We start from the raw sequence: 54245 nt of genomic DNA, 5'->3' as shown, positions 1-54245 counted from the left end.
CGTTGGCATCGCCGCTGCCGTCCTCGGCGCTGCTTACACCGCAGTTCAGAACGGCCTCATCCCGGGCGTTTCCCTTCCGTTCTAATCTGAACGCATCAAGCTTTTAGCTTTGAAGTTCTAGCTCCAGTCCTTTGAGGGCTGGAGCTTTTCCATATCGCATACTTTTTAGCCTTCACTTCTTTATCATTTTCTTTACTTTCACTACCTCTACTTTTCTTCCAAGGAGTACCTCCATGAAGCGTTTCCCCGCCGCTGCCGTTGCTGCCGCCACTGCACTGTCCCTGTCCATCGCCCCGGCTACTGCTGCTGAGAAGGGTTCTTCTGAGGTCTCCGAGGCTGAGGTCTTTGGCTACATCCTGAAGCAAGGATTCAAGGAAGCCGTCGGCGGTGACGGCTTCGCCTCCTCCGTGGATTACGGCATTGAGAAGGGCGCTGAAGCTATCAGCAGCAAAGGCAGCAGCGAGGGCAGCAGCACTCCTGAGGAAATCAAAGAAGGACTTGAGACTGCCGGCTCCGCCAAGGACGTGGCCATGTCTTCCCTGAAGAATGACACTGCCAAGGAATACCCGGTGGGCACCACCGCTGAGATCATCGTTGGCACCTCCATCGCCGCGATTGTGCTGGGCCTCATTGCTGGTGTTGTCAATGCTGTGAACTCCGGTCTCATCAAGATTCCGGGCTTCAACGCCTAAACCTCGGCCACCTCCATGTCACGCACCTGAGCGCCACATGCGGGTGGCACAATAGAACCCATGACTGCCACCCTGTCCCAGGCCGGAACAACGGCCGCTGTGATCGTCACCCACCAGCGCGTGGAACTGCTGCGCGCCTCCCTTGAGCAGGTGGTGAACCAGACGCACCCGGTGCAGTGGGTGATCGTGGTGGATAACGGTGCGGAAGCAGCAGTGAAGGAGCTCCTCCACGAACTGGCCGGCGAGCGCGGCGTCTACGTGCCTTCCGAAACCAATCTGGGCGGTGCCGGCGGCTTCGCGTTGGGATTCCTGACGGCGCTGGCACTCGGCGCGGATGCGGTGTGGTGTGCGGATGATGACGGACGCCCCGCCGACCACCAGGTGCTAGAGGAGCTCTACCGCGTGGCGGAAAACAACGCACTCCACGAAGTCTCCCCCGCCGTGTGCAACATCAACGAGCCCGCCAAACTGGCCTTCCCTCTGCGCCAGGGCCTGGTGTGGCGGCGCTACATGAACGAGCTGGAGGGTGACTTCCTCCCCGGCATTGCCTCCCTCTTCAACGGCGCGCTCATCTCCGCCGAAGCCATGGAAATCATCGGCGTGCCTGACTACCGCCTGTTCATCCGTGGCGATGAAGTGGAGTACCACCGCCGCCTGGTCAACTCGGGCCTAGACTTCGGCACCGCGCTGACCACGAGTTACCTGCACCCGGATGGCTCCGATGAGTTCAAGCCCATCCTCGGCGGCAAAATGCACACGCAATACCCGGAGGGCGAGTTCAAGCGCTTCTTTACCTACCGCAACCGCGGCTACCTTCTGTGGCAGCGCGGCATGCGCAAGCTGCTACCGCAAGAATTCGCGCGATTTGGCTGGTTCTTCATCGTGCAGCAGCATGACGTGAAGGGATTCATGGAATGGCTGCGCCTGCACAACCGCGGACGCAAGGAAGACTTCCGCCGGCCCTAAACCTCAAAGGACTTGCGCGTACTGCGGAAAATCACCCACCGCTGCACAAAGAAGTTGATAAGCGTTGCTGCGCCCTGGGCAATCACGAAAGCGATCGCCAGCGCCCAGGACGAAGGCCAGTCCAGCGTGTGATCAAAGAAGGGGAAAGCCCAGCGATACAGCAGAATGTTGATCGCATAGGTCATGGCGTAGGTGGCAAACACGGCAGCAAAGCGGCGCTTCGAGGCCCGCGCGTTGAAGGTCCACCGCCGGTTCAATAAATAAGCCACCAAGGTGCCGGCGGCAAAGCCAATAGTTCTCGAGGCCACATCGCCGAACAGACCTAAACCAATTTGAAAGAGCCAGGTCAGGGAGACGTCGATAAGCGCGGCAATGGCTCCCGTGATTGAGAACTTCGCGCCCTGCGCCTGCAGGGAATTCGACCGTGAGAGGCGTTCGGCGCGACCAGCCATGGTTACTTTCCTTTGAAGATGAAGGCGCGCTGAATGGCGAAGTTGGTCACCGTGGCAACGCCTTGTGCGATGACGAAGGCGATGGTGTCCTTGACCGCGCCTTCAAAGCCCAAGCTGATCAGTGGGGCGTTAAGTACCCAATACAGGAAATTCTGTACTGCAAAGGTGGACAGGTACAGCAAGCCCACGGCACCGGCGGTGCGGCCGGAAACCTGGGCACCAAAAGTCCACCGGGCATTGGCCACGTAGGCGGCGATGGTGCCGAAGACCCAGCCAATCGCCTTCGCCAGGGAGCGATGCAGACCCAAGTAGGTAAGGAAGAGGGTCAGGCCGTAATCAATCGCCGCGGTGAAAACACCGACGGACACGAAGCGCACGAGTTGGGTCTTCATGCTAGAGGTAGGTTCAGTCACGGCGAGATACTTTACCCGCGGATAAGGGCGCGGTAAATGTCCAGGCGGTCCACGGGCGCGACGGCATCTTCGCCATAGGCGCCGAGGGATGACAAAACCTTAAGCGACGCCGAGCACAGCTCCCGAATCGCCGAACCACGTAATTCCTCACCGTCATCGTCGACCCAACCCAGCGCCGCCATGGCGGTCTCTACGACGGAATCGGTCAACTCGCGCCCGCCCATGCAGGACAATGCCAGAGCCATGGACCAAAAAGCATCTTTGCCCTCATTCGTCACCTCGCGCGGCAAGGTGCGCAGCTGGCGGAACGCCTGAGCATCAATGTTTACCTCACGCTTCAGGTCCAGTGCTTGAAGGAGCGGAACGAAGTCGTAGAGACGAGTCCGCTCAATCAGCGCGCGGACGGGACTAATGACAAGATCCAACACCTCATCGATGGTTTCCTGGCCCGTGAGCTCCGCATTCACGGCGGTGAGATCAAAGGGGGTCTGGAAAGAACCGGAACCGCCCACGCACAGGGCTTCCGGCGTCCCGCTATCGCGCGGGTAGGTCTCCACCACAACGATTTCGAAGTCCCACAGCCCCCAGGCGTAATCAACCTGCTCGCCTTCGCGGCTCAAGAATTCGCGCACGGTGTGGCTCGGATCGATGCGCTGGCCGCGGGCATCTGTGTGCTCAAAGAAGTGCCACGGTGAATCCTCTTGCGGCAGCCCGAAGCAGATTTCAAGAATGTGGTGGAGCTCTTCCAACGTGAGCGCGTCAGAGAAACCGATCTGGCGGTGAACCTCTGCTTCTGCGCGAACATTGGATACCTGGCACAGGAGGGTTTCACCACGATTGGCGCGGACCTGCGCCAAATCTGTGACCTGTGAGCTCATGTGCCCCACCATACGCACTTTTAGTTACGCGCGGTGAGCTCGCGTGCTTCAAGCTCGCTAAGGATGAGGACGATGGCAGCACTAATTCCGCCCCATACCGTCCAGGGTTTTGCCGCCCCACGGCGGCGAATAAACCGGACCACGCTTTGCTCAGTCTTCACGGTGATCCATCCACCAAGCACCAGAATGGCGAAGGCAACCGGGATGGCCCACACGGGAACGTCGGGGGTCTCCGGCTCCGGGCGGTCCTCGTGGCTCTCTGCATTAGTGATAGCCACGAGCGCGCCGAATCCGAGGAAGGACAGCACGTAGGCGAAAACGAGCGCAGTCTTATTCTTGATCCAGTCAGGGAACGCGGTCATGATGCCCACGGCCGCAGCTTGGGTGACGCGTCCGGCAAGGGTGTCATCCAGCGCATAATTGTCTTGCTTGGGAGAAGTCATACCGCCCCACTTTAGGCGGGCGGTAGGCTACCGTGCATGTACTCCTCCAAAAAAGAGCACCTCACCCCGGCCCAGCGAGCAGCGCAAGATGAGCGCGCCGAGGAAGACAAGCGTCACGGCCACTATCTGGCCACCGAACACACCTCGCTGCCGCTCAATGGTTTCATGACGCGGCTCATCGCCGAGGAACTCCCCATCCTCGATTCCGTCTCAAGGGCAAGAGTCTACGAGATCCTCCGTGAGTATGACGGCCCGGAGATTACCTCCCAGGAAGAGCTGCCGGAAGAGATCCGCGAGATTATGGATCTGTACTAATTCCGAACTAAAACCACATAACCGGACAGTACAAATGTTCCGTTTACTTGGCTTTTGTACCTAATCTCACGTTTTCACTCACGCCACAGGCACTGTCACCTAGGTAGGGTAGAGAACCGACCCATCACATCGAATCAAAGAGTAAGAGATGGAACTGCATACTACTGAGAAGTCCCTCCACGGTTGGGGCCGCACGGCGGCGACAACCGCCCACGTTTTGTCCACCCCAGACGTCGACGTCATCAAGACTGCCGTCGCCCAGGTGGCTGAGGACAATGCTGATAAGCCCGCCCACCTGCGCCGTGGCGTCATCGCCCGCGGTATGGGCCGTTCCTACGGTGACCCCGCGCAAAACGCCGGTGGCCTCGTCATCGACATGCAACCCCTCAACAAGATCCACTCCATCGATCCGGAGTCGGGCATTGTCGACGTCGACGGTGGCGTCACCCTTGACCAGCTCATGAAGGCCGCTCTGCCCTACGGCCTGTGGGTTCCTGTCCTGCCGGGTACCCGCCAGGTCACCATCGGCGGCGCTATCGGCCCGGACATCCACGGCAAGAACCACCACTCCGCCGGTTCCTTTGGTAACCACGTCACCTCCATGGAGCTGCTCGTCGCAGACGGCCGCGTCCTCCACCTAACCCCGGAAGGAGAGCACAGCGATCTTTTCTGGGCCACCGTCGGCGGCATGGGCCTGACCGGCATCATCCTGCGCGCGCAGATCAAGATGACCAAGACGGAAACCGCCTACTTCATCGCGGATACCGACCGCACCGATAACCTCGATGAGACCGTGGCCTTCCACTCCGATGGCTCGGAGCACAACTACACGTACTCCTCCGCGTGGTTCGACGTTATCTCCCCGGAGCCGAAGCTGGGCCGCTCCACCATTTCGCGCGGCTCTTTGGCCACCTTGGAGCAGCTCGAGGAGTTCGCCCCGAAGCTGGCGAAGGACCCACTGAAGTTCAATGCTCCGCAGCTGATGACGGTTCCGGATATCTTCCCGAACTTCACCATGAACAAGCTCTCCCTCATGGCTATCGGTGAGGCTTACTACCTCATGGGCTCCCCGGCGCGTAACCAGGTCAAGAACCTCACGCAGTTCTACCAGCCGCTGGATCTCATCGGCGAGTGGAACCGTGGCTACGGTTCCAACGGCTTCCTGCAGTACCAGTTCGTGGTGCCGACCGACGCCGTCGAGCCCTTCAAGGAGATCATCCGGGACATGCAGCGCTCCGGCCACTACTCCGCGCTCAACGTGTTCAAGCTCTTCGGCCCCGGAAACAAGGCCCCGCTGTCCTACCCGATGCCAGGCTGGAATGTCTGCGTGGACTTCCCCATCAAGCCGGGCCTGGGCGCCTTCCTCGACGATCTGGATAAGCGCGTCATGGAATTCGGCGGCCGCCTCTACCTGGCCAAGGAGTCCCGCACCTCGGCGGAGAACTTCCACAAGATGTACCCGGGCCTCGAGGGCTGGCTCAAGACCCGCAACGACATCGACCCGACCGGCGTCTTCGCCTCCGATATGTCCCGCCGCCTCGAGCTGCACTAGAAAGGAATCACCTCATGCTGAATGCAGTAGGCCAAGCACAACACATCCTCCTTCTCGGCGGCACCTCCGAAATCGGCTTGGGCATCGTCGAAGAATTCCTCGAGCGCGGCCCGGCCAAGGTCACCCTCGCGGCACGCGCCAACTCCCCGCGTATCGCGGATGCCCGCGCGACCATCGAGTCCCGCGGCGGCGACGTCGAGGTCATCGACTTTGACGCGACTGACTTCGAGGGCCACGGGGACGTCGTCAAGCGCGCCTTTGAGCGCGGCGACGTCGACGTCGCCATCATCGCCTTCGGCACCCTCGGTGACCAGGAAGAACTGTGGCAGGACCAGGTCAAGGCCGTCGCCTCCGCCCAGACCAACTACACCGCACCGGTCTCCCTTGGCGTCTTGCTCGGCCAGAAGTTCAAGGAGCAGGGCCACGGCACCATCGTGGCGATCTCCTCCGTCGCCGGCATGCGCGTGCGCCGCTCCAACTTTGTCTACGGCGCCTCCAAGGCCGGCGTGGACGGCTTCTTCATCAACCTCGGTGAGGCCCTGCGCGGCTCCGGCGCCAACGTGCTCGTGGTCCGCCCGGGCCAGGTCCGCACCAAGATGTCGGCGGAAGCCGGCGAAGCGCCACTGACCGTCAACGTCTCCGACGTGGCCAAGGCCACCGTCAAGGCGGTCCTGGACGGCAAGCAGTCCATCTTCGTGCACCCGCTGTTTGAGTACGTGTCCTTGGGATTCAAGTTCATCCCGCAGGCGATCTTCCGGAAGCTGCCTTTCTAAAGTTCCGCTAAGTCCACGGCGTGTGGGAAACTACTTACATGACTGAGTCTCCCACCATGTCGTCTCCCGCCGTGTCCCCCACCATGGAATATGACGTCGACCGCCTATCGCGTCGCGCCACCCTCGTGGGCATCGCCGCCGCCGCTCTAGGTGGCGGCCTCGTCGCGCTTCTTGGCTTCTTTGCCTTTAAGACGGTTTCTCTCCCGGCGTTCAGTACGTCGATGGTGACCCGTGCGCTGAGCACCGCGGGAACTGCGCTCACCGTCCTCCTGGTGGGCGCGTTATGCGTGTGGTGGGTCATTGGCAGCTCGCCGCGGCCCCGGTGGCGGACGTGGCTCACCACCGCCCTGTGCTACATCTCCCCAGCGCTACTCACGCTAACTAGTATCGGCCTGCCACTGTCGGCCTCGCGCCTCTGGCTCGACGGCGTCCAGGTCGATCAGGTGTTCCGCACCCAGTTCCTCACCCGCGTCACGGAAGCCAGCTCCTATGCGGACATGAACTACGAGGGCCTGCCCACCTTCTACCCGCTGGGCTGGTTCTGGATGGGCGGCCGGCTGGCCAACATCCTCAACATGCCCGGCTGGGAGGTCTACCAACCCTGGAGCCTCATCTCCCTGGCCGTAGCCGGGTGCATCCTGGTTCCTCTGTGGCAGCGGCTTGTCGGTTCCCTACCGGTGGCCACCGCCATTGCGTTGACCACCACAGCGGTGACCCTGACCATCGGCGCTGAAGAACCGTATTCCGCGGTCATCGCAATGGGCGTGCCCGCGGTAGCTGTCCTGTGTTCACACGCCTTCTACGGCTCCTCGTGGTTCTCCGCCGCCGCAATCGCCATCTACCTCGGAATCTCCGCCTGCTTCTACACGCTGTACACGGGAGCCGTGGCACTTACCATCGTCAGCCTCATTGCACTCGTCACGTGCGTGGGCGACCGTACGTGGACTCCCCTCGTGCGCCTCGCCGCCATCGCGGCCGGATCCCTGGCCATCGCCGCGATTGCTTGGACACCGTATCTGCACGCCGTCCTGCACGCCAGCGCCCCACTAGAATCCACCGCGCAGCACTACCTGCCGGAGGAGGGCACCCAAATCCCGGCGCCCTTCCTCTCCTTGTCCGTCATCGGCGCCCTCAGCCTTATTGGCCTGATCTACCTCATCTTGCGCGTCGATGAGCCCGAAATCCGAGCTATGGGCACCGCGCTCGTCGGTACCTACCTGTGGACTTTGGCTTCCATGGTCATGACTCTTGCCGGCAGCACGCTGCTGGGCTTCCGCCTGGAGCTGATGGTCGCGGTGCTCTTCGCCACGGCGGGCATTCTCGCGCTAGCCGACGTCCGCCTCATGGGCCTGCCCACGCTCTACCCGGCGGGCATTACTGAGACCACCAGCAAGCGCGTGACCCTGGTCTTTGCCATCATCATGGGGCTGGGCGGTATCTACTATGCGCAGCAAATCCCCGCGACGAACGTGACCGCCTTGGATCACGCTTATACCGATACCGACGGCTACGGGGAGCGCGCGGACCGCTACACCAGCGATTCTTCCGCTAGTTACGGAAAGATCCGTGAGTTCATCGACGCCCAGGGCTACGCGGCCGACGACACCGTCGTCCTCACGGACGAAAAGCTCTTCATGGCCTACAACCCCTACTACGGGTTTAACGCCTTCACCAGCAACTATGCCAACCCGTTGGGAGAGTTCAGCACCCGTAACCTGCAGATTGAAGAGTGGGCTTCCAATTCCTGGGACCAGACTCCGAAGGAATTCTCGCATTCCCTCGAGTCCTCACCGTGGCGCGGCCCAGACGTGCTCATCTTCCGCGGTGACATCAAGGAACCCGGGGATGGCTACAAGACGCACGTGGCAGAAGACATTTACCCCAATCAGCCCAACGTGCGCTACCGCGCGGTGTTCTTCAACCCGGAGGTCTTTGAAGAAGGCTGGACCACTAAACAGATTGGCCCCTTCGTCGTCGCGGCCAGATCTTAATAAGCCAAGGCGGTGACGTAGACTGATCGCCGTGTCAGATCGGAATACCTCTTCACTGCGAGCACCGCAGTCCCTGCGGCTCACCGCCATCATCGCTGGATTCATCGGTTTCCTGTGCTTTGTGGCCACGCCGCTGCTGCCGGTGAACCAAACCCAATCTTCCTTCGATTGGCCCCAGCAGGACTCCCTGCAGTCCATCAACGCCCCGCTCATCTCGGTGGCGCCGGAGGAGATCGATGCAGAGATCCCTCTGAAGGCCGTCGATAAGCTGCGCGATGGCCAGGACCTGCTTTACGGCACCGTGCCCCCGGAGTCCAAGAAGGCCTCCAACCGCGGCATGTTTGTCCGCGCCGGCGAGGATGGTCTCTCGGTGACCAGCCTCGATGAGGTCATTTTCTCTCTCACGGCCGAGCAGGTGGCGAAGCTGCCTGAGGACTCCACGCTCCGCATCCAATCCACCGGTGACGGCACCACCGTCTCCTTGGGCAAGCACAAAGAGACCTCCGAGGAGGATCTCCGCCCTCAGGTCACCGGCGTCTACACCGAAATCGACGACACTCCGGAGAACCTCGCCGAGCTTGGCGACGACCTCCGCATCCACGTGGAGATCAACTCCCGCTTCACCTCCTCCCCGACACCGCTCAAGCTCATCGCCATGTGGCTGGGTCTGGCCATGGTGGTCATCAGCCTAGTCTGCCTGTGGCGAATCGACCGCCTCGATGGCAAACGCCTCGGCTTCATGCCCGAAACCTGGAAGCAGATCCGCCCGCTCGATGGCGTCGTGGCGGCTGTTCTCGGCTGGTGGTACATCTTCGGTGCTAATACCTCCGACGATGGCTTCATCCTCACCATGGGACGCGTTTCCGATCACGCGACCTATATGGCGAACTACTACCGCTGGTACGGCGTCCCCGAAGCCCCGTTCGGCGCGCCGTACTACGACCTCGTGGCATGGCTGGCGCAATTCTCCAGCGCGTCCATCATCGTGCGCCTGCCTGCGCTTATCTCAGCGCTCATCATCTGGTTTATCTTGTCGCGCGAGATGCTTCCGCGCTTCGGCGCCCGCGTCAACGAGCGCCGCCTGGCGCACTGGACCGCCGCGTTCATGTTCCTGGCTTTCTGGCTGCCCTATAACAACGGCATCCGCCCCGAGCCCATCGTGGCCCTCGGCGTCATGCTGACGTGGGCCTCTTTCGAGCGCGCCATCTCCACCCAGCGCCTCCTTCCGGCGGCGGTGGGCACCATCATCGCCACCATCACCCTGGCCGCTGGCCCCACCGGCCTCACCGCAGTGGGCATCTTCCTGGTCTGCCTGCCCGCCCTGTTCCGCATCATGGGCAAGCGCACTCCCCAGATCGGCTGGACAGCTCTCATCGCCCCGTTCCTTGCCTGCGGCACCGCTGTCATGGTCGCTGCCTTCGGGGACCAAACGCTAGCGTCGGTCCTCGAATCCACTCGCGTGCGTTCCGCGGTCGGCCCGTCCCTGCCGTGGTATTCGGAGTTCGTGCGCTACTCCACGCTCTTCGAGCCCTCCGTGGACGGCTCCCTGACGCGCCGCTTTGCCATGTTCACCATGCTCTTCTGCTTGGCGCTCATCATCTATGCCTTCATCAAGGACCACCGCGTCGTCGGTGCGGAGGCAGATCCCACCAAGCGCCTGCTGGCCATCATGGCGCTCTCGGCCTTCTTCCTCATGTTCACGCCGACGAAGTGGACGCACCACTTCGGCATCTACGCCGGTGTCGCCGGCGTCATCGCCGCGCTCGGCTCGGTGGTCCTTTCCCAGATTGCCATGCGCTCCCCGCGTGCCCGGACCTTCTCCATCGCCGCGGTGATCTTCCTCCTGGCCATCTCCCTGGGCGGCTGGAACGCCTGGTGGTACGTGTCCTCCTTCGGCATCCCCTGGTGGGACCGCACCGTGCAGTTCAAGGGCATCGAGGCCAACACCGTGGTGCTGGCCATCGCCATGGTGGTCCTGGCGATTGGCCTCTACCAGTCCCTGGTTCACAGCTATCGCAAGAACAAGGCCGAAACCGCCGGCACCCTCGAGGAATTCGAGGCCGCCAATGCCGCCAAGGTCTCGCGCTGGGCGGGTGTCATGTCCGCACCGATTGCGGCGGCCTGCATTATCATCGTGGCCTTCTCGTGTGCCTCCTTTGCCAAGGGCTACGTGGCCCAGGCGGATTCCTACTCCGTGGGCAAGGGCAACCTGGCTTCCCTGCGCGGCGATACCTGCTCGCTGGCGGATTCCACCATGGTGGAGACCAACACCAATGAATCCTTCCTCACTCCGGTCGAGGGCGAATTCCAAGACTCGCTCGTTGACAAGAAGGAGGACAACTTCGGTTTCGGCCCCAATATGATCAAGGAAGATATTGAGCCGGAGAACCTCAACTCGGCGTCGGTAGGCGCTATTGCCAACACCACCGGTGAGGACTCGGCGACGTCCAATGAACAGAAGGATCTCACCGAATCCGAGGAAAAAGCAACCGAAGTCACCGACTCCTCCGCCGGCGGCGTGCGCGGAACCCTGGGTGTCAACGGCTCCGAGATGCACCTGCCGTTCAACTTGGATTACCGGAAGGTCCCGGTCATGGGCTCCTACGATGAATCGCAGCGCTCGACCGCCACCATCACCACCCAGTGGTATAACTTGCCGGAACCTGGCGAAAACACCCCCGTCCTCTCGGTCTCTGCCGCCGGTAAGATTTACCACCACGACGTCAACGGAGTGGAGCAGGAAGGCACCGAGCTCACCCTGGAGTACGGAACACTCAAGGACGGCAAGGTCACCAACAAGGGTGAGGCCGAGCTTTCCGACGTCGGCGCGACCCCCAAATGGCGCAACCTCCGCATTGCTCTAGACGAGCTCCCAGAGGAGGCCAACGTTGTGCGCCTCGTCGCGGTCGATGATTCCACCGATGAGGACGATTGGATGGCGTTTACACCGCCGCGCGTCCCGGAGCTTGCCACCATCAACTCCCAGTTCGATTCCTCTACCCCGGCACTCCTCGACTGGTCCGTCGCCCTGCAGTTCCCCTGCCAGCGCACCTTCGACCACTACGCCGGCGTGACCGAGATCCCGCAGTTCCGCATTCTTCCCGACGCCGCCGCACAAACCTCCCTCACGGACTTCCAGTCCTTCTCCGGTGGTGGTGCGCTGGCAACCGCGGAGGCAGTGAACTACTCCTATGAGATCCCGAGCTACCTCAACAACGATTGGGCGCGCGACTGGGGCTCCATTGAAAAGTATGAGCTGCGCACCAACTCCCGCGGCGAGGCCCCGCTCGAGGCGGATATCGACCAAGAAATTATCCAGCGCTCCGGCCTGTGGAAGAACTCCGAAATGAAGATTCGCCCCGAGGGCGAACAGTAGAACTACAGGAACTCGGCCGAATCTTTAATGCGCTGCCGCGCCACGGCCGGGGTCGAAATACGGTGCATGGACACGTACTCCGCGGTCTGTGCACCGGGGATCTCCACGCGCTCAGCAATCTCGTCCTGCGCCGCGGTCTGGACCAAGATGTCAGAATACAGCCCCGGCAGCTTCTCAACATCGAGGACGTAGTCGCCGCGGATCTCCTCCGGGAGCTTGGTCAGCGCGCCGAAGTCGGGGAAGGTGAGGAGGAGGGCGTCGGCAGGCACCAGCGCTGCGAGCGCCCCACCGGAGGAATATCCCCACACCGTCACGCGGTTGGCCCCATGGTCGCGCGCATAGTCGACGGCCGCCTGAACCGACTGAACCATCTCCGCCACGGTGTGCTCCGGCGCCAACGGGTAATCGATATCAATGATCGTCGTGCCCGACAACTGCGCTGCGGCAGCAACTTCGGGCCGCCATTGCATTTCTAGCGCCTTGCCGTCACCGCGCCACCAGCCGCCGGAGTGCAGCGACACCGCCCAGCGACCATTCGGCTCAGACGGCCTAAAAATCGCTCCAACCTCAGAGTCTTCAACGCTCACGCCTTCCGTAAAAACGGTGCCGGGCAGCGAGTGATCCACCGCAGATCCCAGCACCATCATGGAGGCCTGCACGATACGGTCCGGCAGCAGCGCGCAATAGCGGTCCGCCTCCGGCGAACCTCCACCGGCCCACGGCGGGCGGAAATCCGGCAGCGGGTAGTGCACCTCCATGTAGGAGGAGAGCTGCTCGAGCTGTTGTTCTGGACTTAGCTGGCGATCCTGGCCGCCGATATTCCACTCACTCATGGCCCCCAAGGGTACTACCAGATGGTGACGCGCTCCTCTGGGACAAGACCACCCTCGACATCAAAAGCCTCGTAGAATTCGTCGATGTTCTCGGCGATGATGTTGCAGCGGAACTCCGCCGGCGAGTGCGGGTCAATGGCCAAGTACTGCGTGGCCATCTCCGGACGAATAGCAGTGCGCCACACGCGCGCCCACGCCAGGAAGAAGCGCTGCAGACCGGTGTACTCGTGCTCTGCCAATTCCGGCTCAGCGCCCTCGGCCTCAAACGGCGCTACCTGGCCGTTGATGTCCAGGCCTTTGTCGGCGCAGTAATTCTTGTAGGCCACCACAGCAATACCCAGTCCACCGAGGTCACCAATGTTCTCACCCAGGGTGAAACTGCCGTTGACGCCTGCGGAATCGGTGCCTTCCAGCACCTTCGGCACCTGCCCTTGGAACTGGTCCACCAGCTTCGCGGTCAGCTTCTCGAAGGCCGCGCGGTCCTCATCCGTCCACCAGGAGTTGAGGTTGCCCTGGCCGTCATACTGCGAGCCCTGATCATCAAAGCCATGCCCAATCTCGTGGCCAATCACCGCGCCGATGGCACCGAAGTTCTCCGCCGCGTCCGCGTCCGGGTTGTAGAACGGCGGGCGCAGAATCGCCGCCGGGAAGGTGATGTCATTAACTACTGGGTTGTAGAAGGCATTGACCGTCTGCGGGGTTGCGAACCACTCGTCGCGGTCGGCCGGCTTGCCAATCTTGGCCAGCTCATAATCGTGGCTCCACGCGCTGCCTGCGCGCACATTGGCCACCAGGTCCGCACCCTTGGGTGAAAACTCTAGGTCGGAATAGTCACGCCAGGTCTCCGGATAACCAATCTTGGCCTTGAACTGCAAGAGCTTCTCCAGCGCGCGCTCACGAGTGGCCGGGGTCATCCACTCCAGCTGCGAAATCCTCTCGCGGTACGCGGAGGTAAGGTATTCCACCAGCTCATCCATCTCGGACTTCGAGGATGGAGGGAAGTGCTTGTCCACGAAGACCTTGCCAATCTCCTGGCCCACCATGTTCTCTGCCAGGCCCACGGCGCGCTTCCAGCGGTCACGCTGCTCGGTAGCGCCGGAAAGCTTGGTTCCGTAGAACTCGAAATTCTTCCTACCGATCTCCTCAGTAAGGTACGGCGCGCGCGACAGCAGAATGTGCCACGTGGCCCACAGCTGCCAATCCGCCATGCGGCCGGCGGTAAACAGACCCTCCAGGTGCTCAAAATACGACGGCATCATGGCCACCGCGCGGTGCTCCGGCAGTGCCCCACCGTTCAGGATGGCGCGGGTGATGCTGGGCAGCTTGGCGACGTCCACCGGGTTATACGTCTTCACCGCATCACGCGAGGCCACGACATCCCAATGCCCTGCAGCAATTTCCTTTTCCAGATTCACGATGCGCGTAGCGGCCGCTTCCGCGCCCAGCCCGAAGAGGCGAGCCGGATCCAGGAATCCAAGCATCGCTGCGACGTGCTTCTCGTAGGCCTCAAGCGTCTCCGCGTGGGCTTCCTCGCGGTAATAAGCCTCATCTGGAAGGCCCAGGCCGGACTGGATAATGTAGGCCACCGCCTCCTCGGAGCCGGAGTCCTTTTCTACCCAGAAGGTAACCGGGGCGCCGACGCCCTCGCGCTCCAGCACGCCCAGGTTGTGCGCCAGCTCTTCCGGGTCCGCCGCCACCAGCTTGTCCAAATCTTCGGCCAAAGGCGCCGTTCCCGCAGCGTTCACTCCCTCAACGTCCATGTGGGAGGAATACACGATCCCCGGACGGCCTTCGTCTTCCTTAACGATGTCATGGACGAGTTCCTCGGCTTCGTCGCGAAGCGCGTGAAAAGTCCCGTCAACACCGCGGTCATCGGGAATAACGTGGGACTCAATCCAAGGGCCATTAACAAACTGATACAGATCCTTCATGCACTTCACTCTATGTCAGATGTACCCATTAGTGTGGTGTGCATGACTTCTTATCGTTTCCCGCCAGCGAAGATGACGGGGCCGTTTTTCGCTGTGCTTGGGGTGACCCTCCTCGTGCTCGGCACGCCCGCCGTCCTCAGCTTGGCGCTGCCGGACCACGATCCTGAAACCGAGCCTGTTGTCCTCGACGATCCTGAGTGGCGTCAGCCTATCGACGGCGTCGAATGCAGCGTGAACTACGATTCCGTGGCCAACCAGGCGTGGGATTGCGGCGATACCTTGGTCGAGGCCTACCTCACCTCTGATGTCGACGATGACGAGCTGGCCCTGCGCCGAGCTGTGCGCGCCACGACCTTCGGGTCGATGCCGAAAGAAGAAGTAGAAAACCAAGACGGCATCCTCGTACTGCGAACGTATACATACATCCCGGTCGTTGCCTTTAGCGTGGCCAAGGACGATCTCAACTACGAGCTCGTCTTTTCAGACGGAAACCCAGAAGAAATCGCCGATCAGTTTATGGAGGCCTTCAAGTGAGCAAGATCTTCCGCGTGGCGCTGTGGGTCATCATTGGTATCTGCCTGCCTGCAGCTCTGATCAACCTGTTAGGTGCTTTCCTCGTTGCCCCGCTGCCGGGCCTAATAAGCCTGCTGATCGGCTTTGCTTTCTTGGCGCTGGGGCTGTATCTGTGGCACCTCAGCCCGATGTGGGCGCGACCTGCCAAGGGATGGGCCACAGCCAGCGTGCTGTGGGGAGCCGGCACCGCGGTGTCTTTGGCGCTCCTATCAGCACTTCCGTTCAGCTCCCTCACCAAGGGCGTGGGATGGGAAGAATCCATGATGTCATGGTCCGGAGCTTATCCGGAGGAGTTCGCCAAGGCGCTGGGCGTGGTTTTTGTATTACTCAGTTTCCGCCAGCTCAACCGCCCTTGGCATGGTTTCATCGTCGGCGCGCTTGTGGGCTGGGGTTTCGAGGTCTTTGAGAACGTCCTCTACGCCTCTCTCGGCGCCGTCATGCACCCGACGTCTGATTGGATTGGCATGCTGCAGATGTGGGGGCTCCGCCTTGTGGCGGGCCCAGGCCTACACATGTCACTGACGGCCATCGCAGGCTTTGGCATCGGCTGGGCCATTTACGCCGCCCACAAAACGTGGTGGTGGCGCCTCGGAGTGGGCGTGGGCGCGCTTTTTGTTTCCTTCTGTCTCCACTTCGCGTGGAACTACATGTGGGATGAGACATGGCAGCTGGTCACGCAGTACATCGTGGTCGCGCTCATCCTCTACCCCATCGTCATCACCCTGGGGCTTCGCGCCCACCGCCTAGCCAAGACGGACGATACCTACTCGCACTCGCCCGGCTCAGCCAGCCTGCGCTGAATTAGTCAAACTGCCCCTGCAGGACAGCCACGGCGTCAAGCGGAGTTACGTGATAAAAGGTTTGCACCTGCCGGACGATGGTGTCATCATCGGCTTCGAACGGCACTACTTCCTTGAGCGAAAAACTTAGCTAAACCCGTGGCCAATCAGCACACGTGCGATGAACTAGGCACAGCGCGCTTCAGCTCCGCACACGTCCTATCGCGCAGGTCCTGAGGGGGCGTCGGCAAGCTCGGCGCTTGCGGCTGTACCTCCACCGCGCCGAGCACATCTGCGGTGAGGTCCGCGGGGGATCCGTAGGTATTTGCCGCCACACTATACCCAGGACCGAAAGAGGCGCTCGCATGCACCTGCCGGTCATCTGACCACCCAAATTTCGTTCCGATAATGCCCGGAATCCGCGCGGTGCCGAAGTCCTGACGATATCCGTCGGATGCCACAGGCGCTGCCGTCGCCATACCTTTCATGAGCGGTGCAGCAACTGGGTCACCAGATATCACCCCAATAAAGCGAGCGAGATCCTCCGTCGACGTCGTGGTATTGCCCCAGTAGTCGTTGTGATGGGTCTCCCCCAAGCGGTATTCCCCGATGATGGAAGGTATGGCCTGTGGATACTTCCGCTCCAAGTCGCTAGCGGTGCCATCCTCAGAGAAGCGAACCATGTTTTCCACCCGCGCTTTATCCTCCGGCGCGCCATATTTCAGGACCCACATTCCTAGGTACAGCTTCGCGAGGGATAGCGCAGGACGAGACTCGTGGCCATTTCCAGTGGAAACCGAGTTTCCGTCGGCATAGCGCACGGTCATTTGAGTGCGTGGCGGAACCTTTCCGGGATCAAAGGTCAGGGCCTGAGCGGAGGGCGCAGCGACGGTCGCTAGCACAAGACCAGCAATAAGGGAGCGGAGTTTAAGCACTTTCATAGATTAACTCAAGCCACAGCTTCAACAAGCTTGATTGGTACATAAGCGCCGCTGCCCAAGGGATTCAGCGCACCCTCTTCCCCACACTAGGGTTCGAACATTCATTTTATTAGCTTCTTACCCAACAAGCCCCTCCCAACGAAGCTCAAAGCGGCGGAAGGCTGGGTAAATGCAATATCAGTAGGCACATGCACCTCTCTAATCACAACTTTCCGCCAGGGTATAGACTTTCCAAACGGTACAGAATAAACTCATTTTTCGAAAAGGGATTCGGACAGTGGGGGGTTCGGTCCTTCTCAATATCTCTAACAAAAGAGGGGGTTGAATTGTCTTCCGCTACAGAAACCGTTGTTTCCTATTTTTCTCATTCCAATCCGAATGACCCGGTCTGCATGAGAGGTAAAGCCATACGCCAAGCAGACTACGAGTTTTGGTCTAGCATCCTTCCCGCCTTGGACGAGGACTCAGATACAGCGTGCATGCGCCTTGGGCTAAAGACCGGCAAAGCGGCCGGGGCGGTTGCTCGCATAATCATGGGGATTTACCGCTTGAAAGAGCTACCCCAGCTCAAGGCCCTGCAAGATGCAGATTTTTTGCTTGATTTACCTGCCTTGATTGCCATCGACCAGGTCATGGCTAAACTCGGCCAACCTTCCACTGAGGTAGTGGCCGCCATTGACGCTGCGTTGGCCCGTTGGCTTACACCTACGAAGCCAAATCAGGTATTTCCCACCACGTCGCAGATTCGTCGTCGCATGCGTGACCTTGTCAAGGTCCATGACGACTCCATCGCAGTGGAGGATAAACGCACAAAGAATCGATATTCCATTCTCACCCGCGACCAACGCGCCACCATAGAACTAGAGGTGGATAGCAGCGTTGGAATCATCATCCATGAGGCCATTAAGGCAGCTGCTGAAAAGCATGAGGTCTCGATGGCAGAAGCACTAATCCTTTTAACGACTGGAAAGGTAGAACCAGAAGCTGCCCGAGTAGTGCTCCACACTTATCAAGCGAGTGATGTCGAAGACGCACCAGTATATGTAGAAGGGCACGGCTGGCAGGTAGAGAATATCCCAGCACAAGCCGTAACGAAAAGGGACTTGAGCACCAAGCCGGAAGCCACTAATGGCTACGGACCAGCCACGTTGGTTCGCAAATATGTTGAAGGGCGCGATGGCACCTGCCGTGCGGCTGGCTGCGGAATGCCGGCGTGGCTGTGTCAATTAGACCACCGTATTAACTATGCCGATGGTGGGCCAACGCATCCGGACAACATGGTGGCGTTGTGCCAGCATCACCACAACATGAAGACCGATGGGCGGGCGTTCTATTTTTTGGACCCCGATACCGGGGATGTGGTCTGGCTCTTTGAGGATGGAACCTGGGCAATCACGGAACCTTCCGGGCCACTAGCACCAAAGAACAAGCGCTGGGCGCGAAGCGTTGCGCAAGATATTGAAGGTTACCGCGCTAGGAAGCACCGGGAAGCTCAGGAGCTGAAAGCCGAGATAGATCAAGAACAGCAAGCCAACACAAGTAAAACGACCACTGACGGCAAGGGAGATGAAGAAATCCCCTTCTAGATAACTAGGTTCGTCGCTTAAAACGACGAACCACATTGGCGCTCGACTTAGAGGAGGTAATTGAGGTCCGCCGCATCCAGCCCGCATTCAGCGAGCACCACACTGTCGCCGCGGTGTGGAATGCCTTCGGCATCCCAATGGGCTTGGGCAGCGGAGGTGTGCGCGCGACCAGTACTGTTGACCACACGCCACCAGGGCAGATCTTCGCTTTTCGCCATCACCCAACCCACATAGCGCGCACCGACCCCTACGACTTTGGCGATCTCTCCGTAGGTGGAGACGTTGCCAGGCGGAATGCGGAGCACAACTTCCGTGACCCTAGAGCTCGACGGGTTCTTCAGGGGCATCCTCGACCTCGCACAAGGTAAGCGTCGCACCCGTGGAATCCTCAATCAGGCACAATCGGCCGAATGGTGAATCGTGGGGCTCGCGGATAACCTGCCCGCCATTCTCCACAACAGCCTTCGCTGCTTGGTCGATGTCCCGCACACCCAAGTATGTTTGCCAGAAACTCGGCAGACCTTCCGTATGCCAGAACCCAGCGAAGGCAGCGCCTTCTTCCTCCGCAACCGCATAATGCTCATCGCCACGGATTTCCCAATCGAAGAGCTCACCATAAAAGTCCAGCGCTGAGTGAAAATCCTCCGAGACCGTCAGCTCGTGCCACACCGGGGTGCCAGGCTCACCGCCGGCGACGAAGCGGTCGAGCTCCGGCTGCGTCAATCCAAACATGGCACCGGACTTGTCGAGTACGAGCGCCAGCGGGGCACCCAAAGCGAGGATTTTTCCGCCGAGTTGTTCTACCCGGGCGCAATCGGCTTCCAAGTCACGTGAGAGGAAATAGGTAGCCCAGGTATCTTGACCCGGAACAATTTCTGCGATCGGCAGACCTTGAAGGCGGGCGATGCCATCTTCGAATTCCCAGCCCAGCACGGCCGAGTAAAACTTCTCGGAGGACTTCACATCAGAACTGGCCAGAGTAATCCAGTAGGGCATTCCTACTTCAGCTTCAAAAGCGGGCATTAAAGGTTCCTCCACTTCTCCGGATCGAAGTCATCATCGGCGGTAGTCTCATCAAAATAATCGTCGTCGTCTTCGACGACGCGGGCGCAAGTGTCGGAGACGCAGATGACGTCGCCAAGCGCCAGCGTTGCTCCGCGCTGCTTAGTCACTTCCCCATTGACGGTGACCTGCCCCTGCTCGATGAGTTCTTTGGCCTCACCCCCGGTGGCGACCAAGGAGGCCAGTTTGAGGAACTGGCCGAGCTTAATGGATTCTCCCTTAATTGAGACTTCTAGCATGTTGACCAGCATACCCAGCTCAAAGCGCAAGAATTCCCTCTGCCAGAATGATGACGCCAAGCAGGGCAAACACGACTCCGCTGAAGATATCTACCCCAGCGGAATTCTTTGCCATCCACTTCGCCACCGCACGGGTGCACAACGCAACGCCGACAAAAATAATGAGGCTTTCAATAATCAGCACAGAACCAACCGTGGCATTCGCGCTCAAGCCCATGCCCGGATCGATGAAGTTGGCGAAGATAGCGCCGAAGAAGATGAGCACCTTGGGATTAGAAAGATCGCTGACCAGGCCCATGCGGTACGCCGTGCCGAGTCTAATTATGCCGTCCGGGGTGAACCCGCGCGGTTGAGGATTCATGGTTGCTGGAGCACGACGCTCTTTAATGCCGCTGCTTATTGCAGAAAATGCCATCCATAGCAGATAGCTACCGCCGGCAATCTGCAGCGCCACAAGGATTTCAGGATGGGCCGAAATCAGCGCGGTAAGCCCCGCCAGCGAAGCAACGGTCCATATCATCAAGCCAGTCGTGCTACCTATTGCGGCCCACACCGCTGCACGCGTGGAACGCGCACCCAAACGAATAATCTGAACCACATCTGGCCCCGGCGAAGCCATCGCCGCGAACCACACACCCATCAAGGCCACTATGGCGCTGAAAGCCACCTAACACCCCCATACTCACATGCGTTTTCACTAACACATGCCACTATAAGAGGCGTCTCACCTGCAGCGAAACAGGTAAATTAGCTTTGCGTACGCGGCTTAATAGTCATGGTGTCAATGTTGACGTGCTCCGGCAGGGACGCCACCCAACGCACTGCCTCAGCGATGTCTTCTGCGGTGAGGTTGAGCTCGCCGTCATAAACTTGTGCGGCACGTTTGGCGTCACCCCGAAAACGATTGAGGGAAAACTCCTCCGTGGCTACACGGCCCGGGTCAAGTTCGGTAACGCGAACGCCGTGCTCTTCAATACGCAGTGCACGAGAAATCACGCGGACGCCATGCTTGGCGGCGTTGTAACCGGAACCGCCCTCGTAGACGTTCCACCCGGCCACGGATCCCATGTTGATAATGAGCCCGCCCCGCAGCTTCGGCATGAGAGCCTGGATCATCCGAACGGTGCCAAGGACGTTGACGTCATACATCCACTGCCAATCCTCGATGGTGGTGTCCACGAGGGGCTCCAGGCCCTTAGCGCCACCGGCGTTGTTGACCAGCAGGTCAACGCGGTCGAGGTGGGAAACGAACTCGGCTACGGATTCGTCCGAAGTGACGTCGAGGGCATAGGCCTCGCCGCCGATGTCGTTCGCGAGGGCCTCAAGGCGCTCCACGCGCCGCGCGCCGACGACGACACGCCAGCCGTCAGCCGCCAACGCTCTTGCCGACGCCTCCCCAATCCCCGAAGACGCTCCTGTAACGACTGCTACTTTTTCCATGCGCCCTAGGATAGGGCTTCTTCCAGCTCGGCGCAGATGTTTTCGACGATTCCACTCTTGAAATCAGCCGGGGTGAAGGTGCCATCCTTCATGTCGGTATTTAGCGAGATATCCAACTGAGTGCGCAGCTGCGGCATGGAGAAGTTCGCCATGATAAGGCGCCACGCCTCTACCGCGCGGATGCCGCCGCTGAAGCTGTAGCCCACGTAAGCAATCGGCTTGGCCACCCACTCGGCACCGAGGGAATCGACGGCGTTCTTGAACGCGCCCGGCACGGAATGGTTGTACTCCGGGGTGACGAAGATAAAGGCATCGCAGGAATCGATAGCATCGGACCAGGCCTGCACATTCGGGTCCTCGTAGTTTTTGTTTGCCGCCATAGGAATGACGGAGGTGGTGAGGATCGGGACATCGAAAGCCTTGAGGTCAATGAGCTCGTAGTCCACGTCGCGGCCCTGAGCGAGGTCGGTGACCCACTGGGCGATGGCCAGCCCGGCGCGGTCGTCGCGGGTAGAGCCGAGGATGATGCCGATTTTCGCCATAAGGATGCCTTTCATGATTTTGTTAACGCGTCAACGTCTGAGGGTACGCCGATATGTCGACGCAATCGACAAGTCACCCAGATATGTCGAAAATTCTAGAAAAAATCGACATATCCGCTCAACATGTCTATTCTTTTACCATGCCAACCTATAGCCCGGACACCCCCTACAATGGGCTTCCGCCCCTCCCACCAGCAGAAGTGGTGGAAACCGTTCCCGTGCTTAAGGCCATCATCGATGCTAAGGAAAAACTGGCTGAACTGCGTACGGCCTGCCAGCTCATTCCCAACCCGGAGATCATCACCTCAACGATTCCACTGCGTGAGGCTCGTGCTTCCTCCGAGATTGAGAACATCGTCACCACTAATGACGAGCTCTTCCGTGCGGCGTGGCACGTCGATGCTGAGCCGACTCCTGCCACCAAGGAGGCTCTTCGCTATAACGCCGCGCTCCACGCTGGACTTTCCTCGCTATCGCAGCGACCTCTATCCGAGAAGACGGCAAAAATCGTATGCAGCACCCTTCTAGATACTCAGGCCGAGGTGCGTTCACTTCCGGGCACATTTATCGGTAACCCTGTAACGAAGGAGCGGCTCTACACCCCACCTGAAGGAAAGGAGATTATCGAGGGCCATCTCGCAGCGTGGGAGGACTATATATATTGCAGCCACGACGTTGATTCCCTCGTAAAGATGGCACTGCTTCACTATCAATTTGAAGCAATCCACCCTTTCTACGATGGCAATGGGCGCACTGGACGAATCCTTAACGTCCTCTACCTCATTCAAGAAGATCTTCTTGAGCTGCCGGTTTTATACCTGTCCGGGTATATCGTCGACAACAAAGCAGACTACTATCGCTATCTCAACGCTGTTACAGCCAAGGGAGCATGGCAAGACTGGCTTCTCTTTATGATCCGCGGCGTTCACGCAGCGGCTGCCGACGCCTCCTCAATGATTACCCAGCTTCGGGCTATCCAGGAAAACACTGCGCAACGAATACGTTCTGCGGGCGTGATTAACCATCCGCTCGAGATGGCCGAGCTCATTCTTATCAAGCCCTATGTACGCATTACTGACGTGGTAGAGATGGGCTTCGTCAAACGCCAAACTGCCAGCGCGTGGCTGGCACATCTCGTAGATTTAGGAATCCTCGAAGAAATCCAACAAGGCCGCTCCAAGGTTTTCCTTCACCGTGCCGCTCTCGATGTTCTGACTCGAGACTAAGACGAGGGAATAGGATGGCTGACATGCATCACCCAGACGAAGGATCCTTTGAGCGCATGACCAGCGGGCAGTGGTTCATGCCCGGTGTCAACGAGGAGGTCAGCGCCGAACATCGACGCGGCTTCCTGCTGGTCAAGGAGCTCAATGAGCTGCACAACACCAACCCAGAGCGCGCGAAGGAGATCTTGCGAGAGCTGCTTTCGCCCGAGTCCGAGGTTCCCGGTCTGCACATCCCGCTCAACTTGGAGTATGGCTGCAATGTGACCATCGGAAAGGGCGTCTTCATCAACTTTGGTGCGACGATCCTGGCGCAGGCGCCTGTAACCCTCGGAAATCACGTCATGATCGGTCCGAACTGCTCGCTTATTACCGTGGGGCATCCTGTCAACGATCATGAGAGGCGAGCAAACGGTTGGGAGATTGCGAAGCCTATCAGCGTCGGCGATAACACGTGGTTCGGCGCCAATGTCACTGTGTTGCCGGGCGTGACCGTGGGCAAGAACTGCGTCGTGGGAGCGGGCACGCTGGTGACTAAGGATATCCCGGATAACTCGCTGGTCTTGGGCTCACCGGGACGTGTGGTGCGCAAGCTGGAGGACAACGAAGATAGGTGGGAGCGCCAAGATCTCGATGTTTGATCTCAAGGCGATCGGCAAAGGACTTCCCGTCCTAGAGACTATTGATTCGCTTCCGTCCGCCGGTCACGTCGTCGTCCAGGCCCCGCCCGGCACGGGTAAGACCACGCTCGTTCCGCCGGCGCTGGCTAACCAAGTAGAGGGCAAGGTTCTCGTCACCGCGCCGCGCCGAGTAGCTGTGCGTGCGGCGGCAAACCGCCTTCAAGAGTTGTCAGGCCAGCGCATCGGCTATGCGGTGCGCGGTGATTCCCGCAAAGGTCAGGACGTCGAGTTTGTTACCCCCGGCGTGCTGTTGCGCCGACTGTTGCGGGATCCGGAACTCACTGGTGTTGATGCCGTAGCCATCGACGAGGTGCATGAACGCCAGCTCGATACCGATTTGGTGCTGGGCATGTGCTTGGAGTTGGCTCAGCTCCGCGATGATTTCCGGGTCATTGCCATGTCCGCGACTGTCGACGCCTCCCGCTTCTCCCAGCTCATGGGAGGGGCACCGATCCATTCCACTGAGGCAGTGACGTACCCGCTCGACATTTCCTATGAACCGATTCCGGGACGTGCCGCGGGCGATCGGGAGTTTTGGAAAGGCGTGGCCAAGGTTGCCGCGCGGCAGCACGAGTCCACGCTGGTCTTTGTTCCCGGCGTGCGCGAGGTCAACCTGGTGTGTGATGCATTGAGCGGCCACAACGTTTTTCCGCTCCACGGCCGCCAAACCACGCAGGAGCAGGACGCGGCCCTGTATACGCGAGAACAGCGCATCGTGGTGGCGACGTCTATTGCGGAGTCCTCGCTGACCGTGCCGGGCGTGCGCACCGTCATCGATGCTGGATTGTCCCGCGTTCCCAAGCGGGATGCGCAGCGCGGGATGAGTGGGTTGGTGACAGTGTCGACGTCGAAAAGCAGCGCCGACCAACGCGCCGGACGTGCCGGGCGTGAGGCGCCGGGTACCGTCGTCCGTTGCTATTCGCAGGAAGATTACCAGCACTTTTCTCCGCACGTAATTCCAGAAATCCTTTCCGCAGACCTCACGCAGGCGGCGCTGTTCATGGACTGTTGGGGCGCGGGACCGGACTTCCCCTTGCTTGATCAACCGCCGAAGGCCGCGCTTGCCGACGCCCACCGCACCCTGGAATTGCTTAACGCTGGCGAGGAATTGGCGTTGCTGCCGGTGCACCCGCGATGGGGCGCGGCACTGTTGAAGTACGGTGCGGGGGCAGCACGCACGATTGCCCGCCTGGATGATTCGGACCCGAAGCGGCTGGCCCGCCTGGTGCCCGACAAGGGGCCGGTGGACCCAGGCGTGGTGGTCGCTACTGCCTTCCCGGAGTTCGTGGCTAAGCGCGTGGGTGACAAGGAGTACTTGTTAGCGAGCGGTACCCGCGCGCGGCTACTCAACGGTGAACAGGGAGCTGACTGGTTGGCGGTGGCTGAGGTGTCGTTGGCGCAATCCGGTAACGCCGTCATTCGTGAAGCAGTGGCTATCGCGGACAAGGATGCGCTCGAGATCGTCGGCGTCACGGAGGAGACGCGAGCGTTTCTCGACGGCTCCAAGGTCCGCGGCGTGCGCGTGCGTGCGGCAGGTGCCATCGTGTTGTCGGAGACGCCAGTAAAGGTCACCGGCGATGAGGCGGTGGAGGCATTGCGCAGGTCCGGACAGGGCTTAAGCTTGTTCCACTTCAGCGAGAAGGCCCAGAACCTGCGGGAACGTCTGCGGCATCTGTATCGGGCCTACGGAGAGCCCTGGCCAGATATCGACAATGCCAACCTTGAGTGGCTGGATCCGGAGCTGCATGAGTTGGCGATTGGCGGGCGCCCAGACATGTATCCGGCGCTGCAACGATTGCTGCCGTGGCCCGAAGCCAGCCGCTTGGACGAGCTCGCGCCGGAGCGTTTGCCGGTGCCGTCCGGGCGTGATGCAAAGATTGATTGGTCCGGCGAGCGCCCGGTGGTTTCCATCAAGTTGCAGGAGTGTTTTGGTTTAGCGGAGTCCCCCGAATACTGCGGCCACCGCGTGCAATTCCATCTACTGTCTCCCGCCGGGCGGCCGCTTGCTGTGACCGATGACTTGGCCAGCTTCTGGTCCGGGCCCTATGCCGGGGTGCGCGCCGACATGCGCGGGCGCTATCCCAAACACCCGTGGCCCGAGGACCCGTGGAATGCGGTGGCCACCGCAAAGACGAAGAACAGGATTTAACCCCACTGCTGCCAGGCCAGGTACACGCTCATCACCACGACGAGAGTGAGCAGCGCATAACGGATGAGCTTCGCACCGCCGCCGAGCACTGTTCGCGCGCCCAGCTGCGCACCAATGATATTTGCCGCTGCGAGAACAAGTGCTAGGCCCCATACCACGTGCCCGCCCACGATGAAGACCACGAGCGCGCCGACATTGGTGCACGTGTTGACCACCTTGGACATCGCGGCAGAGGTAAGGAAGTTCTGGGAAAAGATGGCAGTGAAGGCCATGATGAGGAACATACCGGTGCCGGGGCCAAAGATGCCGTCGTAGAAGGCAATGGCCGCCACGGCGGCTAACCCGGCCCACGTGCGCCAGCCGCCGCGGATACCGTCTCCTTCGCCGCTTCCGAAGCTTGGACGGAAAGCAACGAAGGTACCCACCGCCACCATAAGCACGATGATGACCGGCCGCATGACGTCCTTGTCCATGAGTGCGGCTGCTGCAGCGCCGAGCCCGGAGCATAGGAGGGCGATAAGACCCATACGGATGAGCTCGCCCTTCGGCGGGCGGACTTTCCTGACGAGCGTAATGGCCGCGGACGCTGTACCAGATACCGCCGCCACCTTGTTCGTGGCCAGCGCGGTGGCGGGAGCAAGCTGGGGTGCAACCGCCAGAATGAGGGGAATAAGGACGAGGCCGCCGCCACCAATAACGGCGTCGATCCATCCGGCCACGGCAGCTCCAATAGTGAGAATCGCCCAACCACTCAATCCAAAGCCCATGACCATCATTAAACTCGATTGCATGTCTGTGCGTGCAAGGTGGGCCATCGTTGCCCCGGGATCTGTGGCTCTCGGGGCAGTATTCAGCTACCTGCACGTGCCCGCCGCCTGGATTCTGGGCGCCATCGTGGTCTCCGGCGCCATGGCACTGACGACGGGCAAGGAGCTTTCCGTCAACGATCGCTTCTATGCTGTCGCTCGCGGTTTCATCGGAATGATGGCGGGCATACCGCTGACTCTTGTGCCTGCCTCCACCCTGATTGGCTTTGTGCCGGCTGCGGTGACGATGTCCCTTATCACCGTGCTTATCGGTGTCGCCGGCGGTGTTCTGCTACACCGCTCACAGCCGAAGGATATTTCCTGGGAGACGGGCATTTTATCCATGCTGCCCGGTGGAGCCTCGCTCATGCCCGCGCTGGCTAGCGAGCTGGGTGCGGACTACCGCTACGTGGCGCTGACGCAATATCTGCGCCTTCTGGCAGTGTCGGTATCGCTCCCTTTGGTGGTTTCTTTGTTAGATGCTCCTGCGGGCGAAGGCGTCGACATGAGCGTTGACGGCGAGGTCACGTGGTGGATTGTGCTGCTGACCCTCGCTATCGCCGTGGTTGGTGAGAAGCTAGGCAAGCTCGTGCGTTTGCCTGCGGCTGCGGTGCTAGGTCCGCTTATCTTAACGGTGCTTGTCGCGCAGGTTATCCCAGCCGGCCACACCTTGGAGCCGCTCTACGTGTTCAAGATCATGGCATTCATGTCCATCGGCTGGGTCTGCGGTGGCGGGCTTTCCGTGCCGGCCTTGCGGGCCTTCGCCAAGCAGCTACCCGCGACGATCCTCTTCATTGTCGTGGTCATCGGCGTGTGTGCGCTGACCGCCCTGCCATTGACCGCATGGCTGGACATCACCTACTTTGAGGCTTACCTCGCCACCTCGCCCGGCGCGCTGGAGACGGTTCTCGCGCTGTCCGCAGAAGGAGGGGCGGGTCCCGCCGTGGTGGCCGTGCAGATTATCCGACTCATCATCGTGCTGGTCATCGCCGGCTACCTGCCGCAGATTCTGGGGCTATTCCGCAAGCGCCGCTAGTGGTACCACCCAGACCCCATCCGGACGTTGGAAAGCTGGACCGCTGGGAATCACAACTATCAGCGCTGCTGGAGGCGAAGAAAGCTTAGCGGCTACGTGCTTAAGGTGTGCTGCCGCTGCATCGACCTCGTTGTGCGAAAGTTTCGCCTCAAATCCCACCCACGAACCATCTCGAAGCTCCACTACTGCATCAATTTCTTCGCGCCCCTTCATATCCCTCAGGTGGAATACTCCGCGCGCACGCAGTGCCTGCGCATAGACGCGCAGATCGTGCACAAGTTGCGCCTCGAAGAGGATGCCTAATGTCTCTAAATCTCCAAGCAGTTTATCTGGACCCGTTCCCAACAAAGCAGCAGCCAAACCAGGATCGGCAAGCTGGCGTTTAGGCATTTGGACCATGGAAGTCTTCGACCTCGTACGCGGTGACCAAGCTGGTTGATCCTCAATAAGGAAGAGGCGAGTAGCAAAATCGTGAATGACGTTCACAGTTTCTGCGGCTGGTGTCGAGGTAGCGCTGCTGAGTTCTCCTATGCGTTTACGAATCGCTGCAGCGGTGGCCGGCTGGGCAACTAGTCCGGCATAGGCATGAAGGAAAGACTGGAAGCGGCGCGGATCGCGGCGCGGTCCGCCAAGCTCCGGGTAGTCGTGCTCGCTCATCTCCGTGAGGTAGGACTCCATCCCTTCCTGCGCGTCGAGCGGATCAAGGTCAAAGAATTCCGGAAAACCACCAGCAACGATCCAGCGGGCATAATCCGCCACGGTGGCGTCCGTCCCAGCTGTAGGATCTTGATTGCCAGCAATGATGGCGCCCAGTGATACCCGCTCAGCAGCAAGTTCTCGCTCTGCCAAACTCAACGTGCGCAATTGAATAGAACGAATACGGCCTGCGCCCGAATGCCTGATGGCATCGTCATTGGGTGTGGAGGAGCCTGTAAGGAGAAACTGTCCTTTCTCCGGTGAGTCATCAACTGCATGGCGCACTTCATTCCAGATAGCAGGGACAACCTGCCACTCATCAATAAGCCGCGGCCGCGCCCCTTGAAGCCCCAAAGCCGGTTGCATGCGCGCAAGGTTTGCTTCTGGGGAGTCACGGTCAAGTTGAATGACGGACTTTGCGAATTGGCGTGCTGTTGATGTTTTCCCACTTGCACGGGGGCCTTTGAGGAAGAGGGCTCCCGAAACACGGAGCCCTCTCTCGACTTCTGCATCAACGATTCGGGGCAGGTACATACCATGCATGTTAGCTCGACAAGTGGATAAATCACAGAGTCACTAGTGGATAAATCCAAGAGTGAGGTGTGGATAAATCCAAGAGTCTAAGAAGCGACCTGGGTTTTTAGTCCAGAATTGTCTCACGCAGGATCGACATCGGCACCGAGCCTAGGGCCAACGCCTGGGAGTGGAAGTCACGTACGTCCATCCCTTGTTCAACTGCGGCGTCGCGGGTCTGCTGCCACAGGCGCTGGCCCAAGGCATAAGACGGTGCCTGGCCCGGCCAGCCCAGGTAACGGGTGACCTCGAAGGAAAGGTTCGCGTCATCCATCGCGGTGTTCTCACGCATGAAGGTCTTGACGTGGGACTTGTCCCAGACACCAGACGCGGTGCAGTCCGGCAAGGGCTTACCCAAGTGGAGTCCGATGTCCACCACGACGCGGGCGGCGCGGAAACGTTGGGCGTCGAGAAGCCCCATGCGGAAGCCCGGATCATCCATGTAGCCCAGCTCCGCCATGAGCGCTTCCGCGTACAGGGCCCAGCCTTCGCCGTGGCCGGAGTTCCACGTCACCGCACGGCGCCAGAGGTTAAGATCCGGCTGCGTCAGCGCCGCACCAATCTGCAGGTGGTGGCCCGGCGCGCCCTCATGGTGGACGGTTGTGAGCTCCTGCCAGGTGTGGAAAAGCTCCTGACCAGCCGGCACGGACCACCACATGCGGCCGGGTCGGGAGAAGTCATCAGACGGCGAGGTGTAGAAGATGCCGCCGGTGCCTGCCGGGTCGATGCAGCACTCGATCTCTTTAGCGGCCTCCGGAATGTCGAAGGCGGTGCCATCGAGGTCCTTGATGACGCGGTCCGCAGTGGACTGCATCCACTCCACCAGCGCGTCGGTGCCGTGGAGCTGGTAGCGCTCCTCCTCGTTGAGCTTGCGCATCGCGGCGCGGACCGTCACGTCGGAGCCATAGAGCTCGTGGGCGATTTTTTCTTGCTCCGCCTTGATGGAGCGCACCTGGTCCAGGCCCCACTCATAGGCTTCGTCGAGGTCCACGGTGTCACCGACGAAAAGCTTGGAAAAGCGCTCGTAGCGCTCGCGTCCCACCGCGTCCTGGGATGGGGCCTGCGGCTGCAGCTCGTTGGAGAGCCAATCGGCGAATTCACCGAAGGCTTCCTTGGCGGCGTCCACCTCGGGGCCCTCGACGCCGAGATCCTCGAGCATGGAGCCGGCGTCGGCAAGCCGCTCACTCTGCACGAATACTTCCGAGATCTGGCGTTGGGGCGCCACCATGCCACGCGACGCCGCCTCGGTGAGGGACTCCTTGTAGCCGCTGAGGGATGCCGGCACCTTCGACAGGCGCGAACGCAATGCATCAAGCTGTTCCGGAGTGTCCTTCGGCATGAGCATCAGGGTGTCGCGGATGGTCTGCACCGGCGAGGCAATGTTGTTAAGACAACGGATGTCCTCACCAGCATGGTGCAGGTCAAGATCCAGGCAGAGACGGTCGCGCAGGACGGCGGCGGTGACGTAGTCCACCTCGTCGAAATCGTCGTCATCGTCGGATTCGTCGGTGGTGTCATCGAGCGCATCGAGATCCGCCATCATCTCACGGGTGCGATCCGCCACGGAGGAGTAGTACTCCGGGGAGAAATCCTCCAGCTCCCCATCGAAGCCGGGGATTCCCCACGCGGTGGCATCGGTGGGCGTGAGCTGCGCGAGGTCGTGGACGAAGTTATCGCACGACGCGTCCAGCAGCGAAGGCTGGCGCTCTGCGTTCTGGTCAAAACTCATAAGGGCGAAGTCTAACGAAGCTCCGGGGGTTTGGGCCAACCTGGTGCCGCCTTATTTACCAGGTTGTTAGCTAATTGTTGCTCCACTTGCTACCCGGGCTCACCCAGGATGCGAATTCGTTCAGCACTTCAGCTGGATCGGCATTGACCACGAGCGCATCGAGGAAGCGTTTTTGAACAAACCCCTCCTGCACCATTGCGGAGTACATTTTTGTAAACGGCTGCCAGTAGCCGTTCACGTCTACGAGTCCCACCGGGCCATCGATGTTCCCCAACTGCTGCAAGGTGAGGACCTCGGTGAGCTCCTCCAAGGTCCCCACGCCACCCGGCAGGCACACGAAGGCATCGGCGAGCTCCTCCATGCGCGTCTTGCGCTGGGCCATGGTGTCGACCACCTCGAGCTGGGTTACCCGCTGGTGGGAAAGCTCGTAATCGACGAGCTGGCGCGGGATTACTCCAATGACGGTTCCGCCGGCCGCAAGGCAGGAGTCCGCAACGATACCCATCAGGCCTACGTCACCACCGCCATAGACCAGGGTGAGGTTTCGGCGCGCGAGCTCCTCCCCCAAATGGTGCGCGGCGTGGCTATAGGCCTCAGAGTTTCCGGCGGCGGAGCCGCAGTACACAGCAACAGAATCCATGGGTATCACTCTATCGCAGGCGCATTTCTAGACCATGATGTCTACTGAATCCTAATTTCTATTAGACAATGCGGTCTGGTGAATTTATACTTGACGCCATGATTAAATCCGGTCCCGTGTTCACGCGCCCCCGCACCCCAGCGGCGAAGTGCCTCCACATCATTCGACTCAACCCCGTTGTCACCCGCAGTGAGCTTGTCGAAGCCACGGGACTCTCCCAGCCCACAATCACCCGCGCCACCGCCGCGCTTTTGGGTGCTGGACTGATCCGCCAACGCACGGATTTGACGCAGTCCCGCGGTCGCGGGCGCCCCACAGTGCCCCTGGAGGTAGCGGATAATGACTGGATGCTGGCCGGCATTGCCGTCGGTACCGCCTTTACCCACATCGCCTTCTTTGACACGCAGGGACGCACGCTCCGCGAGGAAGACGTGGCTACACCGGTTTCTCGCCTGAGCGCGAGTGACGTCATCGAGCACATCATCGCTGGCGTTAATCGCCTCATGGCCGGCCTGGATCGCCGCTTGGTGTCAGTCGGCGTGACCACCTCCGGCAGCGTCAACGAGGCCGGGCGCATCACCGCCCACAACCTGGGGTGGGACGAAATGGACATCGCCAGCCGCCTGGAGTATCAGTTCGGCGTTCCAGTAGTTGTGTCTTCCGTCATCCCGGCGATCCTCGGCTCAGAGACGCAGTCGACGGAGATGGGAGCGGAGAAGCCCGTCATGGTGCTCTACGCGGATGACTCCGTTGGTACTGCGCTCACAGTTGGCGATGAGATCGTGCAGCTCAACATCGATGACCCTGACTCTCTCGCTACGCAGGCGGTGCTCGATGTGACAGGTGAGGAGTCTTTCCCAGACGTGGTTGCGAACGCTGACGATGAGACGCGAGCGCTTCTCGACGACCGCGCACGCTCCCTCGGCGCCACCGCCGCTGAGCTTTTGGCTGAGTACAAACCTGACACCCTCGTGGTAGCCGGCGGAGCCTTCTCAGATGATCCGGCAGCGCCGAAGCTCTTTGCTTCCGCTGTACGCCAGGCCACCGACCACCCGGTGGAGCTGCGCATGATTCCCTCGCACACCGAGATTGTTCGCGCCTGCACCCGCGCTGTGGCGCTGGACCCGCTGCTGCGCGTGCCGCTCGATCTCGGCCGCGAGGCCAAAGCTGCCTAAAAGGGGATTGAAGTAATTCCCGTAAAAAGGTGGGCTTTGAGCCCAAGGTGCTGGGCGCCGGCGACGAAGTCCGGCCGATCGTCGAAGAAGTGGGTGTCCTTGGCCTGGGCCCCGAGGGCATCCACGGCCACGAGGTAGGCTTCCGGATCCGGCTTGGCCACCCCTATATCGCAGCTCAGCGTCACGGCGGCGCATTCTTCCAGCCAGGGCTGCGTCTGGCGGATCCTGGTTCCCAATGCCGCCGGCACATTCGCCAGGATGCCAACACTATGGCCCTGGCCAATAAACCCTAGGACCGCACGAACCATTTCTTCGTCGGCTACCAGCAGGTGCTCGGTGTCCAATTCGATGGCGTGGCTGACATCAAAAGGAGCAAGACCGGCCAGCGCGCGAATGCGGCCCCAATATTGCGCATCGCTCAGGTGCCCAGCGTCATATGCAGGGCGAAACTCCTCATAAAGAGACCAAAAGTGCTCTACATTGTCGGGACGGAGGTAATCCTCCAGCTCAGCGTTCCCGGCGGGCGTAGCTGACCGCATGAGCACGCCGTAGAGGTCGAAGAGCAAAGTGGCCATGCGCCCAGTGTAGCCAGACCGCAAGAGCGCCAGTCAGCGTGCCCGCTACGAAAAGCGGAAGCGATAGTGTGCCATGTGCCAACAGCGTCGAGGTTGCCCCCACGAGGAATAGCCCGCCCACGCTAAACAGGGAGCGGCTCAGCGCCGTCGCCGCCGCGGCGGCGCACAATAAGAGGGCAAGCCCGGCAAACGGGCCGAGCATCACCGCGAGGGCGAAGAAAAAGGTTCCCAGAGCCATGTTGGTTGCCGCCAGCCACATGCCACCGACCAATGCAATCGCTAGCCCGGCAAGGGCACCGCAGATGAGCATGAGGCGCGTTGTAGTCATAAAAAAATTCTCCCACCAACCGCAGGGGGCCGTGGGAGAATCCGCGCAAACTATATGGCTTCGTTACCGTTGCGCCAGCGAGCCATCGACGCGCAGCAGGCCAGAACCGTCATTGCCCACCAGCTTGAGCTGGTCAATGATCTCAGACACGGAGGACTCTTCCTCAACCTGCTCCTCGAGGAACCAGTTGATGAGACCACGGGAATCCAGGTCCCCAGCCGCATCTGCGGTGCGGGCGATCTCTCGGATCTGCTCCGAGACCTTCTGCTCATGCGCGAGGGATGCCTCGAAGGCATCCAGCGGCGTAGCGGCCTTGACGGAGCCAACCTGGATATCCTCCAGCTCCACGCGGTAGCCGCGGTCCAGCAGGTGCTCGGCGAACTTCTGCGCGTGCTCGCGCTCTTCCTCTGCCTGCTTGAAGAACCAATCGCGCATGCCCGGGAAGGACAGATTGTCCATCTCATATGCCAGCTGGGTATAAATCAGGGCCGCGCCGTGCTCGTTGTTGACCTGCTCGTTGAGGAGGGTTTGCAGCTTCTCATCCATGAGGGTGCTTCCTTTCATCCGTTTTTGTGTTACCCACAATCACAATACAGAAAAACTCAGGACGCGCTAGCAAGGCGATCTTAAGCAAACTCGCACGTCATAACACTTTTTCTGGTAGGTTTACCTAACCCAAACCAGAAATCCTCTGATAGCGCTGAAGGCTTGCGCCATCGAGGCCCCGGAATTCCACCGCTATTCCGCGGCTCGCATACTTGCTCTGGACGGAATCGAGTACAGCCACGGTCGAAGCGTCCCAAATATCGGCCTCTGAGAAATCCACGATGACCTTCTCCACCGGCAGGGTGTAATCGAAGGCGTAGACCAGATCGTTCGAGGAGGCGAAGAAGAGCTGGCCGCGCACAGTGTAGACGTTGCCCTCTAGCTCCACCGACACGAGGTGGGCGACGCGGCGTGCAAAGGCCACCGAGGCAGTGAGCACACCGAGGATCACACCGACCGCCAGGTTATTCGTGGCCAAGGTGCCAATCACCGTCACCAGCATGACGAGGGTTTCGCTCAGAGGCATGCGGTGAATCGTGCGCACCGAGCGCCAATCCACGGTGTGGAAGGACACCATAAACATGACCGCCACAAGAGCAGCCATGGGGATTTTCCCTACGGTGTCCCCCAACACGAGGATGAGGATAAGGAGGAAGACGCCGGCGAGGAACGTCGACAAGCGCGTGCGTGCCTGCGATTCCTTGACGTTAATCATGGTCTGGCCAATCATCGCGCACACGCCCATGCCGCCGATGGCAGCGGCGAGCATGTTGCCGATGCCCTGGCCCACGGATTCGCGCGTTTTATCGGAGTGGGTATCCGTGAGGTCGTCGACAAGCTTGGCGGTGAGCAGGGATTCCATGAGTCCGACGAGTGCCACGCCCAATGCATAAGGCAGGCAGAGGAGGAAGGTCTCGCGGCTAAACGGCACGTCTGGAATGACGAAACCGGGCAGGGAGGTCGGCAGCTCGCCCTGATCCGCGACGTCGGGAACCTCCCAGCCGAAAATCACAGTCAACATGGTGACAACCACAATCGCCACGAGGGGCGCGGGGATCACCGTGGTGATTCGCGGCCACACCACCATGATGACGAGGCCCAGAGCAACGAGAGGATAGACCAGCCACGGCACCTGCCACAGGTGACCCAGCTGCGCGGTGAACATGAGGATGCCCAGCGCGTTGACGAAACCCAGCATGACGCTGCGGGGGATGAAACGCATGAGCTTGGCGACGCCCAGCATTGCCATCACTACTTGCAGGATGCCCGCCATCCAGATGGTCAGGAGCACGTACTGCAGGCCATGCTCGTGGGCCAGGGGTGCGATGACCACGGCGACAGAGCCCGCCGCGGCGGAGATCATGGCTGGGCGCCCGCCAGTGATGGCGATGGACATCGCCATGATGACGGAGGCGAAGAGCCCCACCTTGGGGTCGAGCCCGGCGAGGATGGAGAAACTTAAGACTTCAGGGATGAGGGCCAGCGCAACAGCAAGCCCGCCAAACATCTCCTTGCGGAAGCGGGCGGGCGAGCTGAAGGCCGCGCGGAAAGAACCGGCGGAACGGTCAGACATTAGTGGCCGTCTTTGAAGGAACCATCGCGGGTGATGACCGGCAGGACCGACCAGGCAAAGTTGATCCACTGGTCGGTCTTCTTCCACGAGAAGTCCGGCTCAAAAATGGTGGTCGGCTTGGTGTAGATGACGGCGGACTTGACCTCGGAGGCGGTCTGCTCGAGCAGGTTGACCACGAGGTCGAGGGTCTTGCCGGAATCCGCTACGTCATCGACGACGAGGACCTTCTTGTCCTTGAGCGAATCCGTATCCAGCTGCGGGTTAAGGAGAATCGGCTCCGGCAGGGTCTCACCGATATCGGTGTAGAACTCCACATTGATAGCGCCCATTTCTTTGACGCCGATAGCATAACCAATAGCGCCTGCAGGGATCAGGCCTCCGCGGGCCACGCCCACGATGAGATCCGGGAACCAGCCCGAATCCACGATTTGTTGCGAAAGGTAGCGGCTGGCCTCACCGAAGACCTCCCACGTCAGGTTCTCGCGTTCCGGGTTCCACCACTCCGGGGTGCTCATCGTCTAGGTCTCCTTCGCCAGATTGTGCATTTCCCTCAGTCTAATCATCTACCTCAGCGGAACGGAACCTCTGCCACCGTTCGGCGCAGTTTGCGGGTGCGCAGCCGCTCCGGATTCTCCGCCAACGCCTCCACCGCGCGCACCGCACACATGACGTGGGCTTCCTTCGAGTTCGAGTAAAAGGCCTGCGCTTGGGCAGGAAGCTTGGGCACGGCGTGCAAAGGCAGATCGGACACCGACAGCAGAGTGCCATACGGGATGCGGTAGCGGTAGCCGTTGGCAGCGAGGGTGCAGGATTCCATGTCCACGGCCACCGCGGTGGAGTGGCGCAGCCATTCCCACAAGTCCCGGGAGGTGCGCCACTCCCAGTTGCGGTCATCGGTGGAGAGCACCGTGCCGGTGCGCATGAGCGAATTGTCTTTCCCGTATACCTCTTCGACGGCGGCCTCCAGCATGCGCTGGATTTCTGGAATGGCGGGAATCGGGTTGCTGGTGGTGACGGTGCCATCGAGGATGTGGTCCTCGCGCTGGTAGGCGTTGCCCAGGATGAGGTCGCCGATGCGCATGCGGCCATCGAGCCCTGCGCAGTGGCCGATCATGATCCAGGCCTCCGGGCGCAGCACCGCCAGGCAATCTGTGATGGTCTTGGCGTTAGAGGGGCCCACGCCAATGTTGATCATGGTGATGCCATCTCCGCCGGCGGTGATGAGATCAAAACGGGGCATCTGGTAGCGGGAGGTGAGGGTGAGCTCGTCGACGTCGAGAAGCACCGCGTCATTGGAGTGGATGGTCTCCCCCGTGGGCAGCACGAGCGCGGTGTAGCGTGAATCCTCACGTGAGAGTTCGCGCAGGCCGAACTTGACGAACTCGGTGGTGTGCATGGCGTAGTTGGTGAACAGGATGTACTTCTGCACGGTGTCCACCTCGATGCCGGTGTAGTGCTCGATGCGAGCACAGGCGATGTCGAAGCGCTGCGGGCCGAAGTGGAACAGCGGCTTTTCTTTCCCGTGAAAGGCCTTCCACGCGCCGTCAACGATCCCGTCATGAACCGCATCGAGGGTGGGCCGGGGTATATCGCCGCGGTCCTGGGGAATTTCTGTAATCCCCCGGATATATTCCGGCGGGATGCGCTCATCCGATTGACCGACGTAGATATCGCAGGGGTAGTTATTGGTGAGCCGCGTGAGCTGCTCCGTGAGGTAACTACGAATCAGCCATGGTTTTGATATCACTGCCGAGTAGCGGCCCTCTTGGTCCACGTAGCCGAAGGGCTCAGAGCGGTCGATGGGTGTCCATTGGCGGATATCCACGGTGATCTTCGGGTAGACCACGTGGCGGTAGGCGTCGTGGTCCCCCGAGGCGAGAGCGTGACGTGCCAGCTCGCAAGAACTGTCATAGAGCTCGCTGAGGCGGGAAATCGCTTCATTGACGGAGTGGACATGCTGCAGGTCGGTCATGCTCGCGAGTGTATCCATGAAAGAAGCCCGCCGCGGTGAGGCGGCGGGCTCTATCCCCATGACTAATCCGGTAACGCGTGCGGTGTGGAGCTCACCGCCCGGCCCGTATTAGGCAAGCCTTAGCTTAGTAAAAAAGTTGGAGGGGCGTCAAGGGTAAACTGCAATCCCATGACCACACTCCCCCTCGGTGCCCGCAGGCGGACGCGAGGCGTGTGCGAAGACGACTGGTCCGCGCGCCCCACCGCCGAACGACCCTGGCCGGTTATTTTGATCCACGGAACCTGCGACAGCAAAGGCGTCTGGCAAGTCCTCGCAGACATGCTCCGCGCCGCTGGCTGGGCCACCTTCGCCCCTGACTACGGGACCCGCGCCACCGCTCCCCTGCAGGAATCCGCCCGGCAGCTCGACGCCTACATCAACGCCGTCCTTGCCGTCACCGGCGCGGAAAAGGTGATCCTCGTGGGGCATTCCCAGGGCGGATTGCTGGCTCGCTATTGGATGCGCATGCACGATAGCGCGGGGTTTGTACGGCACGTCGTCTGCATCAGTGCGCCCAACCACGGAACGACCCAGGGCGGAATTGCCAGCCCCCTCTTCCGTGGCGAGCGCCAGGAGGAGGTCGTGCGCACGCTTATCGACGGCTGGTTTGGCCCCGCCGGCATGCAGCAAGTAGTCGGCAGCGAGGTCGTGGAGGCAACGAACCGCGACAGTGAGGTCGAACCCGGTGTGAGCTATACGTGCATCGCCACGCGCTCCGATGCCGTCGTGGTTCCACCCAACACCTGCTTCCTCAACGGCCAGCAGGTACGAAATATCTATATTCAGGACATCGAGCGCCGCGCGATAATCCGCCACGAAGACATGCCCTTGGACAAGCGGGTATGCCACGTGGTGCTCGAAGAACTGGAGCAGCTTTAGAGTTCTAGCTCATCCAGGATCGCGTCGAAAGCCGGGCCCACCTGGGTGCGCCACAGGGTGTCGACGCGATCGTCGGCGCGTCCCGGCCCTCCATTGATGGTGGCCACGCGCTTGCCTTGTTTCTTGGCCTCTAGGACGAACCGAAAGCCGCTCATGACCGCCAACGAAGAACCGGCAACGAGCACCGAGTCCGCCGCGTTGACCATCGCATAGGCGGCGTCCTTTTTGTAGGTAGGCACTGGCTCACCGAAATAGACTACGTCTGGCTTCAGGCGCTGCGAGCCGCACTGCACGCAGCCGGGCATGACGAATTCTTCCACTGCTTCCTCGCTGAGGGCGACGTCGCCGTCGGGGTTCACGTCCGCTTTGTTGACTGCCCAGCGTTGGAGGAATTCCGGGTTGGCTGTGGCCGCGCGGGCGTCGTAGTCCGCGCGTGCTTCTTCGTACCCGCAGCTCAAGCACACGACGTGCTGCATATCCCCATGCAGGGCGATGAGGTTGCGCTGCCCAGCTTCCTCGTGCAGGCCATCAACGTTCTGCGTGACAACGCCCGTGAGAAGCCCGGCGCGCTCGAGCTCGACCAAAGCGTAGTGCGTGCGGTTGGGGTGTGCGGCCTGCATGACCCGCCAGCCCACAAAGGCGCGGGCCCAGTAGCGGTGGGAGGCCTGCGGGTCGTGCAGGAACTCCTGGTAGGTCATGGGGCGGTGCCGGCTGAGGGAGCCGTTCGGGCCGCGGTAATCCGGCACGCCTGATTCTGTAGATACACCTGCTCCCGTGAGGACCATGACGTTGCCGCGGCGTAGTTGCTCGGCGACGGCGTTCAACGCTTGTTGTGGAGGCGTCGGGGTCGCAATCTCTGAGACGACGCGGGAAATCGAGCGCAGCGCAGACCGATGGGCGTGGGCAACAGCGGGATCCATGGTGCCCCAGCTTACGGAAGTACCTCCTCATAGAGATAGTCCGAGTCGAGCTCGCCATGGCGCGAGCAGCGCGCGTTCCAGCCGTCCGGGCGCACCTGCACCACCATGCGGCGCCCGCACAGCTGGCAATAGCGCGGGACGTCCAGGCCGGCCGCGGCTGCCGGGTGCAGGGTGAATTCCTCGCTTAGTGGTTTCCCAGTGTTGGGGTGGAACAGCGGCTCCTCGCCGGCGAGTACGGCAGCGGCCAGCTCCGTCGAGCTGTTCATTAGAGCGCCTTGATGGGCAGGTCGATGCGGCCGAGCATGTCGACGTCCTTCTCGATCTGCTTGCCCAGCGTGGTCAGGTAGTTTCCGGCGATGATGGCGTTGATGCCGCCGAGGAGGCCCTTTTCGGTGCCGTCGTCACCGAGGGAGAGCTCGCGGCCGCCTGCAAAACGGAGGGTCACGGACGGCATGGCCAGGCGGAATGCGGCCACGGCGCGCAGCGCCTCACCGAGCGGGACCAGCGGGTAATCCGCGAACGGGGTGCCCGGGCGGGGATCAAGGAAGTTCATCGGCACCTCGCAGGGCTCGATCTGGGCCAGCTGGTAAGCGAATTCGGCGCGGTCTTCTAGTGATTCGCCCATTCCGATGATGCCGCCGGAGCAGACTTCCATGCCGACTGCACGGACATTCTCGAGGGTCTCTTTGCGCTCCTCCCAGGTATGCGTGGTGACCACGTTGGGGAAGAAGGACTTGGAGGTCTCCAGGTTGTGGTTATAGCGCTGGGCGCCCATGTCCTTGAGGCGCTGCGCTTGCTCGCGGGTCAGGGTTCCGAGCGAGAGGGAGATTTCGATATCGACTTCATCCAGGATGGCCGGAATGGCCTCGGCAACCTGGGACAGGAGGTTCTCATCTGGGGCTTTCACAGCTGCCACGATGCAGAACTCCGTCGCACCCGTCTTGGCCGTCTTCTTGGCGGCCTCCACCAGCTCCGGAATGTTGAGACGCGCGGCGCGTACGGGAGAATCAAACAGGCCCGACTGTGAGCAGAAGTGGCAATCCTCCGGGCAGCCGCCGGTCTTAATGGAGATGATGCCTTCCACGGACACGTCCGGACCACACCACTTGAGGCGGGTCTTGTGGGCGATGTCCGCGATCTCTTCCAGCTGCTCATCCGGGATCTGGAGAACCTGCAGGAGTTCTTCTTCGTTGAGGCCGATGCCCTGCTCCAGGGCCTTCTCGCGTGCGATGTCTACGATGCTCATGCGGGAAACATTACTTGAACACCGTTCAAGTTGTGGTAAATCTGCCGGTTTCATGTAGTCCGGGCTACCTTTAGGCCATGGATTCCACGCTCTACGACGACACCCTCGCACTGCTTCAGCAGCTCATTCGCAATGCCTGCGTCAATGACCTCACTCCGGATTCCGGCCACGAGGTCCGCAATGCCGACACGTTGGAGCGGTTTTTCGCAGGCACCCCGGTGGAGATTCAACGCTATGAATCGCACCCGGGCCGCGTCACCATCGTGGTGACCGTTCCGGGTGACCCGGACAAGGAGCCGCTCACGCTCATGGGCCACACCGACGTCGTGCCCGTCGACGAGCCCAAGTGGACCAAGCCACCTTTCGACGCCGTCATCGAAGATGGCAAGCTCTACGGCCGCGGCGCGGTGGACATGCTCTTTATTACGGCGACGATGGCGGCGGTGACTCGCGATGTCGCTCAGCGCGGCAACCCCGGCGGCACCCTGGCCTTTGTCGGCATGGCCGACGAGGAGGCCCGCGGCGGCTTGGGCTCCATCTGGATGGATAAGCACCACCCGGAGGCCTACTCGGTGCGCAACTGCCTCTCGGAAACCGGCGGCAGCCACCTGCCCGGCGCGCTCGGCTTCAACGTCGGTGAGAAGGGCGCGGGCCAGCGCCGTCTGCACGTGCACGGCGATGCCGGCCATGGCTCCACGCCGTTTGGGAAGGACTTTGCCATCGTCAAAATCGGTGAGGTTGCTCGCCGCATCGCCGCCGCCGAGCCACCCGTGGCCACGGATGAGGTGTGGCAGGGATTCGTCAAGACCTTCCGCTTCGACCCCGCAACGGAGGCAGCGCTTCTCGACGGCTCCGCTACCGCGGCCGACTATGAAAAGTTCGGTAGTTTGTCCGCCTACGCTCACGCCTTCTCGCACACGACAATTGCCCAAACTGTCCTGCGCGCGGGTGGCGCCATCAACGTGCTGCCTTCCCACGCCTACCTGGAGATGGATATCCGCCCCTTCCCTGGCCAGACCCAGGAGGAGCTCGACGAGTTCCTGCGTGAGGCCCTCGGCGATATGGCCGACGAAGTAGAGATCGAGCACCTTATTACGGAGGACGCCACACAGTCCTCCACCGATACTGAACTGTGGCGCTGCATCGAGGAGACCGCCCACGAATTTTTTCCGGATAAGGAGGTGCTGCCGGTGCTGGCGACGGGTGGTTCCGACCTGCGCGTGGCGCGTCGCCGCGGCGGCAACGCCTATGGCTTCGCGCTGCATGCGGAGGATCGGGATATGGCCAGCGCAAACTCGCAGCTGCACAGCCACGACGAACACCTCTACCTGGAAGACTTGGATTTGACTGTGAAGGCGTATTTTTCGCTGGTAAATCGTTTCTTAGGAAGCGAGCACTAACGCAAACGTGTAAAAGCTGTGGCACAATGTGGCGCATGAGAAATAAGCTTGTCCTCTGCTCCGTTGCTGCTGCCATCGGCCTGTCCGCCCCTACCGCATCCGCCGACATGGTGGATGACTACCTGGCCAAGGTCCCTGCCGGCCAGATTTCCTGTGAGCAGGCCACCAAGTACTACACCAATCCGTCTGACTACAACAGCAAGAAGTCCCAGGCGCTGGCTGCTGCCAACTTCCACCCGCGTGGTCCCGAGATCCGCGACGCCGTCGCCCGCGCCGACGAGGCCATCGCTCGCTGCGGCCTGAACGGTGGCGGCGGCAACACTGCTCCTGCTCAGAACACTGCACCAGCTAACAACACTGTCCCTGCCAACAACGGTGGTGGTGCCCCGGCAAATAACGGCAATAACGCCCCATCGAACAACGCTTTTCCGACCTTCCCGGTGACCATCGGCAACTTCACCTTCAACGTCCCGGACATTCTGGCGTACCTCAAGACCCTCGTCGAGGGCACCCCGCTGGCCCAGCTTTTGCCGTAGAAGACTAGCGGAAATACGTCCCCGCGTGCAGCGCACAGCCTGTATTGAAGGCATGCCCGCACGCGGGGCATTTATATGCTGAGTATTCGGCATAGGTCATTGTTCGGCCGCAGGCCCCGCACATGACGCAGAGCTGGTCTTTCGGCATGGGTCCGAATTCATGGTCGGTCAGCTCCGCGTGGCAGAGCGAACACGCGAACCATCCGCCGCAGGTGTGGCACTTGTTCGCAATGACGTCGACAAGCGTGTGCCAGTGACGGCACCGGCCGTCCGCATCGATGGCACCCTGGATGTGTGTCACTAACGCGTGAGCCCCCACAGAATCTGATCGTGCACGCGCGGGTCATGGGGTAGATTTCCATGTTCGACTGGGGCGGATTCCACATTGACCACGTCCGCGCCCGGAACAGCGCTCAGCTCCGAGGTCTGGTTCGGCGTCACGGTATTATCCGCCGGCGAATAGATGGACGTGTAAGTAACGCCGGGCGCGGTATCCGGAAGCTGGTTGAGATTCTCCATAAAATCCGAGCCCTCCAACTGCTCGATGCCAGCGCTGGTGCCGAGGAAATCAACCACATCGGGCGCGATCTTTGCGGCCGTCTTGAGGGGCGTTGCCCGCCCGCCCCACGTCGTCCCGTGGAAGTTCGCACCGATGGTGACCACGCGGTTCACTTCATCCGCTGAGCCGTAGAGTTGTGTGAAGGTCTTGGTGTGCAGGCCGCCCTGGGAGAAACCGACGAGGTTTACTTTGTTTGCTCCGGTGACCTCACGGATGTGTTCAATATGCCCGGCGATCTCGCGCCCGGAAGAATCTAGATCCGCAATCCCCTTCATGTAGTCGTAGGCGTTCTGGTACGCAATGTCCTCGGCGCCATAGTCGAAGGCCCACACGCACATCCCTTGGTCCTTGAGCTTCGGGATGAGATCGTTCCACTCGGCCGAGTTTGCCGAAGTACCGTGCAATAAAACAACGGGTTCAGTGACGGAACCCGTGGGCTTACAGTCAGGATCATTGATGCCGAGATCCTGCGCGGCGGAGGTCTCCATGGTCTGGGCATGAGCCGGAACGGGGGCGGCAGTGCCGAGGAGGATTGCAAGGAAAGCGCGCTGTAAAAAGCCGTTTTTCATGAGGCACCAGCTTATCCGCCGAGCCTGGCCAGCTACTGTGTGATTCCTGTGCGCAACTAGGGTACCCGTCACTACCATAGAGGTAGATAAACAAAGGACCTGAAATGAAGCGACTTCTCTGTATTGCCTCTGCGCTCTTTGTGCTCGGCGGCTGTTCCTCTCTCGACGTTGAATCCACCCCTGCGAGTGAGACGTCGTCAAGCACCAGCGTTACTGAAGACGCCCCACACCCCACCCTTCCCACTGCCGAGGAAAGCGCCGAAGATATCGGCGTGGATCAACCGCAAGAAGAAGTCATCGGCTTCACCGAGGCGCCCGGTGCGGCGCAACCTACTCCGATGGAGAAAGCCATCGAGTCCTGCGGTGATGTCTCGCTACACGAAACCGGAACGACATTCTTCAGCGATGGAACCTCTGGCTGGACACAGCAGTGTGCCGACGAAATGATGGCCGCAAATCCCCCAGTGCAAGAAGCTGCCGCTGTGTATGAAGCACCCGCCGTTGAAGAGAACTACGTTCACCCCGGCGCGTATTGCAACGGCGGAAGCGGGGTATCAAAGAGAGGTGTCCCGATGACGTGCGCCCCGGCATCGGACGGCAGGATGCGCTGGCAGAGCGCGTAACCTCATTCCGGCAGTTGCGGGCCTTTACCCCTCTTCCACAACGCAAAGGCGATGCCTCTGCGGATCAGTGCTGAAAGCCCTACGGGCAGGCAGCACAGGAGGGGCAAAGCAATGAGCATCTGGCCGATCCAGCCGAAGAGACCAAGCACTCCAATAACGACGAAAACGGCATCTAGCCGGAAATCTGTAATGTCCTTCCGCTGCATGGGCAGGGAAATAAGGTAGGCAATTCCCAGAAACACGAGTGCGGGAAGAACCACAAAGACCGCAAGGAAGCCGCTCTCAGCATCAGTTCCTTGCGTATCAACGAAAAAGACGGCCACCAGCAGCCCAACAAATGCGAACTCCACAAATGGTAACCGCAGCACAGGGAAATCTATAAGCCGCGGTGGCTGGGCGGAAGCGGGGCCGAACATACCGACAGTCTAGGCAAAACCCTTTCCCCGTCGTCTTTACCGAAGTAGTTAAGCCTTACGGAGCGTGAACTCTACGACGTCGACCTCATCATCCTCAGCTAATCCGGGATAGTGAGTATCGAGCGCTTCGTGGAGCTCAGCAAGAGAACCAAAGCCATCTCTTCGGGCTTGTTCCTCCGTCAAGGACCTCCGCTGGGTAGAGACGACAGAAGTGACTTCTGCGGGAATGGTGACAACCTCTCCGGATTCTTTCTCGAAGACAATCTGGGCGCTTCCTTCGTGGAAGGGGTCATCCACCCGAATGGTTTGTTGCTTTTCTCCGCTTCGAATTGATTCCTCGTAGCCTTCCCACATATAGATGCGTTGCTCTTTGTCCATGTCACGCCAGTTATATGCGAACGGTAAGAGCTCTTCCACGGTGAGTGCTTCAAGTCCATTGCTTCTGCGCACGATGCACCGGATAGACGGATCAGTATCAAATAGCACTTGGCGGCATTTTCCACAGGGCGAAAGCACCTGGCCAGTCGGACCGTGGACGGCGACTACCGCCCGGATGGGATCCTCGGGATGACTAGCAGCGTGGTTAGCTAAGGCCGAGATTTCACCACAGGGGCCACCGAGAAAATGGTATGCGTTCAAACCGAGCACGTGTTTGCCGGATTCAGTCAGGAGGGCTGCGGCTACGGTGTGATCTTCCCCGTCGTGGAAGCGCTGCGCATGGGTCGTGGCTACGGTCAGTAATTCTCGGAGTTCATTAGTAATCATCCTTCAAAGGTAGCTGTTACTGCCACAACTCCTAAGCCCAAGGGATCACAAATCTGTCACTGTCATTCACGGTAAATAAGGGCGAAAAACTTCGAACTTCTGGCCGCTATAATTCCCCGAAGATATCAATAACCCCGGCGATTTACTCCTACTTTCGTAGTGCAGGGATCGTTCCGGGGTTTTCAAAGCGCACATTATCATATCCATATGGAAATCCAAGCCCAGCCCAAGTACAGCTGTCCCAGTGGTTTTCATCTGCGCGAATGAGCAGGTACACCGATCATCCATCACCAGAAACGCTCTACCTTTGGAATACTCACCTCACGAAGACCTATCTCGCAGACATCGAACACCTCGAAGTACTCCTCCGAAATAGCATTCACAATGCCCTAACCGGAAGGTACGGCGAGCGATGGTTTGACGACGATCGAATCCCTTTCAACGATGCAGCGAAGAAGAATATCCGCAAAGCGAAGAAACGGGCCGGGAAGGAAGGCGCACCACCAGGAAAAATCATCGCTGAACTCAGCTTCGACTTTTGGCGCTTCCTCCTAAGCAGTCACTATCAGGCGAGCGTCTGGCCTCAGGTTAAGAAGGCGTTGAAGAAAACCCCTGGCAGCAGACAGCAGTTTGAAGATCTTGACTCCGTTGATAACGCCATCCAAATGGTGGCAAGCTTTATTGATCCTCATGCCGAAGCATGGATCAAGGACAATTCCCGAGTCCCCGATATACGGGCACAACGACCTTAGCTGTATACCGCAGGACAAAGCGGAAAAGAGCCGGGTTACTCGTAGCGAAGCGAGCTGAACATCCCGGTTTCCATGTGATAGGCGTTATGGCAGTGAAATGCCCACTCACCGGGGTTGTCAGAGATCAGGTCGGCGATCATGGTTTCACCGTGGCGGAGAAGGACGGTGTCCTTGCGTAGCCCGCCGCTGCCGGGCAGCGCCCACGTGTGACCGTGGATGTGCATGGGGTGGGGCATCATGGTCCTGTTGCGCATGACCATCCGCAGGCGCTGGCCCGCCTGCACGATCGCGGAGGAGGATTGGCCGTCGGTGAGAATGCTCCATTCATACGGCATCATCTGCCCGCCCAGGTCGATGCTGACTTCTCGGTCTGGTGTGTCCTCGGGCAGGAGTGCACGGTCTGCTGGCTTCAGGGAGGACAGAAGCAGTCCGGTGGACGACAACTCGGGGAAGTCGACATCGGGGTGAGGGGCCTGGCCGCCGGCGGTGCGGATGACGGCGAAGGCGCGGTCGTCTTTACCCACCGCCAAAGCCGTGAGCGGGAAGATGCCGTCGCCGAGGATGACCTCGACGTCGACACGCTCGCCCATCGACAGGTAGATCGATTCGGTCTCCCGGGGCTGGACGGGGAAGCCGTCGGTGTGGGTGACGGTCATGCGGTGACCACCGAGGGCCACCTTGAAGATGGTGTCACCGCCGGAGTTGATAAACCGCAGGCGGGCCTTGTCACCCGGGCGAGCCTCGAAGGTCCGGTGAGCACGGGGGATACGTCCGTTGATGAGGTAGTGCGGATACATCACATCGCCGGCATCCCCGCCCAGTACCCGGTCCGGGGTGCCGTGCATCATATGGCCGTGGCCTCCCATCCCCTTCTTCCCGTTATGGTCGCCCGAGCCCATTCCGGTGAGCTTGTCGAGCTCATCGTCGGGAGTGCCCTGAATGCCATCGACCCAGTCGTCGAGCACGATGGTCCACTCGACGTCCTGGTCCTCAGCGTCTTGCGGGTCACGGACGATCAGTGGGGCGTGGAGGCCGCGATCAAGCTGCAGGCCGGAGTGGGAATGGTAGAAGTAGGTGCCACCGTGGGGGACTTCAAAAACATAGGAGAAAGACTCGCCAGGTTCAATGGGGTCCTGGGTCATGCCGGGCACACCGTCGGCTGCGTTGTGGAGTGCGATGCCATGCCAGTGGATGGAGGTGCTCTCAGGCAGTTCATTGGTGATATCGACCTGGAGGACGTCGCCGACGGTGGCCTCAATGGCCGTATCCCCGGTGTCAGAGACGTATCCCCACGTCTTGGCTTCGATACCGCCGATATCCAGAGAGAGGGGCCGGGCGGTCAGTGTCCGGCGCACCGTCGGCTCGCCGAGCGCAGTGGGGGTGGGAGTGGGGCGAAGAGAGGAACCTGGTGCCGAGGCAGCGGGTCCAGGGTCGCTGGTGCAGGCGGCCACGGCCCCGGTGCCGGCGAGGACGAGCCCGCCGAGCAGAAACTGTCGTCGGGGAAACGCGTTCATCATGATTTAACCTTCCTTGGTGCTAGATTTCAGTGACACGGGAGACAGGTGCAGGTGAGGACCCTGCTGAGCCATCACGTCAGGCGCAGGTCTGTGACGCAGGTGGCACCGTCGTCGGCGGTGGAAAACTCCGTGGTGCCGGTACGCCCCTGGTAGCTGACCTCAATCAGGCCGGTGGCATCATCGGGAAGCCAGAAGCCAATAAACCCGTTGTCGAAGGTGGTTGTCGCCTCGTCCACCAGCACCTCACCGGTCGCCTCATCGGTGATCGTGACCTGGATATCCTCATTGTCGAGTTCCCCCAGGCAGGTCGTGAGGCTGTGGTAGAAGCAGTCGTGGGTGGAGGTGAGATAGGGTGCGATCGAGACATACGTCTGATTGTCGGGAAGATCGACCACGACTTCCTGGTCATCGCTCGAGAGCAGCAGTTCATCGGCACGCACTGAGGCGATCAGATCCGTGGGACGCTCCGTGACCTTCTGCCGGTCGAGGTGATCAATGATCTCCACCGCGTCCATGCCGGCCAGGCCATGGGTAGTCAGGAATGTATCCTGGGACACCGTCCCGTCGGCGGTGGGTTCCGGGTCGGCGGCCGAACACCCCGTGAGGGCGAGGGCAAGGGCGGCGGCTGCGATCGCTGCTCGTTTCACGTCAATCTCCTTGGATCGTGGTAAGACCGTGAGAAGACACCGCCTCAAGGTCGATGCCATACCTTTATCTAGCACGGGTGCCTGACGGACTAGAAATCAAAACCCCTGCTCACAGCCTTATAACAGGGCGAAAAGGGGGCGAATTCGGTGGGCTGGGTCACCACCGGGACACCACCCCACAGCCGTGGGCGATGTCCTTCTACCCGCCCCGGGTATGCGGTGCAGGCAGTGAAATCCCTGGTGGCGCCTGCTGAACCGACCAGGGGAGGCGATGCCGCCGGCCCGGGGTGGGGCGCAGGGGTGACGGCGGTCGAAGGGTGATGTTTGAAGATTTGATGAAGATTTCCCCGTTGGGCACTGAGCGAGGGTGATATTCCCCCTGGCCGGAGCGATACTGGGGTCCATGGCTAACCGCACACCGACCACCGCCACGCCCCCGGGGCGGGTGCTGGTCGTCGATGATGAACAACCCCTGGCTCAGATGGTGGCCTCCTACCTCATCCGGGCCGGCTTCGATACCCGCCAGGCGCACACCGGCACTCAGGCCGTGGACGAGACCCGTCGCTTTTCCCCCGATGTTGTGGTGCTGGATCTGGGGCTGCCCGAACTCGACGGCCTGGAGGTGTGCCGACGGATCCGCACCTTCTCGGACTGCTACATCCTCATGCTCACCGCGCGTGGCAGCGAGGACGACAAGATCAGCGGTTTGACCCTGGGGGCGGATGACTACATCACCAAACCTTTTAGCATCCGGGAACTGGTGACCCGGGTGCATGCGGTGCTACGCCGCCCGCGCACCAGCACCACCCCACCGCAGGTGACCACCCCCTTGATCGTTGGTGACCTCATCCTTGACCCCATCGCCCATCAGGTGCGGGTAGGGGAGACGACCGTGGAGCTCACCCGGACGGAGTTCGAGCTGCTGGTTGCCCTGGCCCTGCGCCCCGGCCAGGTGCTGACCCGCCACGACCTGGTCACCGAGGTCTGGGACACCACCTGGGTCGGTGATGAACGCATCGTCGATGTCCACATCGGCAACTTGCGTCGCAAGCTCGGCACCGACACCCGGGGCCGGGGGTTTATCGACACCGTGCGTGGCGTGGGCTACCGGGTGGGGCAACCATGAATCACGGACCCGGCCTGACCTTCCGCTTCCTGGCCGCCCAGGTGTTGGTCGTGGTGATTAGCCTACTGGTGGCCGCGGCCGTGGCCACGATGGTGGGTCCGACCCTGTTCCATGATCATATGTTGATGACCGGCCAGGAGGACCCCTCGCTGGAGCTGTTCCATGCCGAGCAGGCCTACCGGGGCGCCAACCTGATCACCCTGGCCGTCGCCCTGCCCACCGCCTTGATCAGCGCCCTGCTGGCCAGCCTGTGGTTATCGCGTCGTCTGCGCACCCCCCTGCAGGATCTCACCCGCGCCGCTACCAGCCTGACGGCCGGCAACTCCCGTATCCGCGTGCCCGCCGGAAAAGCAGGCCCCGAGGTCACCACCCTGGCGCATGCCTTCAACACCATGGCCGACCGGCTGGAACACACCGAACAGGTCCGCCGCCAGATGCTCTCTGATCTGGCCCACGAAATGGGCACCCCCTTATCGGTGCTCACGGTCTACCTCGATGGTCTCCAGGACGGGGTCGTGGACTGGAATAATGCCACCCACACGATCATGGCTGACCAACTCACCCGCCTGACCCGGTTGATGGAAGACATTGACGATGTCTCCCGGGCCCAGGAACACCGGATCGATTTGGACCTGGCGGAGGAAGGGCTCGGGGATCTGCTCCACACCGCCGCTGCTGCCGCGGGGGAAGCTTATGCTGACAAAGGCGTCGATTTACAGGTCGAGACCATTACGGACACCGCCCGGGTGCTCGTGGACCGGCAACGCTTCGGCCAGGTGATGAGCAATCTCCTGTCGAACGCGCTACGGCACACCCCGGCCGGCGGGCAGGTCCGGATCAGCGTCCACCGACAGGGGGCGTCCACCGCGCTCATCCACGTCGCCGATGACGGCGAGGGCATCCCACCTGACCAGCTCGGACACATCTTCGAACGCTTCTACCGGGGGGATGCCGCCCGCACCCGGGACAACGGCGGGGCCGGTATCGGTCTGACCATCTCCAAGGCATTGATCGAGGCCCACGGCGGCACTCTCACCGCCACCTCCCCCGGCCCCGGTCGCGGAGCGGTCTTTGCCCTCCGCCTCCCGCTGTCCCCTCCCGACAGTGAGGAGGCTGCTCGGTGACCACACCCTGCCCCGCGTGAGGGCCGCGACCTCGACCCATTGAAAATATACCCCCCTGGGGTATGCTGAAAATATACCCCCGGGGGGTATATGCTAGAGAGCGGCATCGCCGCACCCCACCGAACCGAAGGAGCTTTCCCATGATCACCTCCCCGCCCCGCCTCTTGCCGATGGCCTCCCACGGCTGCAGCTGTTGCGGACCTGCCTCACGTGCCGACACCGCCTCCATCCCTGCCGCCAGCGACTCGTCAGCAGGAGGGTCCTCCCCTAGCTACCAGGTCACCGGCCTGACCTGCGGGCACTGCGCGAAAAGCGTGACCCAGGCCCTTCAGGCCCTCCCCCAGGTCGACGACGTCCAGATTGATCTCGCTGCTGGTGGTGTTTCCACCGTCACGGTCACCGGTCTCGTACCTCCGGAGATGGTTCGCCGGGCCATCGAGGAGGCCGGCTACACCGTCTTATCCTGATCAGTTTTACTCATCATCTCGACCCCGACCGGGTTGAGCGAAAGGAACGTCATGAGCACTCCCCACCATTCGGGTGATCACCATGGTGATCACCCCGCTCCGGAAACAGACCACACCCACCACCCGGATCATGCCAGCCACGAACACCACGCAGATGCCGACACCCACGGCCAGGCGATGCCCCACGATCACCCGCACTCCGCCCTGGACGAAGACCACCACGTTCATAGTCACGGCGAACACGCCGGACACAGCACCGCAATGTTTCGGGACCGCTTCTGGTGGTCGCTGATTCTGTCCATTCCCGTCGCTATTTTCAGTCCCATGGTCGCCCACCTGCTCGGCTACCACCTCCCGGCATTCCCCGGATCCACCTGGATCCCCCCGGTGCTAGGCACGATCATCTTCGGCTACGGCGGAACGCCTTTCCTCAAGGGCGGATGGAAAGAACTGAAATCCCGCCAACCCGGGATGATGCTCCTGATCGCCATGGCCATCACCGTGGCGTTTGTCGCCTCCTGGGTCACCACTCTGGGGCTGGGCGGTTTTGACCTGGACTTCTGGTGGGAGCTGGCCCTGCTGGTGACCATCATGCTGCTGGGCCACTGGCTGGAGATGCGCGCTCTCGGGTCCGCGTCCTCCGCGCTTGACGCGCTGGCTGCCCTGCTGCCGGATGAGGCCGAGAAAATCGTCGACGGGACCACCCGCACCGTGGCCATCTCCGAGCTGGTCGTCGACGACGTCGTGCTGGTGAGGGCCGGTGCCCGGGTGCCGGCCGACGGAACCATCCTCGACGGAGCCGCCGAATTCGATGAGGCGATGATCACCGGCGAATCCCGTCCCGTCTTCCGCGACACCGGTGACAAGGTGGTCGCCGGTACCGTGGCCACCGACAACACCGTCCGCATCCGGGTGGAGGCTACCGGCGGGGACACCGCCCTGGCCGGGATCCAACGCATGGTTGCCGACGCCCAGGAGTCCTCCTCCCGGGCCCAGGCCCTGGCGGATCGGGCGGCGGCGTTATTGTTCTGGTTCGCGCTGATCTCCGCTCTGATCACCGCGGTGGTGTGGACCATCATCGGCAGCCCGGACGATGTCGTGGTGCGCACGGTCACGGTGCTGGTCATCGCCTGCCCACATGCCCTGGGCCTGGCGATTCCGCTGGTCATTGCGATCTCCAGCGAGCGGGCCGCGAAATCCGGGGTGCTCATCAAGGACCGGATGGCGCTCGAGCGGATGCGCACCATCGACGTGGTGCTCTTCGACAAAACCGGCACCCTGACCGAGGGTGCGCACGCGGTCACCGGTATCGCGACAGCTGTCGGCGTCACCGAGGGCGAGCTGCTGGCCCTAGCCGCCGCCGCGGAGGCCGACAGCGAGCACCCCGTGGCCCGCGCCATCGTGGCGGCCGCGGCCGCCCATCCCGAGGCCTCCGGTCGGCAAATCCGTGCAACTGGTTTCAACGCCGCCTCCGGCCGGGGGGTCCGGGCCACTGTCGATGGCGCTGAGATCCTCGTGGGCGGGCCGAACATGCTGCGCGAGTTCAACCTCACCACCCCGGCCGAGCTCACCGACACCACCAGCGCCTGGACCGGGCGTGGGGCCGGTGTGCTCCATATTGTCCGCGATGGTCAGATCATCGGTGCGGTAGCCGTCGAGGACAAGATCCGCCCCGAATCCCGCGCCGCCGTGAAAGCCCTGCAGGACCGCGGGGTGAAGGTCGCGATAATCACCGGCGACGCCCAGCAGGTGGCCCACGCCGTCGGTCAGGACCTAGGCATTGATGAGGTCTTCGCCGAGGTCCTGCCCCAGGACAAAGACACCAAGGTCACGCAGCTGCAGGACCGGGGTTTGAGCGTGGCCATGGTCGGTGACGGTGTCAATGACGCCCCCGCTCTGACCCGCGCGGAAGTCGGTATCGCCATCGGTGCCGGCACGGATGTGGCCATGGAATCTGCCGGGGTGGTCCTAGCCAGTGATGACCCGCGGGCAGTGCTGTCGATGATTGAGCTGTCCCAGGCCAGCTATCGCAAGATGATCCAGAACCTGATCTGGGCCTCTGGCTACAACATCCTCGCCGTGCCGTTGGCCGCCGGAGTGCTCGCCTCGATCGGGTTCGTGCTGTCCCCGGCCGTGGGCGCGATCTTGATGTCTGCCTCGACCATCGTGGTGGCCCTGAACGCCCAGCTGTTGCGCCGCATTGATCTGGATCCGGCTCACCTGGCTCCGACCGACGGGAAGGAGGAACACAGTGGGTCGATATCCCCCGTAACCGTTACTGACTGACCTTGTCTCTCGACCCCTAACTCACACCACCTTTGAAAGGAACGCTCATGAAACGCAGCATTACCCTCGCCGCCTTGGTACTGACCTCCACCCTGGCGCTGACCGCCTGCAGCGACGCCACCGACAACTCCGACGATGCCGACACCACCAGCACCACGACGGCAACCGCAGAGACCAACGAGACCCACCAGGAAGACACCACCACTGCCGACGAAGAGCACGGCGGGCACGACCACCCTGCCGACGGCGGGGCACCGCCGGCAGGCATTGAAGAGGCCGAGGATCCCACGTACCCGGTGGGCACTGAGGTCATCCTCACCGCTGACCACATGCCCGGCATGGACGGGGCTACAGCCACCATTTCCGGGGCGTTTGACACCACGACCTATTCGGTCAGCTACACCCCCACCGAGGGTGGGGCCCCGGTTACCGACCACCGCTGGGTCGTCCATGAGGAGCTCGTCGATCCGGGTCAGGCCCCCCTGCCCGACGGGGCGAGCGTTGTCCTGGATGCCGAGCACATGTCCGGCATGAAGGGTGCTGAGGCCACCATCGATTACTCCACCGAGGAGACGGTCTACATGGTTGATCTCACCGTCGACGGGATGACGATGACCAACCACAAGTGGGTCACCGAGAGCGAGATCCAACCCGCCGAATAGTCCACCCACCCTGAACCGCGAGACCAGACAAGGCACCCGCTCCAGAGTCGGTCATCAATCGCTGCCGACCATGCCGAAGCAAACCAGCCACACACGGAACCTGCACGCCCACAGGGCCCACGCTGAGGTAGGCCTTCTGTGTCACTGCTTCTCTTAGTCAGGGAAATATGCCCTGGAATGACCCTGGTGACAGGAGTTCATTCCAGGGCTTTGGGGGCTCTTCCGGTTTCGGGG

At 61.1% G+C, this 54245-nt stretch carries 58 protein-coding genes (1 of these 58 running past the window's edge); 26 read left to right on the top strand and 32 right to left on the bottom strand.

Annotation, left to right across the window (positions count from 1 at the left end):
• The 3 genes from HMPREF2604_RS06505 to HMPREF2604_RS06495 all read left to right on the top strand — a co-directional run.
• Positions 1–85 carry the 3' portion of a hypothetical protein gene (locus HMPREF2604_RS06505; protein WP_070564145.1) on the top strand. 314 nt of this gene lie to the left of the window's left edge, so the window shows 85 of its 399 coding nt (coding positions 315–399); the start codon falls outside the window, past its left edge; it ends in the stop codon at positions 83–85.
• Between the two features lie 148 nt (positions 86–233).
• Positions 234–692 (top strand): hypothetical protein, encoded by a 459-nt coding sequence (locus HMPREF2604_RS06500; protein WP_070564143.1) that lies wholly within the window; start codon positions 234–236, stop codon positions 690–692.
• A 60-nt stretch (positions 693–752) separates the two neighbouring features.
• Positions 753–1658, top strand: coding sequence for a galactofuranosyltransferase GlfT1 (locus tag HMPREF2604_RS06495; RefSeq protein WP_070564140.1), 906 nt, complete (start codon positions 753–755; stop codon positions 1656–1658).
• Here HMPREF2604_RS06495 and HMPREF2604_RS06490 read toward each other — a convergent pair.
• The 4 genes from HMPREF2604_RS06490 to HMPREF2604_RS06475 are packed head-to-tail and all read right to left on the bottom strand — an operon-like array spanning position 1655 to position 3844.
• Complete coding sequence (locus tag HMPREF2604_RS06490; RefSeq protein ID WP_070564137.1) at positions 1655–2110, bottom strand: GtrA family protein; 456 nt, start codon at positions 2108–2110, stop codon at positions 1655–1657. The two genes, HMPREF2604_RS06495 and HMPREF2604_RS06490, sit on opposite strands and share 4 nt — an antisense overlap.
• A gap of 2 nt (positions 2111–2112) precedes the next feature.
• Positions 2113–2502, bottom strand: a complete 390-nt coding sequence (locus HMPREF2604_RS06485; protein ID WP_070520260.1) for a GtrA family protein — start codon at positions 2500–2502, stop codon at positions 2113–2115.
• Between the two features lie 32 nt (positions 2503–2534).
• Complete coding sequence (locus HMPREF2604_RS06480; protein ID WP_070564134.1) at positions 2535–3401, bottom strand: plasmid pRiA4b ORF-3 family protein; 867 nt, start codon at positions 3399–3401, stop codon at positions 2535–2537.
• A 20-nt stretch (positions 3402–3421) separates the two neighbouring features.
• A complete protein-coding gene (locus HMPREF2604_RS06475) occupies positions 3422–3844 on the bottom strand; it encodes a hypothetical protein (protein ID WP_070564131.1) in 423 nt (140 codons plus the stop codon).
• Between the two features lie 36 nt (positions 3845–3880).
• Here HMPREF2604_RS06475 and HMPREF2604_RS06470 point away from each other — a divergent pair, with 36 nt between their 5' ends.
• The 5 genes from HMPREF2604_RS06470 to HMPREF2604_RS06450 all read left to right on the top strand — a co-directional run bounded on the left by HMPREF2604_RS06470 (position 3881) and on the right by HMPREF2604_RS06450 (position 11851).
• A complete protein-coding gene (locus HMPREF2604_RS06470; protein WP_070520269.1) occupies positions 3881–4159 on the top strand; it encodes a hypothetical protein in 279 nt (92 codons plus the stop codon).
• Between the two features lie 148 nt (positions 4160–4307).
• The gene (locus tag HMPREF2604_RS06465; protein WP_070564128.1) at positions 4308–5711 is read left to right on the top strand and encodes a decaprenylphosphoryl-beta-D-ribose oxidase; all 1404 of its coding nucleotides are present in this window, start codon (positions 4308–4310) and stop codon (positions 5709–5711) included.
• 14 nt (positions 5712–5725) lie between these two features.
• Positions 5726–6484 carry a decaprenylphospho-beta-D-erythro-pentofuranosid-2-ulose 2-reductase gene (locus tag HMPREF2604_RS06460; RefSeq protein WP_070564125.1) on the top strand — a complete coding sequence of 253 codons (759 nt, stop codon included), beginning with the start codon at positions 5726–5728 and terminating at the stop codon, positions 6482–6484.
• A 38-nt stretch (positions 6485–6522) separates the two neighbouring features.
• Positions 6523–8475 (top strand): galactan 5-O-arabinofuranosyltransferase, encoded by a 1953-nt coding sequence (locus HMPREF2604_RS06455; RefSeq protein ID WP_070564122.1) that lies wholly within the window; start codon positions 6523–6525, stop codon positions 8473–8475.
• A 31-nt stretch (positions 8476–8506) separates the two neighbouring features.
• Entirely contained in the window at positions 8507–11851 is a 3345-nt protein-coding gene (locus HMPREF2604_RS06450) for an arabinosyltransferase domain-containing protein (protein WP_070564119.1), read from the top strand.
• Positions 11852–11853: 2 nt separating this feature from the next.
• Here the strand turns inward: HMPREF2604_RS06450 and HMPREF2604_RS06445 are convergent, their stop codons facing one another.
• Positions 11854–12684, bottom strand: a complete 831-nt coding sequence (locus HMPREF2604_RS06445; RefSeq protein WP_070564116.1) for an alpha/beta hydrolase — start codon at positions 12682–12684, stop codon at positions 11854–11856.
• 14 nt (positions 12685–12698) lie between these two features.
• Positions 12699–14615 (bottom strand): M13 family metallopeptidase, encoded by a 1917-nt coding sequence (locus tag HMPREF2604_RS06440; RefSeq protein WP_070564112.1) that lies wholly within the window; start codon positions 14613–14615, stop codon positions 12699–12701.
• A gap of 42 nt (positions 14616–14657) precedes the next feature.
• Between HMPREF2604_RS06440 and HMPREF2604_RS06435 the strand changes: the two genes are divergently transcribed.
• Both HMPREF2604_RS06435 and HMPREF2604_RS06430 read left to right on the top strand, forming a co-directional pair.
• A complete protein-coding gene (locus HMPREF2604_RS06435) occupies positions 14658–15149 on the top strand; it encodes a hypothetical protein (RefSeq protein WP_070520291.1) in 492 nt (163 codons plus the stop codon).
• Entirely contained in the window at positions 15146–15988 is an 843-nt protein-coding gene (locus tag HMPREF2604_RS06430) for a PrsW family intramembrane metalloprotease (protein ID WP_070564109.1), read from the top strand. The genes HMPREF2604_RS06435 and HMPREF2604_RS06430 overlap by 4 nt, the downstream gene beginning before the upstream one ends.
• Positions 15989–16134: 146 nt before the next feature.
• Here HMPREF2604_RS06430 and HMPREF2604_RS06425 read toward each other — a convergent pair whose 3' ends face one another.
• A complete protein-coding gene (locus HMPREF2604_RS06425; RefSeq protein WP_070564106.1) occupies positions 16135–16908 on the bottom strand; it encodes a hypothetical protein in 774 nt (257 codons plus the stop codon).
• A gap of 452 nt (positions 16909–17360) precedes the next feature.
• On the opposite strand from HMPREF2604_RS06425, the gene HMPREF2604_RS06420 reads away from it, so the two are divergent.
• The gene (locus HMPREF2604_RS06420) at positions 17361–18494 is read left to right on the top strand and encodes an HNH endonuclease signature motif containing protein (protein WP_230310819.1); all 1134 of its coding nucleotides are present in this window, start codon (positions 17361–17363) and stop codon (positions 18492–18494) included.
• Positions 18495–18541: 47 nt separating this feature from the next.
• Here the strand turns inward: HMPREF2604_RS06420 and HMPREF2604_RS06415 are convergent, their stop codons facing one another.
• From HMPREF2604_RS06415 to HMPREF2604_RS06390, 6 genes are all read right to left on the bottom strand, one after another.
• Positions 18542–18799: an MGMT family protein gene (locus tag HMPREF2604_RS06415; protein ID WP_232748534.1), complete on the bottom strand. Its 258-nt coding sequence runs from the start codon at positions 18797–18799 to the stop codon at positions 18542–18544.
• 13 nt (positions 18800–18812) lie between these two features.
• On the bottom strand, positions 18813–19517 hold the full coding sequence (locus HMPREF2604_RS06410) for a VOC family protein (protein ID WP_070564100.1): 705 nt from the start codon (positions 19515–19517) through the stop codon (positions 18813–18815).
• Positions 19517–19795 carry an RNA-binding S4 domain-containing protein gene (locus HMPREF2604_RS06405; RefSeq protein WP_193628745.1) on the bottom strand — a complete coding sequence of 93 codons (279 nt, stop codon included), beginning with the start codon at positions 19793–19795 and terminating at the stop codon, positions 19517–19519. Before HMPREF2604_RS06405 ends, HMPREF2604_RS06410 begins: the two co-directional genes overlap by 1 nt.
• 19 nt (positions 19796–19814) lie before the next feature.
• The gene (locus HMPREF2604_RS06400) at positions 19815–20462 is read right to left on the bottom strand and encodes a LysE family translocator (RefSeq protein WP_070564094.1); all 648 of its coding nucleotides are present in this window, start codon (positions 20460–20462) and stop codon (positions 19815–19817) included.
• An 80-nt stretch (positions 20463–20542) separates the two neighbouring features.
• Positions 20543–21235: an SDR family oxidoreductase gene (locus HMPREF2604_RS06395; RefSeq protein ID WP_070520317.1), complete on the bottom strand. Its 693-nt coding sequence runs from the start codon at positions 21233–21235 to the stop codon at positions 20543–20545.
• Between the two features lie 5 nt (positions 21236–21240).
• A complete protein-coding gene (locus tag HMPREF2604_RS06390; protein ID WP_070520320.1) occupies positions 21241–21777 on the bottom strand; it encodes an NADPH-dependent FMN reductase in 537 nt (178 codons plus the stop codon).
• Positions 21778–21860: 83 nt separating this feature from the next.
• Here HMPREF2604_RS06390 and HMPREF2604_RS06385 point away from each other — a divergent pair, with 83 nt between their 5' ends.
• From HMPREF2604_RS06385 to HMPREF2604_RS06375, 3 genes are read left to right on the top strand one after another with little or no spacing between them, the layout of a single operon-like run.
• Positions 21861–23003, top strand: a complete 1143-nt coding sequence (locus tag HMPREF2604_RS06385) for a Fic family protein (RefSeq protein WP_070520323.1) — start codon at positions 21861–21863, stop codon at positions 23001–23003.
• A gap of 23 nt (positions 23004–23026) precedes the next feature.
• The gene (locus HMPREF2604_RS06380) at positions 23027–23641 is read left to right on the top strand and encodes a sugar O-acetyltransferase (RefSeq protein ID WP_246818387.1); all 615 of its coding nucleotides are present in this window, start codon (positions 23027–23029) and stop codon (positions 23639–23641) included.
• On the top strand, positions 23634–25829 hold the full coding sequence (locus HMPREF2604_RS06375) for an ATP-dependent RNA helicase (RefSeq protein WP_070564089.1): 2196 nt from the start codon (positions 23634–23636) through the stop codon (positions 25827–25829). Before HMPREF2604_RS06380 ends, HMPREF2604_RS06375 begins: the two co-directional genes overlap by 8 nt.
• Here the strand turns inward: HMPREF2604_RS06375 and HMPREF2604_RS06370 are convergent.
• Positions 25826–26596, bottom strand: coding sequence for a TSUP family transporter (locus HMPREF2604_RS06370; RefSeq protein ID WP_070564087.1), 771 nt, complete (start codon positions 26594–26596; stop codon positions 25826–25828). The two genes, HMPREF2604_RS06375 and HMPREF2604_RS06370, sit on opposite strands and share 4 nt — an antisense overlap.
• A gap of 22 nt (positions 26597–26618) precedes the next feature.
• Between HMPREF2604_RS06370 and HMPREF2604_RS06365 the strand changes: the two genes are divergently transcribed.
• Complete coding sequence (locus tag HMPREF2604_RS06365; protein WP_369815737.1) at positions 26619–27671, top strand: AbrB family transcriptional regulator; 1053 nt, start codon at positions 26619–26621, stop codon at positions 27669–27671.
• On the opposite strand, the gene HMPREF2604_RS06360 is transcribed toward HMPREF2604_RS06365, so the two are convergent.
• The 3 genes from HMPREF2604_RS06360 to HMPREF2604_RS06350 all read right to left on the bottom strand — a co-directional run bounded on the left by HMPREF2604_RS06360 (position 27651) and on the right by HMPREF2604_RS06350 (position 31309).
• A complete protein-coding gene (locus HMPREF2604_RS06360; protein ID WP_118790662.1) occupies positions 27651–28901 on the bottom strand; it encodes an ATP-binding protein in 1251 nt (416 codons plus the stop codon). The genes HMPREF2604_RS06365 and HMPREF2604_RS06360 overlap by 21 nt on opposite strands.
• Before the next feature lie 106 nt (positions 28902–29007).
• The gene (locus tag HMPREF2604_RS06355; protein WP_070520342.1) at positions 29008–30669 is read right to left on the bottom strand and encodes a DUF885 domain-containing protein; all 1662 of its coding nucleotides are present in this window, start codon (positions 30667–30669) and stop codon (positions 29008–29010) included.
• Between the two features lie 70 nt (positions 30670–30739).
• Positions 30740–31309, bottom strand: a complete 570-nt coding sequence (locus tag HMPREF2604_RS06350) for an LOG family protein (RefSeq protein WP_070520345.1) — start codon at positions 31307–31309, stop codon at positions 30740–30742.
• 98 nt (positions 31310–31407) lie between these two features.
• Here HMPREF2604_RS06350 and HMPREF2604_RS06345 point away from each other — a divergent pair, with 98 nt between their 5' ends.
• The gene (locus HMPREF2604_RS06345; protein WP_070520347.1) at positions 31408–32484 is read left to right on the top strand and encodes an ROK family protein; all 1077 of its coding nucleotides are present in this window, start codon (positions 31408–31410) and stop codon (positions 32482–32484) included.
• On the opposite strand, the gene HMPREF2604_RS06340 is transcribed toward HMPREF2604_RS06345, so the two are convergent.
• The 6 genes from HMPREF2604_RS06340 to amn form a co-directional block, all read right to left on the bottom strand.
• Complete coding sequence (locus tag HMPREF2604_RS06340) at positions 32481–33059, bottom strand: HAD-IA family hydrolase (protein ID WP_070520350.1); 579 nt, start codon at positions 33057–33059, stop codon at positions 32481–32483. The genes HMPREF2604_RS06345 and HMPREF2604_RS06340 overlap by 4 nt on opposite strands.
• Positions 32992–33387, bottom strand: a complete 396-nt coding sequence (locus HMPREF2604_RS06335) for a hypothetical protein (protein WP_070520352.1) — start codon at positions 33385–33387, stop codon at positions 32992–32994. Before HMPREF2604_RS06335 ends, HMPREF2604_RS06340 begins: the two co-directional genes overlap by 68 nt.
• A 63-nt stretch (positions 33388–33450) precedes the next feature.
• Positions 33451–33933 (bottom strand): ferritin, encoded by a 483-nt coding sequence (locus HMPREF2604_RS06330; protein WP_070525023.1) that lies wholly within the window; start codon positions 33931–33933, stop codon positions 33451–33453.
• Between the two features lie 124 nt (positions 33934–34057).
• Complete coding sequence (locus HMPREF2604_RS06325; protein ID WP_070564085.1) at positions 34058–35506, bottom strand: SulP family inorganic anion transporter; 1449 nt, start codon at positions 35504–35506, stop codon at positions 34058–34060.
• Entirely contained in the window at positions 35506–36021 is a 516-nt protein-coding gene (locus HMPREF2604_RS06320) for a phosphoribosyltransferase (RefSeq protein ID WP_070520361.1), read from the bottom strand. The genes HMPREF2604_RS06325 and HMPREF2604_RS06320 overlap by 1 nt, the downstream gene beginning before the upstream one ends.
• A gap of 53 nt (positions 36022–36074) precedes the next feature.
• The gene (gene amn, locus HMPREF2604_RS06315; protein ID WP_070520364.1) at positions 36075–37478 is read right to left on the bottom strand and encodes an AMP nucleosidase; all 1404 of its coding nucleotides are present in this window, start codon (positions 37476–37478) and stop codon (positions 36075–36077) included.
• Between the two features lie 168 nt (positions 37479–37646).
• On the opposite strand from amn, the gene HMPREF2604_RS06310 reads away from it, so the two are divergent.
• Positions 37647–38396, top strand: a complete 750-nt coding sequence (locus tag HMPREF2604_RS06310; protein ID WP_070520367.1) for an esterase/lipase family protein — start codon at positions 37647–37649, stop codon at positions 38394–38396.
• Here HMPREF2604_RS06310 and HMPREF2604_RS06305 read toward each other — a convergent pair.
• The 3 genes from HMPREF2604_RS06305 to bioB are packed head-to-tail and all read right to left on the bottom strand — an operon-like array spanning position 38393 to position 40562.
• Complete coding sequence (locus HMPREF2604_RS06305) at positions 38393–39316, bottom strand: Sir2 family NAD-dependent protein deacetylase (protein WP_070520370.1); 924 nt, start codon at positions 39314–39316, stop codon at positions 38393–38395. The genes HMPREF2604_RS06310 and HMPREF2604_RS06305 overlap by 4 nt on opposite strands.
• Positions 39317–39327: 11 nt before the next feature.
• Positions 39328–39582, bottom strand: coding sequence for a biotin synthase auxiliary protein BsaP (locus tag HMPREF2604_RS06300; RefSeq protein WP_070520374.1), 255 nt, complete (start codon positions 39580–39582; stop codon positions 39328–39330).
• Entirely contained in the window at positions 39582–40562 is a 981-nt protein-coding gene (gene bioB / locus HMPREF2604_RS06295; protein WP_070520377.1) for a biotin synthase BioB, read from the bottom strand. The genes HMPREF2604_RS06300 and bioB overlap by 1 nt, the downstream gene beginning before the upstream one ends.
• A gap of 77 nt (positions 40563–40639) precedes the next feature.
• Between bioB and HMPREF2604_RS06290 the strand changes: the two genes are divergently transcribed.
• Positions 40640–41962, top strand: a complete 1323-nt coding sequence (locus HMPREF2604_RS06290; protein ID WP_070520381.1) for a M20/M25/M40 family metallo-hydrolase — start codon at positions 40640–40642, stop codon at positions 41960–41962.
• A gap of 35 nt (positions 41963–41997) precedes the next feature.
• The gene (locus HMPREF2604_RS06285) at positions 41998–42498 is read left to right on the top strand and encodes a hypothetical protein (protein ID WP_369821999.1); all 501 of its coding nucleotides are present in this window, start codon (positions 41998–42000) and stop codon (positions 42496–42498) included.
• A gap of 4 nt (positions 42499–42502) precedes the next feature.
• On the opposite strand, the gene HMPREF2604_RS13620 is transcribed toward HMPREF2604_RS06285, so the two are convergent.
• The gene (locus HMPREF2604_RS13620) at positions 42503–42799 is read right to left on the bottom strand and encodes a CHY zinc finger protein (RefSeq protein ID WP_083299197.1); all 297 of its coding nucleotides are present in this window, start codon (positions 42797–42799) and stop codon (positions 42503–42505) included.
• Positions 42799–43626 (bottom strand): esterase/lipase family protein, encoded by an 828-nt coding sequence (locus HMPREF2604_RS06280; RefSeq protein WP_070533500.1) that lies wholly within the window; start codon positions 43624–43626, stop codon positions 42799–42801. Before HMPREF2604_RS06280 ends, HMPREF2604_RS13620 begins: the two co-directional genes overlap by 1 nt.
• A 104-nt stretch (positions 43627–43730) precedes the next feature.
• Here HMPREF2604_RS06280 and HMPREF2604_RS06275 point away from each other — a divergent pair, with 104 nt between their 5' ends.
• Positions 43731–44249: a hypothetical protein gene (locus HMPREF2604_RS06275; RefSeq protein ID WP_070533502.1), complete on the top strand. Its 519-nt coding sequence runs from the start codon at positions 43731–43733 to the stop codon at positions 44247–44249.
• A gap of 2 nt (positions 44250–44251) precedes the next feature.
• Here HMPREF2604_RS06275 and HMPREF2604_RS06270 read toward each other — a convergent pair whose 3' ends face one another.
• Entirely contained in the window at positions 44252–44665 is a 414-nt protein-coding gene (locus HMPREF2604_RS06270; RefSeq protein ID WP_070533503.1) for a hypothetical protein, read from the bottom strand.
• Between the two features lie 48 nt (positions 44666–44713).
• Positions 44714–45430, bottom strand: coding sequence for an ASCH domain-containing protein (locus tag HMPREF2604_RS06265; protein WP_070533505.1), 717 nt, complete (start codon positions 45428–45430; stop codon positions 44714–44716).
• A gap of 263 nt (positions 45431–45693) precedes the next feature.
• Between HMPREF2604_RS06265 and HMPREF2604_RS06260 the strand changes: the two genes are divergently transcribed.
• Complete coding sequence (locus HMPREF2604_RS06260) at positions 45694–46182, top strand: hypothetical protein (RefSeq protein WP_070533507.1); 489 nt, start codon at positions 45694–45696, stop codon at positions 46180–46182.
• Positions 46183–46217: 35 nt separating this feature from the next.
• Here HMPREF2604_RS06260 and HMPREF2604_RS06255 read toward each other — a convergent pair whose 3' ends face one another.
• A complete protein-coding gene (locus HMPREF2604_RS06255) occupies positions 46218–47699 on the bottom strand; it encodes a multicopper oxidase family protein (protein ID WP_070520396.1) in 1482 nt (493 codons plus the stop codon).
• A 71-nt stretch (positions 47700–47770) separates the two neighbouring features.
• Positions 47771–48346 carry a CueP family metal-binding protein gene (locus HMPREF2604_RS06250; RefSeq protein ID WP_070520399.1) on the bottom strand — a complete coding sequence of 192 codons (576 nt, stop codon included), beginning with the start codon at positions 48344–48346 and terminating at the stop codon, positions 47771–47773.
• A gap of 403 nt (positions 48347–48749) precedes the next feature.
• Between HMPREF2604_RS06250 and HMPREF2604_RS06245 the strand changes: the two genes are divergently transcribed.
• The 5 genes from HMPREF2604_RS06245 to HMPREF2604_RS06225 all read left to right on the top strand — a co-directional run bounded on the left by HMPREF2604_RS06245 (position 48750) and on the right by HMPREF2604_RS06225 (position 54011).
• A complete protein-coding gene (locus HMPREF2604_RS06245) occupies positions 48750–49472 on the top strand; it encodes a response regulator transcription factor (RefSeq protein ID WP_118781224.1) in 723 nt (240 codons plus the stop codon).
• Positions 49469–50596: a sensor histidine kinase gene (locus HMPREF2604_RS06240; protein WP_070520402.1), complete on the top strand. Its 1128-nt coding sequence runs from the start codon at positions 49469–49471 to the stop codon at positions 50594–50596. Before HMPREF2604_RS06245 ends, HMPREF2604_RS06240 begins: the two co-directional genes overlap by 4 nt.
• Before the next feature lie 140 nt (positions 50597–50736).
• A complete protein-coding gene (locus HMPREF2604_RS06235) occupies positions 50737–51063 on the top strand; it encodes a heavy-metal-associated domain-containing protein (protein ID WP_070520404.1) in 327 nt (108 codons plus the stop codon).
• 51 nt (positions 51064–51114) lie between these two features.
• Positions 51115–53349, top strand: coding sequence for a copper-translocating P-type ATPase (locus HMPREF2604_RS06230; protein ID WP_070520407.1), 2235 nt, complete (start codon positions 51115–51117; stop codon positions 53347–53349).
• Between the two features lie 47 nt (positions 53350–53396).
• Positions 53397–54011, top strand: coding sequence for a YdhK family protein (locus tag HMPREF2604_RS06225; RefSeq protein ID WP_049151221.1), 615 nt, complete (start codon positions 53397–53399; stop codon positions 54009–54011).
• Positions 54012–54245: the final 234 nt, after the last annotated feature.

Origin of the sequence: Corynebacterium sp. HMSC055A01, from assembly GCF_001809405.1 — a bacterium.
GTDB lineage: Bacteria > Actinomycetota > Actinomycetes > Mycobacteriales > Mycobacteriaceae > Corynebacterium > Corynebacterium hesseae.
This window is presented reverse-complemented; position numbering and strand designations above follow the sequence as displayed.

What these genes read in the sequence shown, in the direction of transcription:
- HMPREF2604_RS06385 (WP_070520323.1), top strand. Translation starts at nt 21,861, where the DNA reads ATGTCGAAAATTCTAGAAAAAATCGACATATCCGCTCAACATGTCTAT.
- HMPREF2604_RS06300 (WP_070520374.1), bottom strand. Translation starts at nt 39,582, where the DNA reads ATGAACAGCTCGACGGAGCTGGCCGCTGCCGTACTCGCCGGCGAGGAG.
- HMPREF2604_RS06370 (WP_070564087.1), bottom strand. Translation starts at nt 26,596, where the DNA reads ATGGGCTTTGGATTGAGTGGTTGGGCGATTCTCACTATTGGAGCTGCC.
- HMPREF2604_RS06480 (WP_070564134.1), bottom strand. Translation starts at nt 3,401, where the DNA reads ATGAGCTCACAGGTCACAGATTTGGCGCAGGTCCGCGCCAATCGTGGT.
- HMPREF2604_RS06500 (WP_070564143.1), top strand. Translation starts at nt 234, where the DNA reads ATGAAGCGTTTCCCCGCCGCTGCCGTTGCTGCCGCCACTGCACTGTCC.
- HMPREF2604_RS06240 (WP_070520402.1), top strand. Translation starts at nt 49,469, where the DNA reads ATGAATCACGGACCCGGCCTGACCTTCCGCTTCCTGGCCGCCCAGGTG.
- HMPREF2604_RS06470 (WP_070520269.1), top strand. Translation starts at nt 3,881, where the DNA reads ATGTACTCCTCCAAAAAAGAGCACCTCACCCCGGCCCAGCGAGCAGCG.
- HMPREF2604_RS06280 (WP_070533500.1), bottom strand. Translation starts at nt 43,626, where the DNA reads ATGAAAAACGGCTTTTTACAGCGCGCTTTCCTTGCAATCCTCCTCGGC.
- HMPREF2604_RS06405 (WP_193628745.1), bottom strand. Translation starts at nt 19,795, where the DNA reads ATGCTAGAAGTCTCAATTAAGGGAGAATCCATTAAGCTCGGCCAGTTC.
- HMPREF2604_RS06475 (WP_070564131.1), bottom strand. Translation starts at nt 3,844, where the DNA reads ATGACTTCTCCCAAGCAAGACAATTATGCGCTGGATGACACCCTTGCC.
- HMPREF2604_RS06340 (WP_070520350.1), bottom strand. Translation starts at nt 33,059, where the DNA reads ATGGCCACTTTGCTCTTCGACCTCTACGGCGTGCTCATGCGGTCAGCT.
- HMPREF2604_RS06375 (WP_070564089.1), top strand. Translation starts at nt 23,634, where the DNA reads ATGTTTGATCTCAAGGCGATCGGCAAAGGACTTCCCGTCCTAGAGACT.
- HMPREF2604_RS06260 (WP_070533507.1), top strand. Translation starts at nt 45,694, where the DNA reads ATGAGCAGGTACACCGATCATCCATCACCAGAAACGCTCTACCTTTGG.
- HMPREF2604_RS06265 (WP_070533505.1), bottom strand. Translation starts at nt 45,430, where the DNA reads ATGATTACTAATGAACTCCGAGAATTACTGACCGTAGCCACGACCCAT.
- amn (WP_070520364.1), bottom strand. Translation starts at nt 37,478, where the DNA reads ATGACCGACCTGCAGCATGTCCACTCCGTCAATGAAGCGATTTCCCGC.
- HMPREF2604_RS06465 (WP_070564128.1), top strand. Translation starts at nt 4,308, where the DNA reads ATGGAACTGCATACTACTGAGAAGTCCCTCCACGGTTGGGGCCGCACG.
- HMPREF2604_RS06345 (WP_070520347.1), top strand. Translation starts at nt 31,408, where the DNA reads ATGATTAAATCCGGTCCCGTGTTCACGCGCCCCCGCACCCCAGCGGCG.
- HMPREF2604_RS06455 (WP_070564122.1), top strand. Translation starts at nt 6,523, where the DNA reads ATGACTGAGTCTCCCACCATGTCGTCTCCCGCCGTGTCCCCCACCATG.
- HMPREF2604_RS06445 (WP_070564116.1), bottom strand. Translation starts at nt 12,684, where the DNA reads ATGAGTGAGTGGAATATCGGCGGCCAGGATCGCCAGCTAAGTCCAGAA.
- HMPREF2604_RS06255 (WP_070520396.1), bottom strand. Translation starts at nt 47,699, where the DNA reads ATGATGAACGCGTTTCCCCGACGACAGTTTCTGCTCGGCGGGCTCGTC.
- HMPREF2604_RS06355 (WP_070520342.1), bottom strand. Translation starts at nt 30,669, where the DNA reads ATGAGTTTTGACCAGAACGCAGAGCGCCAGCCTTCGCTGCTGGACGCG.
- HMPREF2604_RS06245 (WP_118781224.1), top strand. Translation starts at nt 48,750, where the DNA reads ATGGCTAACCGCACACCGACCACCGCCACGCCCCCGGGGCGGGTGCTG.
- HMPREF2604_RS06390 (WP_070520320.1), bottom strand. Translation starts at nt 21,777, where the DNA reads ATGGCGAAAATCGGCATCATCCTCGGCTCTACCCGCGACGACCGCGCC.
- HMPREF2604_RS06235 (WP_070520404.1), top strand. Translation starts at nt 50,737, where the DNA reads ATGATCACCTCCCCGCCCCGCCTCTTGCCGATGGCCTCCCACGGCTGC.
- HMPREF2604_RS06365 (WP_369815737.1), top strand. Translation starts at nt 26,619, where the DNA reads ATGTCTGTGCGTGCAAGGTGGGCCATCGTTGCCCCGGGATCTGTGGCT.
- HMPREF2604_RS06225 (WP_049151221.1), top strand. Translation starts at nt 53,397, where the DNA reads ATGAAACGCAGCATTACCCTCGCCGCCTTGGTACTGACCTCCACCCTG.
- HMPREF2604_RS06285 (WP_369821999.1), top strand. Translation starts at nt 41,998, where the DNA reads ATGAGAAATAAGCTTGTCCTCTGCTCCGTTGCTGCTGCCATCGGCCTG.
- HMPREF2604_RS06325 (WP_070564085.1), bottom strand. Translation starts at nt 35,506, where the DNA reads ATGTCTGACCGTTCCGCCGGTTCTTTCCGCGCGGCCTTCAGCTCGCCC.
- bioB (WP_070520377.1), bottom strand. Translation starts at nt 40,562, where the DNA reads ATGAGCATCGTAGACATCGCACGCGAGAAGGCCCTGGAGCAGGGCATC.
- HMPREF2604_RS06440 (WP_070564112.1), bottom strand. Translation starts at nt 14,615, where the DNA reads ATGAAGGATCTGTATCAGTTTGTTAATGGCCCTTGGATTGAGTCCCAC.
- HMPREF2604_RS06460 (WP_070564125.1), top strand. Translation starts at nt 5,726, where the DNA reads ATGCTGAATGCAGTAGGCCAAGCACAACACATCCTCCTTCTCGGCGGC.
- HMPREF2604_RS06495 (WP_070564140.1), top strand. Translation starts at nt 753, where the DNA reads ATGACTGCCACCCTGTCCCAGGCCGGAACAACGGCCGCTGTGATCGTC.
- HMPREF2604_RS06485 (WP_070520260.1), bottom strand. Translation starts at nt 2,502, where the DNA reads ATGAAGACCCAACTCGTGCGCTTCGTGTCCGTCGGTGTTTTCACCGCG.
- HMPREF2604_RS06230 (WP_070520407.1), top strand. Translation starts at nt 51,115, where the DNA reads ATGAGCACTCCCCACCATTCGGGTGATCACCATGGTGATCACCCCGCT.
- HMPREF2604_RS06435 (WP_070520291.1), top strand. Translation starts at nt 14,658, where the DNA reads ATGACTTCTTATCGTTTCCCGCCAGCGAAGATGACGGGGCCGTTTTTC.
- HMPREF2604_RS06330 (WP_070525023.1), bottom strand. Translation starts at nt 33,933, where the DNA reads ATGGATGAGAAGCTGCAAACCCTCCTCAACGAGCAGGTCAACAACGAG.
- HMPREF2604_RS06310 (WP_070520367.1), top strand. Translation starts at nt 37,647, where the DNA reads ATGACCACACTCCCCCTCGGTGCCCGCAGGCGGACGCGAGGCGTGTGC.
- HMPREF2604_RS06410 (WP_070564100.1), bottom strand. Translation starts at nt 19,517, where the DNA reads ATGCCCGCTTTTGAAGCTGAAGTAGGAATGCCCTACTGGATTACTCTG.
- HMPREF2604_RS06335 (WP_070520352.1), bottom strand. Translation starts at nt 33,387, where the DNA reads ATGACTACAACGCGCCTCATGCTCATCTGCGGTGCCCTTGCCGGGCTA.
- HMPREF2604_RS06360 (WP_118790662.1), bottom strand. Translation starts at nt 28,901, where the DNA reads ATGTACCTGCCCCGAATCGTTGATGCAGAAGTCGAGAGAGGGCTCCGT.
- HMPREF2604_RS06275 (WP_070533502.1), top strand. Translation starts at nt 43,731, where the DNA reads ATGAAGCGACTTCTCTGTATTGCCTCTGCGCTCTTTGTGCTCGGCGGC.
- HMPREF2604_RS06425 (WP_070564106.1), bottom strand. Translation starts at nt 16,908, where the DNA reads ATGAAAGTGCTTAAACTCCGCTCCCTTATTGCTGGTCTTGTGCTAGCG.
- HMPREF2604_RS06270 (WP_070533503.1), bottom strand. Translation starts at nt 44,665, where the DNA reads ATGTTCGGCCCCGCTTCCGCCCAGCCACCGCGGCTTATAGATTTCCCT.
- HMPREF2604_RS06290 (WP_070520381.1), top strand. Translation starts at nt 40,640, where the DNA reads ATGGATTCCACGCTCTACGACGACACCCTCGCACTGCTTCAGCAGCTC.
- HMPREF2604_RS06395 (WP_070520317.1), bottom strand. Translation starts at nt 21,235, where the DNA reads ATGGAAAAAGTAGCAGTCGTTACAGGAGCGTCTTCGGGGATTGGGGAG.
- HMPREF2604_RS06380 (WP_246818387.1), top strand. Translation starts at nt 23,027, where the DNA reads ATGCATCACCCAGACGAAGGATCCTTTGAGCGCATGACCAGCGGGCAG.
- HMPREF2604_RS06490 (WP_070564137.1), bottom strand. Translation starts at nt 2,110, where the DNA reads ATGGCTGGTCGCGCCGAACGCCTCTCACGGTCGAATTCCCTGCAGGCG.
- HMPREF2604_RS06320 (WP_070520361.1), bottom strand. Translation starts at nt 36,021, where the DNA reads ATGAGCACCCCGGAGTGGTGGAACCCGGAACGCGAGAACCTGACGTGG.
- HMPREF2604_RS06305 (WP_070520370.1), bottom strand. Translation starts at nt 39,316, where the DNA reads ATGGATCCCGCTGTTGCCCACGCCCATCGGTCTGCGCTGCGCTCGATT.
- HMPREF2604_RS06350 (WP_070520345.1), bottom strand. Translation starts at nt 31,309, where the DNA reads ATGGATTCTGTTGCTGTGTACTGCGGCTCCGCCGCCGGAAACTCTGAG.